This is a genomic window from Azospirillum sp. SYSU D00513 (assembly GCF_017356015.1).
In the GTDB taxonomy this organism is placed as follows: Bacteria; Pseudomonadota; Alphaproteobacteria; order Azospirillales; family Azospirillaceae; genus Azospirillum.
In genome coordinates, this window is the sequence record NZ_JAFIQV010000026.1 from 1 (window position 1) to 54,542 (window position 54,542).

Annotated in this window: 56 protein-coding genes and 1 tRNA gene (1 of these 57 running past the window's edge); 17 read left to right on the forward strand and 40 right to left on the reverse strand. The window is 70.3% G+C overall.

Features of this window, described 5'->3' with window-relative positions; translation table 11 throughout:
• Positions 1–148: 148 nt before the first annotated feature.
• A tRNA-Ser gene (locus tag JUB11_RS18965) sits at positions 149–239 on the reverse strand.
• Between the two features lie 116 nt (positions 240–355).
• Positions 356–1,141: an alpha/beta hydrolase gene (locus tag JUB11_RS18970; protein ID WP_207460145.1), complete on the reverse strand. Its 786-nt coding sequence runs from the start codon at positions 1,139–1,141 to the stop codon at positions 356–358.
• 188 nt (positions 1,142–1,329) lie between these two features.
• On the opposite strand from JUB11_RS18970, the gene JUB11_RS18975 reads away from it, so the two are divergent.
• Entirely contained in the window at positions 1,330–2,229 is a 900-nt protein-coding gene (locus JUB11_RS18975; RefSeq protein WP_247887163.1) for a TIGR01459 family HAD-type hydrolase, read from the forward strand.
• Positions 2,230–2,281: 52 nt separating this feature from the next.
• Here the strand turns inward: JUB11_RS18975 and JUB11_RS18980 are convergent, their stop codons facing one another.
• A complete protein-coding gene (locus JUB11_RS18980; RefSeq protein ID WP_207460146.1) occupies positions 2,282–2,602 on the reverse strand; it encodes a ribbon-helix-helix domain-containing protein in 321 nt (106 codons plus the stop codon).
• Positions 2,603–2,929: 327 nt separating this feature from the next.
• Here JUB11_RS18980 and JUB11_RS18985 point away from each other — a divergent pair, with 327 nt between their 5' ends.
• From JUB11_RS18985 to JUB11_RS18995, 3 genes are all read left to right on the forward strand, one after another.
• Positions 2,930–4,165 carry a hypothetical protein gene (locus tag JUB11_RS18985; protein ID WP_207460147.1) on the forward strand — a complete coding sequence of 412 codons (1,236 nt, stop codon included), beginning with the start codon at positions 2,930–2,932 and terminating at the stop codon, positions 4,163–4,165.
• 26 nt (positions 4,166–4,191) lie between these two features.
• The gene (locus JUB11_RS33225) at positions 4,192–5,205 is read left to right on the forward strand and encodes an SH3 domain-containing protein (RefSeq protein WP_207460148.1); all 1,014 of its coding nucleotides are present in this window, start codon (positions 4,192–4,194) and stop codon (positions 5,203–5,205) included.
• Between the two features lie 139 nt (positions 5,206–5,344).
• Positions 5,345–5,761 (forward strand): organic hydroperoxide resistance protein, encoded by a 417-nt coding sequence (locus JUB11_RS18995; protein WP_207460149.1) that lies wholly within the window; start codon positions 5,345–5,347, stop codon positions 5,759–5,761.
• A 137-nt stretch (positions 5,762–5,898) separates the two neighbouring features.
• On the opposite strand, the gene JUB11_RS19000 is transcribed toward JUB11_RS18995, so the two are convergent.
• Positions 5,899–7,728: a transglycosylase domain-containing protein gene (locus JUB11_RS19000; protein ID WP_207460150.1), complete on the reverse strand. Its 1,830-nt coding sequence runs from the start codon at positions 7,726–7,728 to the stop codon at positions 5,899–5,901.
• A 166-nt stretch (positions 7,729–7,894) separates the two neighbouring features.
• Here JUB11_RS19000 and JUB11_RS19005 point away from each other — a divergent pair, with 166 nt between their 5' ends.
• A complete protein-coding gene (locus JUB11_RS19005; protein ID WP_207460151.1) occupies positions 7,895–8,638 on the forward strand; it encodes an SDR family oxidoreductase in 744 nt (247 codons plus the stop codon).
• A gap of 94 nt (positions 8,639–8,732) precedes the next feature.
• Here the strand turns inward: JUB11_RS19005 and infC are convergent, their stop codons facing one another.
• From infC to JUB11_RS19035, 6 genes are all read right to left on the reverse strand, one after another.
• Complete coding sequence (gene infC / locus JUB11_RS19010; protein WP_207460242.1) at positions 8,733–9,260, reverse strand: translation initiation factor IF-3; 528 nt, start codon at positions 9,258–9,260, stop codon at positions 8,733–8,735.
• 83 nt (positions 9,261–9,343) lie between these two features.
• A complete protein-coding gene (gene thrS / locus JUB11_RS19015; protein WP_207460152.1) occupies positions 9,344–11,308 on the reverse strand; it encodes a threonine--tRNA ligase in 1,965 nt (654 codons plus the stop codon).
• Between the two features lie 47 nt (positions 11,309–11,355).
• Positions 11,356–11,688, reverse strand: coding sequence for a HigA family addiction module antitoxin (locus JUB11_RS19020; RefSeq protein WP_207460153.1), 333 nt, complete (start codon positions 11,686–11,688; stop codon positions 11,356–11,358).
• Between the two features lie 294 nt (positions 11,689–11,982).
• A complete protein-coding gene (locus JUB11_RS19025; protein WP_207460154.1) occupies positions 11,983–13,245 on the reverse strand; it encodes an EAL domain-containing protein in 1,263 nt (420 codons plus the stop codon).
• A 3-nt stretch (positions 13,246–13,248) separates the two neighbouring features.
• Complete coding sequence (locus JUB11_RS19030; protein WP_207460155.1) at positions 13,249–14,337, reverse strand: quinone-dependent dihydroorotate dehydrogenase; 1,089 nt, start codon at positions 14,335–14,337, stop codon at positions 13,249–13,251.
• A complete protein-coding gene (locus tag JUB11_RS19035) occupies positions 14,334–14,735 on the reverse strand; it encodes a DUF952 domain-containing protein (protein WP_207460156.1) in 402 nt (133 codons plus the stop codon). The genes JUB11_RS19030 and JUB11_RS19035 overlap by 4 nt, the downstream gene beginning before the upstream one ends.
• Before the next feature lie 261 nt (positions 14,736–14,996).
• Here JUB11_RS19035 and JUB11_RS19040 point away from each other — a divergent pair, with 261 nt between their 5' ends.
• Positions 14,997–15,215, forward strand: coding sequence for a hypothetical protein (locus tag JUB11_RS19040; protein WP_207460157.1), 219 nt, complete (start codon positions 14,997–14,999; stop codon positions 15,213–15,215).
• 181 nt (positions 15,216–15,396) lie between these two features.
• On the opposite strand, the gene JUB11_RS19045 is transcribed toward JUB11_RS19040, so the two are convergent.
• From JUB11_RS19045 to JUB11_RS33390, 8 genes are all read right to left on the reverse strand, one after another.
• Entirely contained in the window at positions 15,397–15,630 is a 234-nt protein-coding gene (locus tag JUB11_RS19045; RefSeq protein WP_207460158.1) for a hypothetical protein, read from the reverse strand.
• Between the two features lie 519 nt (positions 15,631–16,149).
• Entirely contained in the window at positions 16,150–16,989 is an 840-nt protein-coding gene (locus tag JUB11_RS19055) for a calcium-binding protein (RefSeq protein ID WP_207460160.1), read from the reverse strand.
• 404 nt (positions 16,990–17,393) lie between these two features.
• Complete coding sequence (locus tag JUB11_RS19060) at positions 17,394–17,876, reverse strand: cell wall hydrolase (RefSeq protein WP_207460161.1); 483 nt, start codon at positions 17,874–17,876, stop codon at positions 17,394–17,396.
• Positions 17,873–18,208, reverse strand: a complete 336-nt coding sequence (locus JUB11_RS19065) for a hypothetical protein (protein ID WP_207460162.1) — start codon at positions 18,206–18,208, stop codon at positions 17,873–17,875. Before JUB11_RS19065 ends, JUB11_RS19060 begins: the two co-directional genes overlap by 4 nt.
• 98 nt (positions 18,209–18,306) lie before the next feature.
• Entirely contained in the window at positions 18,307–19,896 is a 1,590-nt protein-coding gene (gene terL / locus JUB11_RS19070; protein ID WP_207460163.1) for a phage terminase large subunit, read from the reverse strand.
• Positions 19,893–21,923 carry a glycosyl hydrolase family 28-related protein gene (locus tag JUB11_RS19075; RefSeq protein WP_207460164.1) on the reverse strand — a complete coding sequence of 677 codons (2,031 nt, stop codon included), beginning with the start codon at positions 21,921–21,923 and terminating at the stop codon, positions 19,893–19,895. Before JUB11_RS19075 ends, terL begins: the two co-directional genes overlap by 4 nt.
• Positions 21,924–21,974: 51 nt before the next feature.
• Positions 21,975–22,706, reverse strand: coding sequence for a hypothetical protein (locus JUB11_RS19080; RefSeq protein WP_207460165.1), 732 nt, complete (start codon positions 22,704–22,706; stop codon positions 21,975–21,977).
• Positions 22,706–23,395 (reverse strand): hypothetical protein, encoded by a 690-nt coding sequence (locus JUB11_RS33390; protein WP_348771462.1) that lies wholly within the window; start codon positions 23,393–23,395, stop codon positions 22,706–22,708. The genes JUB11_RS19080 and JUB11_RS33390 overlap by 1 nt, the downstream gene beginning before the upstream one ends.
• 143 nt (positions 23,396–23,538) lie before the next feature.
• On the opposite strand from JUB11_RS33390, the gene JUB11_RS33395 reads away from it, so the two are divergent.
• Together JUB11_RS33395 and JUB11_RS33400 are read left to right on the forward strand one after the other, a co-directional pair.
• Positions 23,539–23,871 carry a hypothetical protein gene (locus JUB11_RS33395; protein WP_348771463.1) on the forward strand — a complete coding sequence of 111 codons (333 nt, stop codon included), beginning with the start codon at positions 23,539–23,541 and terminating at the stop codon, positions 23,869–23,871.
• A gap of 63 nt (positions 23,872–23,934) precedes the next feature.
• Positions 23,935–24,177, forward strand: coding sequence for a hypothetical protein (locus JUB11_RS33400; RefSeq protein ID WP_348771464.1), 243 nt, complete (start codon positions 23,935–23,937; stop codon positions 24,175–24,177).
• Positions 24,178–24,604: 427 nt separating this feature from the next.
• Here the strand turns inward: JUB11_RS33400 and JUB11_RS19090 are convergent, their stop codons facing one another.
• The 3 genes from JUB11_RS19090 to JUB11_RS19100 all read right to left on the reverse strand — a co-directional run bounded on the left by JUB11_RS19090 (position 24,605) and on the right by JUB11_RS19100 (position 26,411).
• The gene (locus tag JUB11_RS19090) at positions 24,605–25,177 is read right to left on the reverse strand and encodes a hypothetical protein (RefSeq protein ID WP_207460166.1); all 573 of its coding nucleotides are present in this window, start codon (positions 25,175–25,177) and stop codon (positions 24,605–24,607) included.
• A 79-nt stretch (positions 25,178–25,256) separates the two neighbouring features.
• Positions 25,257–25,526, reverse strand: coding sequence for a hypothetical protein (locus JUB11_RS19095; RefSeq protein ID WP_207460167.1), 270 nt, complete (start codon positions 25,524–25,526; stop codon positions 25,257–25,259).
• A gap of 66 nt (positions 25,527–25,592) precedes the next feature.
• On the reverse strand, positions 25,593–26,411 hold the full coding sequence (locus JUB11_RS19100; RefSeq protein ID WP_207460168.1) for a phage capsid protein: 819 nt from the start codon (positions 26,409–26,411) through the stop codon (positions 25,593–25,595).
• A gap of 454 nt (positions 26,412–26,865) precedes the next feature.
• Between JUB11_RS19100 and JUB11_RS19105 the strand changes: the two genes are divergently transcribed.
• On the forward strand, positions 26,866–27,108 hold the full coding sequence (locus tag JUB11_RS19105) for a hypothetical protein (RefSeq protein ID WP_207460169.1): 243 nt from the start codon (positions 26,866–26,868) through the stop codon (positions 27,106–27,108).
• Positions 27,109–27,148: 40 nt separating this feature from the next.
• Here JUB11_RS19105 and JUB11_RS19110 read toward each other — a convergent pair whose 3' ends face one another.
• The 6 genes from JUB11_RS19110 to JUB11_RS19135 all read right to left on the reverse strand — a co-directional run bounded on the left by JUB11_RS19110 (position 27,149) and on the right by JUB11_RS19135 (position 33,793).
• Positions 27,149–29,497 (reverse strand): EAL domain-containing protein, encoded by a 2,349-nt coding sequence (locus JUB11_RS19110; RefSeq protein WP_207460170.1) that lies wholly within the window; start codon positions 29,495–29,497, stop codon positions 27,149–27,151.
• A gap of 274 nt (positions 29,498–29,771) precedes the next feature.
• On the reverse strand, positions 29,772–30,530 hold the full coding sequence (locus tag JUB11_RS19115) for a hypothetical protein (RefSeq protein WP_247887164.1): 759 nt from the start codon (positions 30,528–30,530) through the stop codon (positions 29,772–29,774).
• Between the two features lie 54 nt (positions 30,531–30,584).
• Positions 30,585–30,851, reverse strand: coding sequence for a hypothetical protein (locus tag JUB11_RS19120; protein WP_207460171.1), 267 nt, complete (start codon positions 30,849–30,851; stop codon positions 30,585–30,587).
• Positions 30,844–32,403, reverse strand: a complete 1,560-nt coding sequence (locus tag JUB11_RS19125) for a portal protein (protein ID WP_207460244.1) — start codon at positions 32,401–32,403, stop codon at positions 30,844–30,846. The genes JUB11_RS19120 and JUB11_RS19125 overlap by 8 nt, the downstream gene beginning before the upstream one ends.
• A gap of 521 nt (positions 32,404–32,924) precedes the next feature.
• Positions 32,925–33,386 carry a hypothetical protein gene (locus JUB11_RS19130; RefSeq protein WP_207460172.1) on the reverse strand — a complete coding sequence of 154 codons (462 nt, stop codon included), beginning with the start codon at positions 33,384–33,386 and terminating at the stop codon, positions 32,925–32,927.
• Positions 33,383–33,793, reverse strand: a complete 411-nt coding sequence (locus JUB11_RS19135; RefSeq protein WP_247887165.1) for a hypothetical protein — start codon at positions 33,791–33,793, stop codon at positions 33,383–33,385. Before JUB11_RS19135 ends, JUB11_RS19130 begins: the two co-directional genes overlap by 4 nt.
• 323 nt (positions 33,794–34,116) lie before the next feature.
• Between JUB11_RS19135 and JUB11_RS19140 the strand changes: the two genes are divergently transcribed.
• The 3 genes from JUB11_RS19140 to JUB11_RS19150 all read left to right on the forward strand — a co-directional run bounded on the left by JUB11_RS19140 (position 34,117) and on the right by JUB11_RS19150 (position 36,868).
• Positions 34,117–34,752: a helix-turn-helix transcriptional regulator gene (locus JUB11_RS19140; RefSeq protein WP_207460173.1), complete on the forward strand. Its 636-nt coding sequence runs from the start codon at positions 34,117–34,119 to the stop codon at positions 34,750–34,752.
• Between the two features lie 65 nt (positions 34,753–34,817).
• Positions 34,818–35,126, forward strand: coding sequence for a hypothetical protein (locus JUB11_RS19145; RefSeq protein ID WP_207460174.1), 309 nt, complete (start codon positions 34,818–34,820; stop codon positions 35,124–35,126).
• A gap of 608 nt (positions 35,127–35,734) precedes the next feature.
• Complete coding sequence (locus JUB11_RS19150) at positions 35,735–36,868, forward strand: DUF2336 domain-containing protein (RefSeq protein ID WP_348771465.1); 1,134 nt, start codon at positions 35,735–35,737, stop codon at positions 36,866–36,868.
• Positions 36,869–36,884: 16 nt separating this feature from the next.
• On the opposite strand, the gene JUB11_RS19155 is transcribed toward JUB11_RS19150, so the two are convergent.
• Entirely contained in the window at positions 36,885–37,280 is a 396-nt protein-coding gene (locus tag JUB11_RS19155; protein ID WP_207460175.1) for a hypothetical protein, read from the reverse strand.
• 295 nt (positions 37,281–37,575) lie between these two features.
• Between JUB11_RS19155 and mdh the strand changes: the two genes are divergently transcribed.
• The 5 genes from mdh (at position 37,576) to odhB (ending at position 45,265) form a co-directional block, all read left to right on the forward strand.
• On the forward strand, positions 37,576–38,538 hold the full coding sequence (gene mdh / locus JUB11_RS19160; RefSeq protein WP_207460176.1) for a malate dehydrogenase: 963 nt from the start codon (positions 37,576–37,578) through the stop codon (positions 38,536–38,538).
• Between the two features lie 277 nt (positions 38,539–38,815).
• A complete protein-coding gene (sucC, locus tag JUB11_RS19165) occupies positions 38,816–40,012 on the forward strand; it encodes an ADP-forming succinate--CoA ligase subunit beta (protein WP_207460177.1) in 1,197 nt (398 codons plus the stop codon).
• The gene (gene sucD / locus JUB11_RS19170) at positions 40,012–40,887 is read left to right on the forward strand and encodes a succinate--CoA ligase subunit alpha (protein WP_207460178.1); all 876 of its coding nucleotides are present in this window, start codon (positions 40,012–40,014) and stop codon (positions 40,885–40,887) included. Before sucC ends, sucD begins: the two co-directional genes overlap by 1 nt.
• A 169-nt stretch (positions 40,888–41,056) precedes the next feature.
• Entirely contained in the window at positions 41,057–43,948 is a 2,892-nt protein-coding gene (locus tag JUB11_RS19175; RefSeq protein ID WP_207460247.1) for a 2-oxoglutarate dehydrogenase E1 component, read from the forward strand.
• 51 nt (positions 43,949–43,999) lie between these two features.
• A complete protein-coding gene (odhB, locus tag JUB11_RS19180) occupies positions 44,000–45,265 on the forward strand; it encodes a 2-oxoglutarate dehydrogenase complex dihydrolipoyllysine-residue succinyltransferase (RefSeq protein ID WP_207460179.1) in 1,266 nt (421 codons plus the stop codon).
• 592 nt (positions 45,266–45,857) lie between these two features.
• Here the strand turns inward: odhB and JUB11_RS19185 are convergent.
• From JUB11_RS19185 to JUB11_RS19240, 12 genes are all read right to left on the reverse strand, one after another.
• Positions 45,858–46,043, reverse strand: a complete 186-nt coding sequence (locus JUB11_RS19185; RefSeq protein WP_207460180.1) for a hypothetical protein — start codon at positions 46,041–46,043, stop codon at positions 45,858–45,860.
• A 192-nt stretch (positions 46,044–46,235) separates the two neighbouring features.
• A complete protein-coding gene (upp, locus tag JUB11_RS19190; RefSeq protein WP_207460181.1) occupies positions 46,236–46,886 on the reverse strand; it encodes a uracil phosphoribosyltransferase in 651 nt (216 codons plus the stop codon).
• Between the two features lie 103 nt (positions 46,887–46,989).
• The gene (locus tag JUB11_RS19195) at positions 46,990–47,961 is read right to left on the reverse strand and encodes a diguanylate cyclase (protein ID WP_207460182.1); all 972 of its coding nucleotides are present in this window, start codon (positions 47,959–47,961) and stop codon (positions 46,990–46,992) included.
• Between the two features lie 115 nt (positions 47,962–48,076).
• Complete coding sequence (locus JUB11_RS19200; RefSeq protein WP_207460183.1) at positions 48,077–48,580, reverse strand: DUF2165 domain-containing protein; 504 nt, start codon at positions 48,578–48,580, stop codon at positions 48,077–48,079.
• Between the two features lie 4 nt (positions 48,581–48,584).
• A complete protein-coding gene (locus JUB11_RS19205) occupies positions 48,585–49,229 on the reverse strand; it encodes a phosphoribosylanthranilate isomerase (protein ID WP_207460184.1) in 645 nt (214 codons plus the stop codon).
• Positions 49,229–49,957: an orotidine-5'-phosphate decarboxylase gene (gene pyrF, locus JUB11_RS19210; protein WP_207460185.1), complete on the reverse strand. Its 729-nt coding sequence runs from the start codon at positions 49,955–49,957 to the stop codon at positions 49,229–49,231. Before pyrF ends, JUB11_RS19205 begins: the two co-directional genes overlap by 1 nt.
• A 152-nt stretch (positions 49,958–50,109) precedes the next feature.
• Complete coding sequence (locus tag JUB11_RS19215; RefSeq protein WP_207460186.1) at positions 50,110–51,105, reverse strand: YsnF/AvaK domain-containing protein; 996 nt, start codon at positions 51,103–51,105, stop codon at positions 50,110–50,112.
• A gap of 5 nt (positions 51,106–51,110) precedes the next feature.
• Positions 51,111–51,512 (reverse strand): YsnF/AvaK domain-containing protein, encoded by a 402-nt coding sequence (locus JUB11_RS19220; protein WP_207460187.1) that lies wholly within the window; start codon positions 51,510–51,512, stop codon positions 51,111–51,113.
• 18 nt (positions 51,513–51,530) lie between these two features.
• Positions 51,531–51,743 carry a hypothetical protein gene (locus tag JUB11_RS19225; protein ID WP_207460188.1) on the reverse strand — a complete coding sequence of 71 codons (213 nt, stop codon included), beginning with the start codon at positions 51,741–51,743 and terminating at the stop codon, positions 51,531–51,533.
• Between the two features lie 152 nt (positions 51,744–51,895).
• Positions 51,896–53,002, reverse strand: coding sequence for an FAD-dependent oxidoreductase (locus JUB11_RS19230; RefSeq protein WP_207460189.1), 1,107 nt, complete (start codon positions 53,000–53,002; stop codon positions 51,896–51,898).
• A gap of 13 nt (positions 53,003–53,015) precedes the next feature.
• Positions 53,016–53,972 carry an ornithine cyclodeaminase family protein gene (locus JUB11_RS19235; protein WP_207460190.1) on the reverse strand — a complete coding sequence of 319 codons (957 nt, stop codon included), beginning with the start codon at positions 53,970–53,972 and terminating at the stop codon, positions 53,016–53,018.
• Positions 53,973–54,181: 209 nt separating this feature from the next.
• On the reverse strand, positions 54,182–54,542 hold the 3' portion of the coding sequence (locus JUB11_RS19240; RefSeq protein WP_207460191.1) for a lipopolysaccharide assembly protein LapA domain-containing protein. 53 nt of this gene lie beyond the right edge of the window; the window shows 361 of its 414 coding nt (coding positions 54–414); the start codon falls outside the window, past its right edge; its stop codon occupies positions 54,182–54,184.

Genomic DNA, 54,542 nt, shown 5'->3' on the forward strand with positions numbered 1-54,542 from the left:
CCTTCCGCAGTTGCGCTTCACTTCGCTCGCCGTGATCAGCTTACGATGGGACTTGCACCCACAAGAGAACGCCCATGCTGGGCGCACAACGAAAAAGGCCCGGCGCTTCGCCGGGCCTTTTTCCTAGGGTCACCACCCTGAAACTCAGTGGCGGAGGGAGAGGGATTCGAACCCTCGATACGCTTTTGACGTATACACACTTTCCAGGCGTGCGCCTTCAACCACTCGGCCACCCCTCCACTGTGGGGGCGGTTTATACTGACCTTGGCGGCGGGGCGCAAGCCCTGAAAATCATCTTCCAAGGGGGCAGCGTCATTTTTTCGACGCGGCCCGGCGTCCCCGCCCAAGGACGCTCCTAAACACCCAGCAGTTCGTCCAGCGTTCGGCACAGCAGCGCCAGGTCCTGGTCGCGGGACAGGCGGTGGTCGCCGTCCTTGATCAGGGCGATGCGGACGTCCTGGGTGGTCAGGGCATCGGCGATGCGGAGGCTGACCCGCCAGGGCACGTCGGGGTCCTCCATGCCGTGCAGCAGGCGCACGGGACCCGCGAAGGGGATGGGGCCGCGCAGCAGCAGATGGTCGCGGCCCTCCTCGATCAGGGCGCGGGTCAGGGGCTGCGGGTCGGGGGAATATTGGGTCGGGCGGTTCCACACGCCCTCCTCCAGGATCAGGCGGCGGGTCTCCTCGTCGAAGACGTCCCACATCAGATCCTCGGTGAAGTCCGGGGCCGCCGCGATGCCGACCAGGGCGGCGACGCGCTCCGGCCGCCGCAAGGCAGTCAGCAGCATCATCCAGCCGCCCATGGAGGAGCCCACGAGGATCTGCGGCCCGCTGGTGACCTCGTCCAGCACGGCCAGCGCGTCGTCGGCCCACAGGCCGATGGTGCCGTCCTTGAATCGGCCGCTGGAGACGCCGTGGCCCTGGTAGTCGAAACGGGTGAAGGCGACGCCACGCTCCGCCGCCCAGGCCTCCAGGGTCAGCGCCTTGCTGCCGCTCATGTCGGACATGAAGCCGCCCAGGAACATCACGCCGGGCTTGCCCGCGCCGGCGGCGCCGGCCGGCGTGTGGTGATAGGCTATGGTCGCGGGGCCGCGGGTCAGGCTATGGTGCGCGCCGCCCGAGGCGGCAGCGGGTCCGGTCATGATCGGGAACCTCCAGGCCAAAGGCGAAAAACACGGGCCCTCCCCGGACGGAACGGCGCCGTGGCGGGGCAGCTTAGGCAGCGGCCCGCCGCCGCGCAACCGCCCCGCCCGGCCGGACCCGTTTGATCAAGCCCGCCCACAACGCCGCCCCTTACCCCCGCCCCTTCACAACGACGGCCGCAGGACCCATGCCCGAAACCACGCCCGCCCCCATGCCGAACGTCGAGCAGCGCCCCGGCATCGGCCCCGTCATCGACCGCTACGACGGGCTGATCCTCGACCTGTGGGGCGTGATCCACGACGGGCAGGCGCCCTATCGCGGCGTGCTGGACTGCCTGGAGCGGATGGCGGCGGCCGGCAAGACCGTCTGCCTGCTGTCCAACGCGCCGCGCCGCACACGCGGGGTGATCGCGCGGCTGGAGGAGCTGGGCGTCGGGCGCGGCCTCTACCGCCACATCATGACCTCGGGCGAGGCCAGCCATGACGCCTTGCGCGACCGCAACGACGCCTGGCACGCGGGCCTGGGCCGCCGCCTCTACCACATGGGGCCGGAGCGCGACGCCGACGTGTATGAGGGGCTGGACTACACGGTCGTCGCCTCGCCCGAGGAGGCCGACTTCGTCCTCAACACGGGCATCGACGATTTCAGCGAGACACTGGCCGATTACGAGCCGGTGCTCCAGGCCTGCGCCGCCCGCAAGCTGCCGATGCTCTGCGCCAACCCGGACCTCGTCGTCATGATCGGCACGCAGATGGCGATCTGCGCCGGCACGCTGGCGCTGCGCTACGAGGATCTCGGCTGTTCGGTTTACTGGCACGGCAAGCCGCACGCGCCGGTCTACGACCGTTGCCTCGCGCTCATGGGGATCACCGACAAGCGCCGCATCCTGGCGGTGGGCGACAGCCTGCGCACGGACGTCGCCGGGGCCAACGCGGCGGGGATCGACGTGGCGCTGGTCACCGGCGGCATCCACATGGAAGAGCTGGGCGGCGCCTGGGGGCGGGACGCCGATCCGGCCAAGCTGAACGCCGCCGTCCAGGCCTCCGGCCACACGCCCACCTTCGCCATCCCCAGCCTGCGCTGGTGATGAAGGCTTCCGGCCCCGGCCGGCCCCTGTTTGCGGGGCGGAAGCGGGGCCGTCACTCCTCCAGCGGGATGGCGTCGTCCAGCGCCTTGCGGAAGACCGCCGGCCCGCTTTCCCCGGGCGAGGCGAGCAGTTCCATCGCGTTGCGGAAATAGCTGACGATGAAGACGCGGATCGACGCGGTCAGGTTCGCCTGGCCGCGGCGCTGGTCGATCTGCGTGCAGATCTCGTTGATGGTCAGATCCTCGCGCTCGCAGATCTCCCTCAGCGAGTCCCAGATGTAGGGCTCCATGCGCAGGCTGGTGCGCCGTTTGCCCACCCGCACGTTGCGGCAGATGAGGGACGGCCCTTCCTTGTTCGCGCCACTGCCTGCCATGTCCTCCACACGCCCCATTCTTCCACGATCGTCCGTTCAAACGGGATGACATGCATCCATTCGTGTGATGATATTGCAAACGGCGTGTGTGCTCAAAGCCAAATTCGACCAGCGGTCGCGCAACCCTCCTGCATATCCCCATATGCGGGTTGTACCCTCCCCCTCTCGACCGCCAGGGATGGTCGTGTCGGCAAAAGCCGCTTCCCTTGCCGGGCCGTTCGCTATACCAGTGCAGGAGGGTCCGGCGGCGATCCGGACCCGGTGGATTCCCGGCCGGCATGGCCGCGGCGGGTGAAAAACCCGGTGGAAATGGGTGGAGACCGAAGGATGGTGCAGCCGGCTCGTTGGCGATTCGCGGCGGCGCTGGCGGCGGGGCTGCTGTGCGCCGGCCCGGTCGCCGCGGCCGACCCGGCGGCTGAGCCAGCGGCGAGCCCGGCTTCGGAACCGCCCGCCGATCCGGCACCGACGCCCACTCCCGGGGATGGCCTGGTGAACGCCGCCGCCGCCGAGCGCATCCGGGCGGAGGCGGCGCGCCTCGTGCCCGCGCCCTGGCGGGTCCTGGACGTCGCCATCGAACCCCTGCGCCTCCCCACCCTGCCCGGCGACGCCGAATCGCGCGTCCTGCCGTCGGCCTCGCGCGTCACGGCGCGCGTCGCAGCACGGGTGGCGCTGGGTGAGCCGACCTTCCTGGTGGACAGCCGGGAGGGGCCGGTCACCTTCGTCCGCCCCGCCGCCGATCCGTCGCTGGAAAAGACGCTGACCGCCACGGCGGTGGCGACGCGCAACGCCGCCGACGCCTGGACCGTCCGGCTGGATCCGAACAACCCCGAGGTCTTCGACGGCGTCGGTCGTCCCGCCGCCGAACTTCCGGGCCGGGTCATCCCCATCGGCAGCGAGGAGGAACGGCGCCTGCGCGCGGAGATCGCGGAGCAGGCGCGCCGCCGCGTGGCGGAGGAGGAGGCCCGCCTCCAGCGCGAGCAGGAGCTTCTGGCCCGCCAGTCCGCCGCCGCCAAGCTGGAGGCGGAGCGGCTGGAGAACGAGCGGCGGCTGGTCGAGGCCCGCGCGGCCCAGATCACCGACCTGCGCTCCAAGCTGGCCGGCGAGGACCGCTCGGCGCGCCTCGCCGCCTACGAGGCGGCACTCGGCGGCAACGACGCGGCCCTGCGGCAGGTCGCGGTGGAAGCCGCCCTGCGCAGCCGCGACCCGGTGCTGGCGAACCTCGCGCTGAAGGACTGGCTCGCCCGCAAGCGGCAGATCCCGGTCCAGCTCTTCGCCACCAAGGAGGACCGCAATTCCGAGACGGTCCTGCACAATCTCGGCCCGCTGACGATCGAGGTCGAAAGCTTCAACCGTGTGGGTGGCGCCGTCACCGGCCGGATGGGTGCCCCGGGCTACAACATCGCCATGCCCTCCGCCGCCGTCGGCGCGCTCGCCCAGACCGAGTTGGCGTTGAACTCCTACGGCTGCGCCCTGAATCTGCGCCTGACCGAGCACCAGACGCTGGACGGGCTGTTCCGCTGCCAGACGCTGCCGCCGCTCATTGCGCGCGTCACGCTGGACTAGGCCCCCGGACCGGGCGGGAGGGCGGATTGGACAGGTCGGCTGGAGGTTTCCGGGGATCGTTCGGCGCGGCGGGTGCCGCGTTGCTGCTCCTGCTGACGGCGGCGGCGGCGGCGCAGGAGGCTGCGGGACCGGACAGCGGCGCGCCGGAGAGCTTCACGCCGCGCCCGCCGCCCACCGCCCTGCTGCCCCGGCTGACGCCCGAGCTGCCGGACCCGCGCGCGGCGTCGGCACCCCGGCTTCCCGCCGCTCCTCCGCCGGTGGTGGCGCCTCCCCTTTCGGCGCCCCTGCCGGGCGAGGTCCCGGCGGACGGGACGCCGCCCGCCGTCACGGCGCCCCCGCTTCCGGCTCCCGTTGCCGTGGCACCTCCCCAACCGGCAGCCGCGACGCCGGCGCCGCCCGCGCCGGCGGAGCGGGCCGCCGAGGTCCCGGTCCCAGCTCCGAAACCGGAACTCCCCACCCCGGCGAAGGCCGCGCCGCCCGCCGCGGCGGAGGCGAAACCGGCGGCGGGCGGCGGGCGCACCGTCTGGGCGGAGCAGGACGTCTATGTGCGCGACGCGCCGAACCGCAACGGCCGCATCGTCGATGGGCTGTCGCGCGGCGACCGCATCGAACGGATGGAAACGCTCCCCAACGGCTGGGCGCGGGTGGCGCGCAACGGCCGGAAGGGCTACACCCACGGCAACTATCTCTCCGACAGCCCGCCGCCGCGCGCGGGCGGAGCGGCGGGTACGGGTGAAACCGGGAGCAGCCCCTGGGCGGCGACACCGTCCGAGGCGAGGGCGGAGGACGGCTGCGCCCTGCCCGACGACCTGCCGGCCAACGCGCGCGACCCCGTGCCCGCCGGCACCCGCGTGCGCGTGGTGTCCGACGCCTATCTGCGGGCCGGCCCCGGCTGCAACGCGCGGGTGCTCGACGTGCTGGAGAAGGGGGAAACGGTCACCGTCCTCGGCAACCGGGGCAACTGGTACCAGGTCGGCCGGGACGGGCGCGTGCTGGGCTTCGTCGGCGGCGCCCTGCTGGTGCCGGTCCGGGGCCGCTGAGCCGGGCCTTCCCCCCGCATTCCCATTCCACCGGGCGGAATAGCCGAGGCGAAGTCTGGCCGCCACGGCGCCGGCACCCTAGCGTCCTCCGCGTCAGACCCGCGCGCCGGCACCCGGCGCCGCATCAGGAGGAAACACCATGGCGTACACGACCAAGGCCACCGCATCCGGCGGACGCGAGGGCAAGGCCGCCAGCGACGACGGCAAGCTCAGCGTCACCCTCGCCACCCCAGTCGAGATGGGCGGCAAGACCGGCGACGGCACCAACCCGGAGCAGCTCTTCGCCGCCGGCTATTCGGCCTGCTTCCTGGGCGCGCTGAAGGTCGTCGCCCGCAAGGAGAATGTCCGCATCCCCGCCGAGGCGACGGTGACCGCGACGGTCGGCGTCGGCCCGCGCGAGGATGGCGAGGGCTTCGGGCTCGACGTCGCGCTGGAAGCCAGCCTGCCGGGCATCGAGCGCGACGTCGCCGAGAGCCTGATGCAGAAGGCCCACATCGTGTGCCCCTACTCCCACGCCACCAAGAACAGCCTCGACGTGAAGCTCTCAGTCGCCTAAAGGCGACGTACCGGCAAGCCTGTCGCTTGCCGTATTTGCGTTCAAACGCCACGCAGGCTTACCGCGCCACGTGGCGCGGCGCCCGTCGGGCGCTCCGGTGAGCGAATAGAGTATTCGCTCACCGGTTGTTCACCCCGTTACTTGCCGAGCTTGGCCGCCTCGATCATGAAGGCGCGCCAGATCTCGGCCGGGACGGAGCCGCCGTTGACGCTCCTCATCGGGGTGTTGTTGTCGTTGCCGACCCACACACCCACCGTGATGCCGTTGGCGAAGCCGACGAACAGGGCGTCGCGGTAGTCGTTGGTGGTGCCCGTCTTGCCGCCGGCCGGGAAGGACACGCGCGCGGCGCGCCCCGTGCCCCCGGTCAGCACCCCGGACAGCATCGCCCTCATCGCCGTCGCGTGCTCCGGCGCGATCACGCGCTCGCGCTTGCGCCCGTCATAGGCGAACAGCTCCTTGCCGTCCGGGTCGGTGATGGCCCGGAACAGGTGCGGGCTGACCGCGAAGCCGCCGTTGGCGACCGTGGCGTAGGCGCGCGTCATCTCCAGCAGCGTCGTCTCGCTCGCCCCCAGCGCCAGGCCGGTCTCGCCGGTCAGCGGCGAGGTGACGCCCAGACGGCGCGCCACCGCCACCACCTCGTCCTCGTGGCCGCGGGTCAGCCGGACGGCCGCCGTGTTGGTGGAATGGGCCAGCGCCTCGGCCAGGGTCAGGCTCTCGTCGTAGCGGTTGTCGAAGTTGCGGATGGTGGTCCCGTTGGCGAAGGTCAGGCGCGAGCCGTCCACCGGGGAGGCCGGCGTCAGCCCGCGTTCCAGCGCCGCCAGATAGACGAACAGCTTGAAGGTGGAGCCCGGCTGGCGGCGGGCCAGCAGCGCGCGGTTGAAATGGTCGCGCCGGGCGGCGAAGTCGCGCCCGCCGATCATCGCCAGCACCTCGCCGTCGCCGTCCATCGCGACCAGCGCCACCTGCGCGTCGCCCATCGCCTTGGCCCGGCGCTTCGTCACCACATCCACCGCGCGCACCGCCGCCTCCTGGAGGTCGAGGTCCAGCGTCGTGCGCACGGTGAAGGTCGCGTCCGGCTTCTCCTCGCCGCGGTAATGCCGCTTGGCGAAGCGGTCGAAATGGGTCTTCGCGGTCTCGCGGAAATGGCCCGAGGCCAGGATCGCGGCCTTGTGCTCCTGGGCCAGCATCGGGCGCTGGCGCTTGGCCTGCTCGGCGGCGCTCTTGGTGATGAAGCCGGCCTCCACCATGGTGTCGAGCACGATGGCCGCCTTCTCCTCCGCGCGCTTGGCGTCGTTGAAGACGTTGAGCCGCGCGGGCGCCGGCAGGGAGCCGATCAGCAGCGCCGATTCCTTCAGGCTCAGCCGGCCGGCCGATTTGGCGAAGTAGATGCGCGCCGCCGCGTCCACGCCATAGGCGCCGAAGCCGAAATAGGCGCGGTTCAGATAGAGGTAGAGGACGTTGCGCTTGCCGATCTCGTCCTCGAACTCGTTGGCGCTGTAGAGTTCGAGCGCCTTGCGGGTCCAGCGGTCGTAGTCCTTGAGGAAGATCAGCTTCATCGTCTGCTGGGTCAGCGTGCTGCCGCCCTGGCTGAACCGCCCGGAGGTCGCCGCGATGGCCAGCGCGCGCGCCAGCCCCTGGTAGTCGAGGCCGCCATGCTCCAGGAAGCGCCGGTCCTCCTTGGCGATCAGTGCCTGCACCAGATGCTTGGGCAGCTTCTCCAGGGGCACCATGTCGCCGTAGCGCTCCCCCACCGTGCCGAGGAAGCGGCCCTGCCGGTCATGGAAGCGCACGCCGCCGCCGCGGCCGTGCTTCAGGATCTCGTCGACGCTGCGGAAGCTCTCCCCGAACAGCTCGAACGAGGCGCCCTGCGCCTGGGCAGGCGCGTGCGCGCTCCAGGCGCCGAGGCTGAGCGGGAGGGCAAGGGCTGCGGAGAGGGCGAGGCGGCGCAGGAAGGAGGTCCGGGGCATCGGCTCAACGTCATATGAAGCTTCCTGACAGGTCGTGATGCCCGTCGGGCCACGCAATGCGATACCCCATAATTTCAGGCCGCCGGACGGCAACGGTTGCGCCCGCCCGGACGCTCCGCCCATCATGCCGGTCATGGAAACGACGCTTGGGACGCGGGAGGAAAGCATGTCCACGATCATCGTCACCGGCGCCGGCCGGGGCATCGGCGCCGCGACCGCCCGGCTGGCCGCCGCGCGCGGCCACGCCGTGCTGGTGAATTACGAAGCCAACGCCGAGGCCGCCGACGCGACCGTGCGCGCCATCACCGAGGCCGGCGGCCGGGCCGTCGCCGTCCGCGCGAACGTCGCCGAGGAGGGTGCGGCCAAGGCGCTGTTCGACGCGGCGGAGGCCGCCTTCGGCCCGGTGACCGGGCTGGTCAACAGCGCCGGCATCGTCGGCCCCTTCGGCCGGCTGGAGGATCTCGACCCCGCCAGCGTCCGCCGGCTGATGGAGGTCAACATCACCGGCACGATCCTCTGCTGCCAGGAGGCGGTGCGGCGCATGTCCACGCGCCACGGCGGCCGTGGCGGCGCCATCGTGAACCTGTCCTCCATCGCCTCCGTGCTGGGCTCGCCGGGCGAGTTCGTGGCCTACGCCGCCAGCAAGGGCGCCATCGACAGCCTCACCATCGGGCTGGCCCGCGAGGTCTCCAACGAGGGGCTGCGCGTCAACGCGATCCGGCCCGGCCTGATCGACACCGACATGCAGAAGCTCGCCGACGGCCGCAACCGCCTCGACCTCTACGCCGCCTCCCTGCCCATGGGCCGCGCCGGCACCGCCGAGGAGGTCGCCGAGGCCGCCCTCTGGCTGCTGTCGGACGCCGCCTCCTACGTGAACGGCACGCTGCTGAACGTGACCGGCGGGCGGTAAGGCGGCCGGCCCGGCGGGCGTCGCCAAAGAGAAAGGCCGCCGCCCCCTTGGCAGGGGAGCGGCGGCCATGTTCAGCCGGAGGCTGGGACACGCCTCAGCGCGGCGACAGCACCATGATCATCTGGCGGCCTTCGAGCTTGGGCATCTGCTCGACCTTCGCCACGCCCTCCAGATCGTCGCGGACGCGGACCAGCACCTTCATGCCGAGATCCTGGTGGGCCATCTCGCGGCCGCGGAAGCGAAGCGTCACCTTGACCTTGTCGCCCTCGTCGATGAAGCGGCGCGCCGCGCGCATCTTCACGTCGTAGTCATTGTCATCGATGCCGGGGCGGAGCTTGATCTCCTTGACCTCGATGATCTTCTGCTTCTTGCGCGCCTCGTTGGCCTTCTTCTGCTCCTCGTACTTGTACTTGCCGTAATCGAGGATCTTGCAGACGGGCGGATCGGCCTGGGCCGCGACCTCCACGAGGTCGAGGCCGGCGTCCTCCGCGGCCAGGAGCGCGTCGCGCAACGAGACGACGCCCACCATCTCGCCGTCAGCCCCGACGAGACGGACAGAGCGTGCCGAAATCTCCCGGTTGACCCGCGGCCCATCGCGGGTGGGAGCGGCTTCGGAAGGGATCCGGGCTATGGAGCGTCTCCATGGGCTGGTGGCCGCTCCGGGTCCGGCCCCTCATCGGACGTCCGAACCCGGAGAAGCGTGGGTTAAAACGGTGAGTCGAAGGCCCGGTCTCCCGCCGGGGAACGGGCTTCCTCGACAAGTTTAGTGAGCGCCGCGTCCAGGGCAAGGACTTCCTGATCCTTACCACCAAGGGTGCGGATGGCGACCGTGCGCTCCTCCGCCTCGCGCTTGCCGACGACCAGCAGCAGCGGGACCTTCTGAAGGCTGTGCTCGCGGACCTTCAGGTTGATCTTCTCGTTGCGGGTGTCTATGCCCGCGCGGATGCCCTTGGTCTTCAGCGCCTTCAGCACCTCGGCGGCGTAGCCGTCCGCCTCGTTGGTGATGGTGCAGACCACGGCCTGGACCGGGGCGAGCCAGAGCGGGAACTTGCCGGCGTAATGCTCGATGAGCATGCCGATGAAGCGCTCCAGCGAGCCCAGGATGGCCCGGTGCAGCATCACCGGGCGGTGACGCTGGCTGTCCTCGCCGATGTAGGAGGCGTCGAGCCGCTCCGGCAGCACGAAGTCGAGCTGCAGCGTGCCGCACTGCCAGGTCCGGCCGATGGCGTCGGTCAGGTGGAACTCCACCTTCGGGCCGTAGAAGGCGCCCTCGCCCGGCAGCTCCTCGAACTCCAGCCCGGCGCTGCGCAGGGCCTCGCGCAGCCCTTCCTCGGCGCGGTCCCACACCGCGTCGTTGCCGGCGCGGACGTCCGGGCGCAGGGCCAGCTTCACGTTGATGTCCTCGAAGCCCAGGTCCTTGTAGACGCCGAGCTGGAGCTTGAAGTAGTTCGCGGCCTCCGACGGCACCTGCTCTTCCGTGCAGAAGATGTGGGCGTCGTCCTGGGTGAAGGCGCGCACGCGCAGGATGCCGTGCAGCGCGCCCGACGGCTCGTTGCGGTGGCAGGAGCCGAACTCGGCCATGCGGATCGGCAGGTCGCGGTAGGAGCGCAGCCCCTGGCGGAAGATCTGCACGTGGCCCGGGCAGTTCATCGGCTTGATGCCGAGCAGCTTCTGCCCCTCGTCGGCCTCCACCTTGAACATGTTGTCGCCGTACATGTCCCAGTGGCCGGACGCCTTGAACAGCGAGCTGTCGATGAGCTGCGGCGTGCGCACCTCGACGTAATCGTCGGCCTGGAGCTTGGCGCGGATGTAGTTCTCCAGCGTCCGGTACAGCGTCCAGCCCTTGGGGTGCCAGAACACCGACCCGACCGCCTCCTCCTGGAGGTGGAACAGGTCCATCTCCTTGCCCAGCCGGCGGTGGTCGCGCTTCTCGGCTTCCTCGAGCTGGTGCAGGTAGGCCTTCAGCTCCTTCTCGTCGCGCCAGGCGGTGCCGTAGATGCGCTGGAGCATCGGGTTCTTGCTGTCGCCGCGCCAGTAGGCGCCGGCCAGCTTCATCAGCTTGAAGGCCTGGCCGACGCGGCCAGTGGAGGGCGCGTGCGGGCCGCGGCAGAGATCGAGCCAGTCGCCCTGCCGGTAGATGGAGATCTGCTGGTCCTCCGGGATCGCCCCGACCAGCTCCGCCTTGAAGCGCTCGCCCTTCTCCGTGAAGAAACGCACGGCCTCGTCGCGCGACCAGACCTCGCGCGTGAAGGGGCGGTCGCGCTCGATGATCTCGCGCATCTTCGCCTCGATCCGCGTCAGATCGTCGGGCGTGAAGGGGGTTTCGCGCGCGAAGTCGTAATAGAAGCCGTTGGCGATCGCCGGGCCGATGGTCACCTGCGTGCCGGGATACAGCTCCTGCACGGCCTCCGCCATCACGTGGGCGGCGTCGTGGCGGATGATCTCCAGCGCGTCGGGATGGCCGCGCGTGACGATCTCGATCTTGGTGTCGCCGGTGACGGTGGTCGTGAGGTCCTTCACCTGGCCGTCCAGCTTGACGGCAAGTGCATCCTTGGCAAGGCGCGGTCCGATGGAGGCGGCGATCTCCGCCCCCGTGACCGGCCGGTCGAACTCCCGCACGCTGCCGTCGGGCAGCGTGATGGCGATGTTGGACGTCACCGAAGTCACCATTTCTTTGCGTTAAAACCGATTCCGGCTCGCGGCCGGAGGCGCCCGTTCTACCGCGCTTTCACACCGTCCACAATTCCCTTGCTATCCGCCGCGGCAAGGGGGCGGACTTCCGCGTCGAGCCGAACGCCGAGCGCCGCCTTGGCCAGGGCGAGGTCGTGGCCGGCCTGGAGGTCGATCCAGAACCGCTCGGACAGGCCGAAGAAGCGGGACAGGCGCAGGGCGGTGTCGGCCGTGATCGCGCGCTTCCCGTCCAGGATCGCGGTGATCCGGGTCAGCGGGACGCCGATGTCCCTTGCCAGCCGGTAGGCCGAGAGCCCCATGGGCTCCAGGAACTCCTCCCGCAGTGTCTCCCCGGGATGAATGGGAGCGCGGTCGCGCATGAGCGGATATCCTTTCCTGAAGCGGCAATGAAACCCGCTGTCCTTTACACCCCACGCGCCGTCGCCGCAGAAGAACAAGACCAGAGCCCCATCCTCTTCAGAAATGGATTGCCCCAGGCGGATAGCTCACTTCCGCACTCCGCTTCATCTCTTGCGGACGCCATTCCTCGGAACGAGTCACCAGCAGGCAGCACAGCTTCTGTCCTACCGAACGGCTTGATCACGGCGAACGAGAGCGTGGCGCACGGTGTTGGTGACGTCAGGCGTTACCATGCAACAGCGCCGTCCCGGCACTCACGCCGGCTTGCGCGACAGGCGGGGCTCGCCGAACAGGTAGCCCTGGCCGAAGTCGAAGCCGGTGTCGAGCACGTCGATGAGCTGGGCCTCGGTCTCGATCTTCTCGACGATGATGTCGATGGGGTGACCGTCCAGCGCGCGGCGCAGGGCCTCCACGCGCGGCGCCATGGCCGTGTCGGCGAGCAGCCCGCGGTCGAGCTTCACGTAGCGGAACTCGTGGCGGAGCAGCGCATCCACGTCGAGGTCCGGGTCGCTCACCTGGTCCATGGAGAAGCGGAAGCCCAGCCGGGCGAGCTGCGAGAGGATGCCCATGGTGACGGCGCCGCCCTCGCGCAGGTCCTGCTGGCTCATCTCGAAGACCAGCTTGGGCACCAGCGGCTGGTTCTGCGCCATCAGATGCAGGAACTGGCGCATGAAGTCGGCGTCGCTGAGCGTCGCGGCGGAGATGTTGGAGAAGAAGCCGATGGAATGCTGGCGCCGCTCCGTCTCGCGGATCAGCTGGATGCAGCGGACCAGCAGCAGGTTGTCCACGGTGGCGATCAGCCCCTCGCGCTCGGCGATCTGCAGGTAGCGGTCGGGCATGATCTGGTGCCCGTCGGCCGCGCGCACGCGCGAGAAGACCTCGTAGAAGCGGTGCTTGCGCTGGGGCAGGCTGACGATGGGCTGGAGGTAGATGTCGATGCGGTCGGCCTTCAGTGCGTCGCGCACCGCCTCCAGCACCGTGTCGTCGTCGAGCGGCGGGGCGTTGTCGTCGGGAATGCCGCGCGGGGCCGGGCGGCTGATGAGGGGAGCGCGGCGGGCGGCGGGCGCCTGCATCGCCGGCTCGGCGACGCGCGGCTCCGCCGGATGCCGGTGGCGCGCCTCCGCCGTGGCGCGCCGCTCGGTGAGCTGGCCGACGAGCGACTGGAGGAGCTTCACCTCCTGCACCATCGTCTCATAGCTCGGGTTGGCGCCCGGGTTGGCGCCGGGCGCCGCACCGGCGCGCGTCAGCTGGTCGAGGATGGCCTTGTGGCGGGCCACCTCCCCTTCCAGCATCTCGACCGTGTCGAGGAGCTGCCCCATGCGGCGGCGCACCGTGCGCTCCCGGTCCAGACGGGTCGCCATCTCGTGCAGCAGCCCGCCGGCCAGCACGACGACCGCCCCGGCAAGCCAGCCGACGAGCGGGTCCATGGCCGGCCGCATGGCCGGCAGCGTCGCCCCCACCGACAGGCCGGCGATCAGATAGGCCAGCGCGTAGACGAGGTGCGTGAGGAGCGTCATGGCTTAGCGCGCTTCCGCCCCGGCCGCATCCGCCCCGACCGCGTCCGCGACCGAAGCGAAGCCGTCGCGGCGCAGCAGGTCGGCCAGGTCGCGCTTGATCGCCGTCACCAGCGACGGTCCGGCATAGACCAGCGCGGAGTAGAACTGCACCAGCGAGGCGCCGGCCCGGATCTTGGCGTAGGCGTCGGCGCCGGACGCGACGCCGCCGACGCCGACCAGCGGCAGCCGGCCCCCGGTCAGCCGGTGCAGGTCGCGCAGCACGGCGGTGGACGGCCCGAAGAGCGGGCGCCCCGACAGCCCGCCGGCCTCGTTGCGCAGGGGCTCCGGGATCTCCGCCGGGCGGGCGATGGTCGTGTTGGAGACGATCAGCCCGTCGATTCCCGTTTCCAGCGCCACGGCGGCGATGTCGGCCTTGTCCTCCTCCGTCAGGTCGGGGGCGACCTTCAGCAGCAGGGGCGGCGGCCGGGTCAGGCCGCGGGCGGAACGCGCGTCCAGCACCCGGCCCAGCAGCGCGCGCAAGGGCTCGCGCCCCTGGAGCGCCCGCAGGCCCGGCGTGTTGGGGGAGGAGACGTTGACCACGAGATAGTCGGCGAGCGGGGCGAGCCGCGCCACGCCGATGACGTAGTCGTCGGCGGCGTCCTCCGTGTCCTTGTTCTTGCCGAGGTTGGCGCCGAAGACACCGGGGGCGCGGCGCGGGTCGTCGCGGCGGCGCTCCAGCCGGGCGGCGAAGGCCTCCAGCCCCTCGTTGTTGAAGCCCATGCGGTTGATCACCGCCCCCTGCTCCGTCGCGCGGAACAGGCGCGGGCGCGGGTTGCCGGGCTGCGGGCGGGGCGTGACGCTGCCCGCCTCGGCGAAGCCGAAGCCGAGCCGAAGCACCGGATCCACCACCTCGGCGTTCTTGTCGAAACCGGCGGCCAGCCCGACCGGGTTGGCGAAGTCCATCCCCAGCACGCGCGTGCGCAGGATGGGATCGTCGGCGCCGCGCACGGACGGAACGAGGCCCGCGGCCAGCGCCCGGAGGGTCAGCCCGTGCGCCCGCTCCGGGTCGAGGCTGCGCAGGAGCGGGCCGACGACGGGGTAGAGGTCGATCACGTCGGCAGCCCTTCCGGATCTTGCTCTGCCGGATCTTGCCCTGCCGGATCGTGAAGATGCGGCGGGAAGACGTGCCGGCCGTCGGCGCCCAGCGGCAGCGGGTCGGCGCGCAGCACGGCGGAGACGGGCAGCGCCGCGTAGAGGTGCGGGAACAGCTGGCCGCCGCGCGACGGCTCCCACCAGAGGTCCTCGCCCAGCGCGTCGCCGTCCACGGTCAGCAACACCAGCCCGTCCTGGCCGGCGCGGTGCTTGGCGGCACTCTCCTCGACCTGGGCGGCGGTGGAGAAATGGATGAAGCCGTCGGCCTCGTCCTGCGAGGAGCCGGGATAGGAGCCGGTGGCGCGCGCGCCCTCCCACTCCTCGGCCCGGCACATGTGATAGATGATTCGCTCGGTCATGGCGGCTCGGACACTAGCCGAAGGCGGTGCAGATCGCCAAGGATTTGCATTTTGCAAACGGATCCGCAAAGGGCCGAATGCATTTTGCATCTCGGGCCGGCTCAGAATATTTCCCGCCCCCTTTCCGCAAAGGCCGAAAGCCTTGCAACCATAGGCTTTTTGGACTTGCGCGCCTCTCTCGCGTTCCTTGGCACCGAACTTGCCAAGGGAGGGGCACCCGGCGCGTCAAAGCGCGGGGGCCGAACACCAGGGGGAACGCCGATGAACGCCATTTCCATGACGCTGCCGCGGGAAAGCCAGACGGCGAGCCGGATCGATTTCACGTCCGGCGCGCCGGCGGACTTCCCGGCCGAGGTCAGCCGGACCACGGTCCCGCTGAAGCCCAGCGCGGCGATGCTCGCATCCGGTTCGCGCGCCGGCGGCGTGTCAGTGGAGGTCGCCTGGAAGATCTACCAGGCGATGATCAACCACCAGGATTGATCCCGGATCGTCCGGGAGGCCGCCAGATCCCCTCTGGCGGGCTTCTCTATCACCTTCATCCATATGTGCGATCCTCGATTATCGGCCGCACACTGATCCCGCCCCTGTGACAGGTCCGGGGGTGACAGCAAACTGGCCCGTCCCTCCAGCTGGAGAGGCGGGCCTTTCTGCGCTCGAAGGTCTAGGAAAAGTGGTGGAGACGCGCCCCTGCTCCGACAACCTTATCAAGGTTGTCGTCGTTGAGTTCGGTCGCCCCGACACCCTGAAGGTCCTCCTCCGACACGTCATAGCCCCGCGCCTTCAGGGCTGCCGATGCGCCAGCCGCATCCGAGATGGCCTGGGCGACGAACGCTTTCAGCTCGGGGTTGCTTTCGGCGTCATTCTCTAGACGATGCAGTTCCTGGGCGCTCACCATGACCTCCTGACTTGGGTGAACCGCAACGCTACTACTTTCGCGCAGAGCGGGGTAGAAGGGTCGCGCCGCCCGGAGCCCTGTCGGCCATCAGCCGTTTGGACAGGCGGGATCCCCGCCAGGGCGCCCCTCGACCGATACCGCCTCGGCCCGCCTCTCTACGGGGGCGTGCCTTTCCGTGCCGGATTGCCCGTGCCGCCACGGCGCGGTTGGTTCAGCCTGTGGCAATGCCCAGGCCGCGCCAGGGCGTGCCCATGAAGCCAAATGACCCGGACAGCCGGTTCGCCGGCCGTCCTTTTTCACGAGACGCTGAGAGTCCTCGACCGCATGCCAGCGGGTTTGCGCGACGCCATCATGGCGTTTCGCCCCGACGGGCTGGATTACACCAACGCGGCGGCCCGCCTCCGGGTTGAACTCGGCACCGCACGTTCGCGGCTGTGCCGCGGGACGGTGAGGCCGCGGGACGGTGAGGCTGCGGGAAGTTGGAAGGGCGACGCGGCGTAAGCAGCCTTCATTCGGCTCTTAGGCGTATGTGATCCATTCCGACGAAAACGCGGGTGTCGCAAAATTCAAGAGCGTAAGCGTACTTCCACTCGCCAACGAAAGAACCGCTTCACCAGCAGAAGTGCTGCTGACTGCGTAGATTTGACCAGGAGACATTTCTATCCGATCACCTTCCCATGGATTGAAGTCCAACACCCGATCCGCGCCATACCAATCACGCACAAGGAAGGTGTCGGCACCGGCACCTCCCCGTAGATCGTCGTTACCATAGCCTCCATCCAAGCGGTCATTTCCCTGACCGCCGAACAATCCGTCATTATCGGAGCCGCCAATCAATGCATCGTGCCCGAGCCCACCAAAGAGAACGTCGGCGGCATCTCCTCCATAAAGCACGTCATGATCAGTGTTGCCGTACAACACATCGCTACCGCTGCCGCCATCGATGTAGTCGCTTCCTGCTTTTCCCAGGATGCTATCATTTCCTGTGTAACCATACAAACCATCATCATAGCTGGATGCTACTATGTAATCAGAGTGCCGAAGAATATAATCCATGCTAAGCTTACTTTCGAAATCAGACAGACTCCAAAAGCTCAAATCCATACCAGAAACCGAAAAAAGCATACCTCCATTAGGCGATGTAGCCGTAAGCGTGCTCACATTGCCATATGGGCCGTAATAGTTATTCCAGAATGAACCAGACATAGAAACGTCAAATACAGGAGATCCTCCCAACGTATACCGCCAGGACACATTCGTAGCGCTATCATTAGTCACATAAAAGTTATCCCATTGGATGCCTGTTGCCCCTTCATCGCCGTCTAAATTGATTCTACCGTTCGCAAATACTGTGGCCATATTTATTCCGGGTCCTGTGTTTACGTTTGACGCCCACGACAGCAGCGCACAATCCGGATACGCACAGACATCGCTGAGCCTGCGTTATGCAGCAATGAAATGCTAGAGCCGGTAATCACGGGTTGCAACCCCTATACCGAATATCCTCGTGGTGTTTACTCCATAGTACCGGAACGACGTCCGGTTCGGTCATGCACCAAAATTCTTGTAGGATGTCCTCTCTGTCAAAAGTAGAGGGCCCCCCCATTGCGCAGACGCTCCAGACTCGCGCCGATCCGGCGCGCATCCCGCCGGAACGCTTGCGGAAGGGGATATCCAGCATGCCGGGCCAACCACGGCGGTGACCACGGATGGTCGACGGCCCCAGCCCCCTCACCGCGCGGAGGGGGCTGGAAGCGCGCCGTTCACTCCACGCTGTTGTAGAAGAGGTGATGGCCGATCTCGGCGCTGGGCCCATGGCCGCGCGCCCAGGCGGGGCTGATGCCGGCCCGGTGGTAGTGCGTCGCCCCGCCGGTCGGGTCGGGCAGCAGGCCCGACACGGCCCGGCGCGCCACACGCAGGCAGGCGGCGAAGACCGGGTCGTCCGCCGTCACCGCCAGCAGCTTCGCCCGGTTCGGGTCTCCCACGTTCCAGCAGGAGAACTGATAGGGCTTGCGGCAGACCGCGACCACGCTGTCGCCCCACCACCAGCCGCCACGCCTTTGCGCGCGGGCGACGCGGTTCATGACGACGGCGGCGACCGCCTCGATGCCGCGCACCGGTTCCCCGCGCGCCTCGCCCCACAGGGTGCGGGCGAGGATGTCCACGGGGTCGTCCGCAGGCGGAGCCGGGATCGGGGCGGAGGCCGCCGAGACCGGCCGGACCGGGGTCAGGACGCGCCGGCTCATGACCGCACCTCCTGGGGAAGGCCGGCGCCGAGCGCGGCGGGCCGGGATTCCAGCTTGTGTTCGATGCGCAGCAGATGGCCGGTCAGCCGCTGCTCCACGTCCTTCAGCGTGGAGACGGACACGTAGCTCTTGGCCACCTCCAGCTTGTAGGCGGCCAGCGCCTCGCGGAGCTGCGCCTGCCCCTCCTCCGCCCGGCCGCGCAGGGTCTCCATCGCCGTCTCGGCGTCCTTGCGCAGCCGCCCGATCAACCAGAACAGGCCGGAGATCGCGGGCAGCTCCACCGCCGTGATCCACCAGCCCAGGTCCAGGCCCGGACCGAAACTCTCACCCATGGGGTCTCTCCTCGTCGTGAATGGAAAAGGGCAAAGAAAAAGGCGGGCTCGCGCCCGCCTTGCCTGACCGCCTCGCACGCCCCCTCGCGGGGCCGGCCTCACACGTCCCAGTCCGACGGCGCCACCACCGGCGCCATCCCCCGCCAGTCCGGACGCGGTCGGCCGAGAGGACGCTCCACAGCGCCTGCACCGGGCGCCGCCGGCCGGGCGGCGCCCGGCTTCTCGAAGCGGTAGGGCTCGCACAGCAGGCAGCCGGCGACGGCGTCCAGCCCGTCGTCGTGCCCGCGGTAGCTCCCGTCCGGCCGCCATTCCCGCATCTCGCGGATGAAGGGCGTGCTCCAGACGCTGCGGTGGGCGAGCAGCCGGTTGTCGGCGAGGATGGCGGCGTAGGCCTCCTCGATCCGCTCGGCCTTGGCCTTGCGGCTGGACTCCTCGATCACGGCGGCGGGCGTGCCGGTCTTCCTCAGCACGGAGCGGAGCTGGCCCGGCAGGAAGCGCCCGACCCCGTTGATCTCCACCCGCACGTTGGGCAGGTGGTGGTCCCGCAGGAAGGCGGCGACCTGCCGGCACTGCTGCTCGGCCTCGCTGTGCTCGTCCGCCGCGTCCACCGTCAGGTAGCGCAGCCGGTGCAGGAAGAAGCGCCCGTCCTCGCTGCCGAAGACGGCGGCCACGACGCTGGAGTCGCCGCGCCGCACACCCTCGGCGGAGGGGCGGGCGAAGGCCGGATCCCACCAGCAGGAGGCCGAGGCGAGCCGGGCGCCATTCAGCGTCAGCACCGCCCGCCCGCGCGATTCGCGGTAGTCCAGCTCCCCGTCGTAGATCCCGAGCCGGCCGGGGTCGAACCAGCCCTCCGCGATGTTCACCGGCTTCAGCAGCATCTGGCTGCTGAACTTGTTCGGGCCGGTCGCCTTGCGCATGCGGTTCACCTGCGCCTCGTCGAAGCGCTTGGGCCAGGCGTAGGTCCGCCGGCCCGTTTCGTCCTCGGTGTAGACGGGCAGCAGCTTGCGTTCGAACCCGTCGAGGAAGGGCACGCTCTCGCCCGCCTCCGGCCGGGGCTCGTCGGCGTAGATGGTGTAGTAGCTGTGCGGCGTGCCGACATAGAGCTGGGCGCCCCCGGGCACCAGCACATATTCGATCTCCGCCAGCTTCTCGCGCAGGTCGTCGCGCTTCACCGCGCTGTCGGAGGTGCGCGGCACCTCCACGTCGTCGCAGATCACCACGTCGGCGCGGCTGCCCGTGATGTTGCCGCCGATGCCGCTGGCGATCATGGACGGGTCGCGCAGCTCCCGCGTGCGCACCACCGTGAACTGGTCCTGCGCCCACTGGTCCCGGTCCCGCGCCGGGGGCTTCAGCCCGGCCGTGTCCGGGTGGCGCTCGATGATGCGCTTCACGTTGCGCACCATCTTCTTCGCCAGCTTCAGGTCGGCGGCCAGCACCAGAAGCCGCCGGTTGGGGTCGTCGTACAGCAGCCAGGCGGCGAACAGCCCGACCAGCGAGGACTTGCCGGCCCCGCGGAAGGCCATCAGCAGCATGTTGCGGTTGTGGCCCCGGCAGCGCTCCTCCAGCCAGGCGGCGAGGTCCCGGTGGTGGCGCGGCGTGCTCAGCTCCGACAGGCGGTTCCAGTCCTGGACGAAGGCGACGAAGCCCTTCCTCGCCGCCTCCGCTCCCACCCTCGCCGGCACCGTCATGGGTTGCGTCCCAGTATGTGCCAGCCGGCGTCGTTCGACATGACGGTCACCGCATGGCCCTGGCCGGTCAGCGGGATGGGCTCGTTGTCGGGGCCGCCGCCGCCCTGCTTGGTGACGGTGACCGGGTTGCCGGACGGATCGGTCTTCTTCACGGTCAGGCTTCGCCCGACGGCGTGCGGGGCACCCGGCACCGGCAGCCGCACCTCCACGGCACCGCCATAGGCGCTGACCAGATAGAGCGACTGGTTCAGGTCCGGCTCGAACAGCGGGGCTCCCTCGTGGAAGTGGCTGTTGCCCGGCGGGTTGGTGCCGCCGACGATCCACCAGCCCGCCCCGTTGGAGACCAGCGTCACCATGTCGTAGCGGTTGCCGAGCGCCACGCTGCGCCCGTCCGGCCCCGGACCGCCCGCTTCCGTGATGGTGACGGTGTTGGCCGAGGCGTCGGTCTTCTTGATGGTGATCTGGTGGCCGTTGGCCGAACCGGCCCCGGGCAGCCGCGCCTCGACCGGCCCGCCATAGGCGCTGAGCAGGCAGACCGAGCTTCTCAGGTCGAGTTCGACCAGCCCGCCGGCCGCCGGCTCGATGTAGTCGGTGTCGAAGCGCAGCGCCTCCACCGTCAGCGTCGTGATCCGGCTGCGCTCCATGCGGTTCTTGTCGGGATATCCCGCGTTGCTGGCGGTGTAGCGCCCGCCCGACAGGTCCTGGATCGCCGGCCCGGCCGAGGCCGACAGCAGGTTGGAAATGGCGGTCTCGTTCGATCCCTCCTCCAGCATCACGTTGGGCACGCCGCCCAGCGTCTCGGTGTAGAGGTTGACGATCAGCGTCTTCTCGCTGTTCGCCCCGACGCGGAAGCAGGAATGAGCGCTGGTGGACAGGTCCGTTTCGCAATCGACGAAGCTGTTGTTGTACTTGCCCTGCTCCACGTAGAAACCGCTGCCCGAGATCGGCGCCGACAGCGAATAGACGCGCACGGCGTGGAAGCGGTTGGCGTTGGGCGTGTCGCCCGCGCCGCTGCGGGTCAGCCAGACGCCATGGACGGCCGGCCGCGCGATCAGCACCCGCGCCACGTTGTTCCAGTAGCAGGGCCGGCCGGGATCCGCGTACCCGTCGAGCAGCAGCCCGTAGCGCGCGTCCCAGACGGTCAGGTCCAGCAGAGCGTTCTGCACGCAGGGTCCGTCGCGCCCGAACAGCCGGACCCCGGCGAGCCCCCCTTCAAGCCGCAGGTCGCGCAGCGTGGCGTAGCTGTCCGGCAGATGGACTAGGTCGAAGGCGGCCGAGGCGGCCCGCAGGATGGAGGTTTGGCCGGCCCCGCCCAGCGTGTGGCCATAGGGAAGCGTCAGCGTGTTGCCGATGCGGTAGATGCCCGGCGGCACATGGACCGCCTTGGCGGCGGCGATCGCCGCCTGGATCGCCAGCGTGTCGTCCACGATCCCGTCGCCGACGGCGCCGAAATCCTTCACCGACACGAAGTCCGACAGCTTGTCGCGCACCGGGCGGCTGACGGCGCCGGTTCCCGGCGGAACGTAGGTGGACAGCGCCTCCTCGTCCACCGGCGGCTGCACCGTCGGGTTGCCGGCGGAGTCGAAGCCCAGCAGCTTGCCCGCCCGGTTGAGGCGGCCGGGCAGCAGGTTCGAGGCCGGCAGGTCGGTGTCGGCGTAGCGCAGCATCAGCTCCTGGTCGCCGGCCACCTGCTGAAGCCCGGCGGTCAGCCGGTCGAACTCGCCGTTGAGCGAAGAGGCCGGCAGCGGCCCGCTCTCGCTGAAGTCGGTGGTGCGCTCGATGGGGGTGCGGCGGCGGAGCAGCACGGCCGTCCCGGCGGCGGGGGCCGCCGCGAAGGTGACCGTCCCGCCGGCCGTGGCCCCTGCCCCGGCCACCGCGTATCCGGTGGACTGGAGGGCGGCGCCCAGGAAGACCTGGAGGTCCTCGGCCGTGAAGACCGGGAAGGGGAAGGAGAAGACGGTCTGCGCGCCGTCGGCGAGATACTGCGCGCGCGGATTGCCGCGCGGAACGCGGATGGGAGTGGGCATGGGTTCATCCCCCGATGGCGGCCCGAAGGCGCCGGGTCAAAAGAAGCGGCCTCAGTAGAACCGGCTCAGGAACTCCAGCCTCTGCCGTTCGGCGAGCTGCGCCTGCTCCAGCAGGTTCAGGCGCCGGCGGTCGTCCAGCTCCTGCTGGACGGCCTGGCGGCGGATGCGGTCGAGGTCCTGCGACTCCCGCCGCTCCGCCGCGCTGTCCCCGACGAGCCCGAGCAGGATCGCCTCCCCCGATCCGTCGGCGCTGCTCACCCCCTGCGCGCCGAGGCTGGCGCGGCTGCGCCCCATGGCGCGGCGCAGCGCATCCACGCGGCGCCGCTCGTCGGTCTCGGCCGTCGCCCTGGCCTGGGCGAGGCGGTTCCCCGCGTCGGCCTCGCGGGTGCGCAGCTCGGCCTCCTGCCCGGCGCGGAGCTGCGCCGCCGTCTGGTTCTGGCCGGCGGAGAGCCAGTTCATCTCGCGGGCGCGGGCCTGTTCGGCGGCGATCCGCTCCTGGTCGGCCTGCTGGAGGCGCCGGGCCTCCTCCTGGCGGCGCAGCTCGTCCTCGCGGCGCCAGGCGCGTTCCTGCTCCTCCTGGCGCAGGCGGGCTTCCTGCTCGCGCTCCTGGCGGGCGTAATCGGCCTGGAGCGCCAGTTCCCGCTCGTTCGCCTCCGCGGCCGCGGCGGCGGAAGCCGAACCGGCGGATGTGGCGGATGCGGCGGATCTCCGGGCGGAGGTTGCGTTGACGACGGAGGTGGCGAGCGGCAGGGCCGCCGTCACGAAGGGGGTGATTCCAGCCATCAGCCGTTTGCCTTCAGTTCCATGGTGACGGAGAGCAGCGTGAAGGGCAGCGGCGCGTCCTGTTCGATGCGCCACAGGGGGCGGTCGATGTCGCGCCGCCAGCCCAGCGCCCGCAGCCGGCGGTCGCCGGAGACGCGCGGCGGGACACCGCCCGGCGGCTGCGGGCCGAGCCGGTGCAGGGGAAAATCCTGGAGCCCGCGCCCGAGATCGGCGCGCAACGCCGCCGTCTCCTCCAGCCGGAAGGCCACGGCGACGAGCCGCAGGGGACCGGTCCCGGCCGGTGCCGCCTGCCCGACCAGGTTGGCCGGCAGGGGCTCGATCCGGTGCGCGTAGGGCAGCCCCGCCTCGACCCGGCGGGCCGGCGGGTCGACGGTGACGGCGCCGGCCTGGACGGTCACGGCGGGATGCACCACCCCGTCGGCGACGACCGCGAGGCTGCGCCCCTCCAGATGGGCGAGCCCCGACCAGACGGCGGCGGGCGTGTCGCTTTCCCCGGCCAGCGCGGAGTCGAGGTTGAGGGCGTCGTCGAAGCGTTCGATCGTCCAGCGGCCCTCCCGGTCGATCAGCAGCCAGACCTCGTCCCCGACCACCGCGACCGACCGCACCAGCCCGTCCGTCTCCAGCCGGGTCCAGGCGGTCACCTGCTCGGCCCGGTAGACGGTGAGCGCGCCGAGCGCGCCGTCCTCCATGACGACGAAGAGCAGCCGGCGGGTCTGGTCGTAATCCTGGTCGCGCGGCCCCCGCCACCAGATGGCGGGCGAGCAGCGCCAGGTCGTTGGCCTGGTAGGCGGCCTCCGTGTCGGTGTAGACGAACTCGCGGATCTCCCGTCCGTTGCGCGACACGAAGAGCGTGGCGCCGTCCACGTCGCGCGGCGGGACGCTGCGGTCCACGGGGGAGCCGATGCGCGTCTGCCGGTTCAGCTGGATGCTCTGCGGCGTCAGCGGATCGCCGGTCACCATGTATTCGGCGCCCGAGGTGAAGATCTGCAGGTGCCGGCCCGAGAAGAGGCCGCGGATCGCGTTCACCTGGTCGGACAGGATGCCGAACTCGATGGCCTCGTCGTCGCGGCCGGTGCCGAGATCGAAGTTCCAGAGATCGGCGGAGCGCGACATCCACAGCCGGTTCGGCAGGTCGCGCGAGCCGCCGACCACCAGCCGGTCCTGATGGAAGGCCGCCGACACCGGCCAGCCACGCAGGCGCGAGAAGGACTGCTCGTCCCAGTTCACCGTGGCCGCCGTGCCGGCCAGCGTCTCCTTGACGGTGGCGGCGAGCTGCGTGGCCGAGGCGACACCCGTGACGAGGAGCTGCCGCCCGCCGATGCGGATGCGGCAACCCTCCAGCAGCGGGTCGAACACCGGGGCCGAGGCGGTGACGGTGACCGCCCCGCTCGTGGCCGAAGGCTTCACGGTCACCTCGGGCGGCGCGAAGCGGTGGAAGGGCATGCGGACGAGGTCCTCCTCCGTCACGTAGCTCCATTCGGTCAACGTCCAGCTCGCCGGGCCGTCGCGGGTCAGCTTGCGCGGGGGCACGTCCGGGTGGCAGACCAGCAGCGTGTCGGCGCTCTGCGTCCAGGCGACTTGCGTCAACTGCGCGGCGGTCCAGGGAGCGTCCACCGTCGCCACCCGCCCGTCGCCGAGATAGACGTCGATCCGGCCCTCGGAGAAGGCCAGCAGGTAGGTCTGCTCCGTGTTGAACTCGAAGGCGACGAGCCGGCCCGGCCCGCGCGCCGCGTCGGCGAAGGCGAGGCCGGAACGGCGGGTGACGCCGCCCGTGGGGTGAATGAAAAGATTGCGCAGGGCCAGCGCCCCATTGTCGTAGGCGCGCAGGTCACCGCGCCCGAGCAGCCGGCGCGAGATCTCCCCCGCCGTGAAGTTGGTCTTGATCTGGGTGACGCGGGTCATCGGCGCCTCGCCTCGATGAGGGTGAAGTCGGTGAAGCCCGGCTGGCTGTCCTGCTGGCCGTCGATCATGCGGGCGCGCCGGAACTCCTGCTCGGCGAGACGCTGGAGCGCCTCGGCCCGGCTGCTGTTCTCGGTCAGCGGGATGCAGAACTCGGCCGCCAGCCGGGCGATCAGCGCCTGGTCGAAGAAGGGCGGGAAGTCCTCCTCCGCCGGGCGGCCGATGTAGGTCAGCACGACCGTCTCGCCGTCGGCCTGGAGCGTCCGCCCGGCGATCCGGTACTCCAGCCCCCGGCCCCGCCCGGCCCCGCCCGCGCCGAGAGCGCGCAGGAAATCCAACGGAAGCTGGTAGGCGTGGGCGTAGTCGGCCAGCGGCCCCGCCGCCAGGCGCGGCAGCGTGGCCTGGAGCGTGGCGAAGCTCCAGGGGTTGGCCGACAGCAGCGCGTCGCGCGCCGGCCCGTAGAGCGCCGAGGCCAGCTCCGCCTCGGCGGAGCCCTCGTCGAAGGCGGTGATCGCCGTCGCGCCGATCTTCAGCAGCGCCCGGCTGCACAGCCCGATCGCGGTGAGTGCCATGGATGGGAATCCTCGGGACATGGAAAAGGGGCGGAGGCGCCGACCGCCTCCGCCCCGTGGCACGGGCTCGCCCGCGCGGTCAGTCGCTGTTGGCCGCGTCGAAGGCGGTGAGGTTGGCGAGGTTCACCACGCCGCCCATGTTGGCGGCGACCACGAAGACGCCCGCGGCGGGCGTGCCGCCCGTGCCGGTGTTGGCGAGCAGCATGTCGCCGGCGCGCAGCATGTCGGACGCGCCGTTGAAATAGCCGGCGTCGTCCACCTGCGACGCCGGATCGGGGGTGGTGTAGTGCCAGAGCGTGAAGCCGTTCGCGTAGGCGAGCACGCTCAGGTCCTTCGCTGCGTAAGCCATGAAGAACTCCCTGGAGGATGTCGGATCGGGAAGAGATGCACCGGAGCCGGGGGGCTCCGGCGGGTCTCAGCCTTCGAGGCAGCGCAGCGTGACGACGCCGGCCGGGTCGATCAGGCAGGCGCCCTGGCTCATCATGTTGTTCACGAAGTGCGCGGCCCGGTCGCCGTGCCAGGTGATGTCGGTCTTCACGTCGGCACCCGCCGCGTGGCCGACCGCCGTCTTGTGGTACCAGTGGCACAAGCGCACGCCGCCAGCGGCGGTCAGCCCGGAATGAGGCAGCCAGAGGGTGCCGAGCCAGCGCTTGGCCTGGGTGCCGCGCCAGGGCAGCTCGTCCGGCCCGACATAGTCGGAGTTGGCGAATTCCAGGATGCCCAGCAGCTGGCTCCACTGCTTCCAGCCGACGACGGCGTAGCGCTGCCCGTCGTCGGGCACGTCGGCCTCGCCCAGCATCTCGAAGGCTTCCAGGATCTTGGCCTTGGTCAGCCCGTCGGCGCCCGTGCCCGCGAAGTTGGTGGACTTGTCCATCTCCTCGATCAGCAGCTCGTCGGTCTTGCGGCCGAGCGCGTAGGCGCCGGCGTTGGCGATGACCTGCCGCTCGTCGATGTTGGTCTTCAGCTCGTCCAGCCGGTCGACCCAGTCGCCGGCGTAGAAGTCGTAGAGGATGCATTCCGCGGGGGAGTGCTCGATGTTCATGACCGGCACCTCGCCGTGGCGGGCCTTGGTGCCGGCGGAACCCTTGCCGACCCGCTGGAAGACGGTGGAGGCGCCCTGCACGTTGCCCTTGCTGCGCACCGTGTTGCGCAGCTTGGAGCCGATGCGCTGGTAGGATTCGTGGACCTCGCGTTCAAATTGCTTGACGAAGGCCTGGGTGACGCTCGTTGACATAAGACGATTTTCCTTTCGCGTTCCTTGCGGATCCCGTCCGGCGGGTGCAGTCCGCCACCCGGTTGTCGGGCGCGCCGAGGGTGTGGCATCGGCGCGCCCGGCCGCGGGCGGAGCGCGAAAAGAAAAGGGCCGGCCGGGCCTTTCGGTTGTCCGGCCGGCCCTTTTCGGGACAGGCATTGGGAGGATCTGAGGGGCGTCAACGCCCGGGGTTCGAGGGGAGGAGCGGAGACGCACCCCAGGCGTTGACAAGACCAACCCTAGGACATCGCGCCCATTCTGTCAAGAAAATATTCCTCTCGACCGTCAACGCCGCGAGCGTCGGTGGCGCCCCGGAAGGATAGGCTATTCCACACCGGGCAAGTCGCTAAATTTCTCCGGAACACCACCACCGAACGGTTCGCAATCCAGATCGTCTGCCCTACCATCGAATGATGGAACAAATCCGGAGGGTGACATGCAAACGCTCGCAGGGACGGCGGCGGTCGCGACAGCGGTCTTCGCGGCGGCGTTCGCCGTCTTCTATGTGCTGGTTCTGGTGAACAACATCATGGGCGAGCGGTTCGAACGTTCGCTGCACGCCGGCAGGCGGCCCGGGAGCGGCCTGCCCGGCGCGGGACGGCCCGCCGGCCGGCTGCAGGCCGTCCGTCAGTCGCTCCATGGCTTTCCCTGGTTCGCCGCCCTGCTGCCCTGCCTGTGAGATGCCGTGATACAAGGCCGGCGGCGCCGCGGGGCCGGCCTCAGCCCGGCACGCCCACGCTTTCGAGGAAGCGTTCCCCGGCCCGGCTCTGGAGGCGTTCCCGCTGGACCAGCAGCTCGGCCGCGCGGGCGGCCTCGCCGGGACGGCCGGTCAGCCAGCCCTGGGCCAGCGTGCAGTTCAGGCCGCGCAGGAAATCCGCCTGCTCCAGGGTTTCCACCCCCTCGGCCACGACCTCCAGCCCCAGCATCTCGGCCATGGTGAGGATGGTGGTGACGATCGCCGCGTCCTTGCGGCCGTTCGGCACGCCGCTGACGAAGGAGCGGTCGATCTTCAGCGTCGTCACCGGCAGGCTCTTCAGATAGCCCAGCGACGAATGGCCCGTGCCGAAATCGTCCACGGCCACGCGGATCCCCATGGCCTGAAGGGCACCCAGCACCGCCATGGCGTGTTCGATGTCCTGGATGACCGCCCCTTCGGTGATCTCCAGCTCGATCAGGTGCGGGGGCAGGCTGTGATCGGCGATGATGCGCCGGAAATCCTCCGCCGAGCGGTGGCGCAGGTGCCGGGGCGAGATGTTGACGGCGACCGGCACGGGGTCCAGCCCCTCCAGCGCCCAGGCCCGCTGCTGCCGGCAGGCCTCGGCCAGGACCCAGTCGCCGAGCGGCACGATGAAGCCGGTCTCCTCGGCGACGGGAATGAACTCGCCGGGCGACACCATGCCGAGCCCCGGCCGCTCCCAGCGCAGCAGCGCCTCGAAGCCCTGGAGCGTGCCGTCCAGCAGCGAGACCTTGGGCTGGTAATGCAGGCGGAACTGCCCCTCGGCCAGTGCCGCGCGCAGGTCGCGGTCGAGCGCCAGGTGCCGGCGCGCCTGCTCCGTCATTTCCTTGCGGAAGAAGGCGTGCCGCCGCCCGCCCTGCCGCTTGGCGGCGTAGAGTGCGGCGTCGGCGGCGCGGATCAGCTCCGGCACCGTTCCGGCATGGTCGGGGAAGAGCGCGATCCCGGCGGAGGGCCGGACGTAATGCTCCGAATCGGCCAGCCGCACCGGCGCGTCGAAGGAGGCGATGACCCGGTCGGCGAAGGCCGCGGCCTCCTGCGGCTCGCCGATCTCTTCCAGCACGATGGCGAAGTCGTTGGTGCCGATGCGGCCCACCCGGTCGGCGGCGCCGACCTCGCGCATGATGCGCGCGGCCACCTCGACCAGCAGCGCGTCGCCGGCGCTGTAGCCCAGCGTGTCGGTGATCAGCTTGAAGCGCGACAGGTCCAGGCACAGCACGGCGAGCCGCCGCCCGTCGCGGCGCCGGCGGTCGAGCGCCGTTTCCAGCGTGGATTCGATGAGCGCGAGGTTGGGCAGCCCGGTCAACCGGTCGCGGGTCGCCAGCCGCAGCAGCTCCCGCTCGTGCCGCAGCCGCTCGGTCATGTCCGCCAGCATGCAGACGGTGCTGCGCCGCCCGGCGATGGCCAGCGACGACAGGGTCAGCGACACCTCGACCCGGCCGGCCGCGCGTTCCACCGCCAGCCCCTCGACGCGCTCCGGCCCGCCCGTGCCGCCGCGCTGCCCTTCCAGCAGGGCCTCGACCGTGTCGCGGTCGGACTCGGCGAAGAGGTCGGGGAAGCGCACGGCGCGCAAGCCCGCCTCGGGCAGGCCGAACAGCGCGACGGCGGCGCGGTTGTGCTCCTCGACCATGCCGTCCGCGTCCACGAGGAGGATGGGCTCGCCGATGCCGTTCATGATGCCGAAGACGCGCTCGTCGCGCTGGATCAGCGCCTCGGCGGCGCGGCGGAAATACTCCATGGAACGGGCCATGGCGCCGAACTCGTCCCGGCGGTCGCGGCCGGGGATGTCGATGTCGGTCTGCCCCTCGGTAAGCCGCGCCATGCGCGCCGACAGCGCCTCGATCGGCCCGACCACGTTGGCGGAAAGATAGCGGGCGAGCGGCCAGCTCAAGGCCATCAGCACGCCGATGAACAGCGCGAAGGCGAAGGCCGCCACCCGGAAGTCCTGGTCCAGGTCGTGCGTGCTGCCGGCGGCGACGATGGTCCAGCCCCAGGGCTCGAAGGTCACGCTGCTGACGATCAGATGCCCGGCCGCCAGCTCCTCCAGGTTCGGGATGCGGCCGGTGAAGACGGTGATGTGGAAGGGTTCGCCGCCGAAGGCCCGCAGGGTTTCCTGGGCGAGCGCCCGCGCCGCGCCGGGGGTCAACGCCCCCGTCTCCACCTTGGCCTGGAGGTCGGTCAGCACCTCGCGCGCCGAATCGGCGAGATTGGCCGCCAGCCGTCCGCGCTCCTCCATCAGCCCATGGCGCAGAAGATAGAGCGCCGGGACGGCCGCCATCAGGCAGCCGATCAGGCCGATCCAGGTCAGCCAGCGGATCTTGCGGCGCAGGGTCATGAGGGGGGAAGGATCGGGAGGGGCCTGCCCGCCCGGCCGCCCATCCCTGCCCTGTCCGGGTCCCTCTCCAGGCGATGCGCGGTCACGTCAGCCACGAGCTTGCCCACATCCGGGATGCGAAGGTTTGTTCGTGATACTGACATCGCTTTCCGCGCGGCGCCACAGCTAGTTGTCCGGCCGGCAGCGCCGGGCACCCGGCCCGCGAACCCCGGGCGCGGGCACGCCCGGAGGTGGCCGGCGCCGGGCCACGGCTCGCCGGCCCTTCGCGGGGACGTCACCCCTGGCCGGGATAGAGCCTCTGGAAGCCCTCCGTGACGCGGGCGACGATGGCGGGGTCGCGGTCGCGCCAGTAGCGGGGGTCACGCATCAGCGCCTGCAGCTCCGCGTCGCCGTCCCCGGCCGACGGTCCGGGCGGCCGGGCCAGGGCGGAGGGTTCGGCGCCGGTCATCATGCGGTGCAGCGCCATCACCCCTTCGTAGGTGGTGGCGAGGCCGGCCAGCGCGGCGGGCGGCAGATTCCGGCCGCCCCAGGACAGGAGCTGGCGCGAGATCTCCCGCCAGGTCTCCTCGCCGCCGAAATGGGCGACCAGCCGCTCCACCTCGCGCTCGGCCTGGAACTCGGCGGCCAGCTCCTGGACCAGCGGCACCAGCCGTTCCGCCGCGAGGTCGTAGACGAGCTGGGCCTGCTCCGGCGAGAAGCCGGCGCCGTGCAGGCGGCGGTTGATGTCGGCGTCGGGCTCGAACAGGCCATGGTCGCAGGCGATGCCGTAGCCCTCCGGCGCGTCGGGCACGCCAAGCGCCTTCAGCAGGCCGGCGCGGTCGAGGTCCGGCGCCGCCGGGGGCGCCGACAGCCGGCGCTCCAGCTCCAGGTAGGACTTCAGCAGCGCCTCGACGCGCAGCGCGCCGGTTTCCGGGTCGCGGAACTTCTCAGGGATCGGCGGCATGGCGTCGGCCCCGGCGGAGGAGGTGACGGCCGGGGCGGCGGGCGGGGTTTCCGGCGCCGCGAGGGACGCGGTGAGCAGGTTCTCGGCCATGAAAAGAACTCCTTGCTGATGGGGTTTTCGGGTTGGAGGATCCGAAGAGGCGGGTCAGCGGCCGCCGCCCCGCGCGACCAGCGCGAGGATCAGGGCGACGAGCTGGCGCTGGCCTTCCAGGTGGCGCAGAGCCGGCTCCGGGGCCTCGGGGCCGAGCGCGCGGTCGAGCGTCATCGCCTTCAGCGCGCGCAGCACCGCCGCCCCGTCCGCCCCGGCGAAGCAGCGGGCGAAGGCCGGGGCGAGGTCGCCCGCGGGCGCCGCCCCTTCGGAAGCGGAGGCGGAGACGCCGTCCAGCCAATCCCAGCCGGCGGGCTCAGCCATGGGCGGCCTCCTCCGGCGGAAGGTCCGGGGGCGGCATCTCCGGCGCGGGCATCTCCGGCGGGAGCGGTTCGGCGCGGACCAGCTTGGCCGGAACGCCGAAGGCCTCGCCCAGCCAGCGCGCGGTCGCCGCCGCGTCCACCGTGGCGAGCGCCTCCGGCCCGAGCCTCTGCGCGGTGTCGAGCCATTGCAGCGTCGCCTGAACGTCGCGTTGCGCCTGCGCCTGGGCCAGGGGCGAGCGGTGCTGAAGCTCGACCAGCCGGCCGTCCACGGCGAAGTCGGGGATCTCCCCGCGCCGCCGCAGGATCGACACCGCCCGCATCAGCAGCGGCGTCAGCATCTCCGCCTGGAGCCGCCCGTAGGTGGCGCCGAGCAGCCGCGCCATTTCGCCCGACCGCTCCAGCACCTCGGTCGCGGTCATGCGCGCCTCGTGCAAGGGGGCGAGCCGGTCCACCAGCAGCGCGTGGCGGATGCGCGCCCGCAGGTCGTCGAGCACGAGCTGCGACACGTCGAACCGGCCGGGGTTGGCGAGCGGCGTCAGCCCGGCCGAGCCGACCGCCTTGGGGATGATCGTCCCCGGCACCAGCCGGATGGTGGCGGGGTTGATCACCCCGTCGTCGTCGGCCTGCCAGATGCCGGTGACGGCGACCGACGCGTTCTTCAGGACGAGTTCCACCACCTTGTTGGCCGTCTTGATGTCCGGCAGCGCCTTCATCACCGGGGACCGGCCATAGGCCTCCCCCGGCGCCTTCAGCCAGCGGAAGCTGATGAAGGGCGACTGGTGGAAGCGGCCGCGGGCGAGCCAGCCCGGCTCGGCCAGGCCGCTGTCCAGCACCACCGCCCAGCGGTAGCCGATCCCCTCCGGCAGAACCGCCTCCACCAGGGGAAAGCGGCTGTCCGGTGCCGATTCGGCGTGGCGGCGCAGAGCGTCGGGGATCTCCGCGCCGGGAAAGCGCCGCTCGATCTGGGCGAGCGTCGCCTCGCTGCGCCGGAAGGTGCCGTCGAGCCGCCCCTCCGGCCCCTCTTCCAGCACCGCCTCGGCCAGGGGCACGGCGGTGAAGCGCAGGCTGGAGGGGGCGCCGGGTGCGGCCTCCTCCATCAGCAGGCAGGCGGTGCCCACCGCGACGAGGTCGAGGAAGGCCTGGTGGATCTCCACCGCGAAGTTGGAGCGGTCGAAATGCGCCTGGACGATGCCGGCCGCTCGGTCGAGCATCGGGGCCACCCGGTCGCGCTCCTCGTCCGACAGGGCCGGGCCGGGCTGGAAGCCGAACCAGCGCGACCAGGGAGGGGTGAGCTGTGCGAGCAGGCTCGCGGCGAGCTGTTCGACGGCGTCGGGTGCGGTGCCGTCGAACAGCCGGTCGCCCCGGCGCTCGCCCGGCGTGCCGGCGCCCCGGAAGGCCTGCGCGTTCGGCAGGGCATGGTCGTAGCATTCCTGCCAGTGCGACTCCCAAACGCCGCGCCGTTCCCGCGCGGCCCGGTAGCGGTCCAGCAGCGCCGTGGGCGTCAGCCCGTCCGCCGGTGCTGCGCGGGTGGGACCGGCGGAGCCCGGCTCCATGGCGGGCGGGGCGGCCGCGTTCGGCTTGGTCCTGTTCGGCGTGACCATGGGGTCATTCTCCCAGAAGGCTTTTGCGCGCGGGCAGCAGCGCGTTGGGGTCGAGCACCCCGCGCCAGGAAGTCCGCACCGTCCCCGTCCGGCCGCGGGTGCGCCGCCGGACCGTGTCCTCCGCCGCCATCGCCGGATCCTCCTCCGCCGGCGTGGCGGGAGGCGGCGCGCTTGGCGGTGGTGGAGGCGGAGGCGTTACGGGCGGGGGCGGAGGTGGCGGAGGTGGGGATGGAGGCGGCGGCGGGTTGGTCACCCACCAGGGCGGCTCATAGGCGATGGGAGGCGGTGGCGGGGGTGGAGGCGGTGGTGGGGGTGGGGAAGGCGGCGGTGGCGGAGGCGCTGGAGGAGGAGGAGGTGGTGGTGGCGGAGGAGGTGGTGGTGGCGGGGGCGGCAGGGGCGCGGGCGGCGCGGGCGGAGGTGCGGGGGGTGGCGACGGCGGCTTCGGTGGCGAGAAGATGCTGGACATCGGCGGATCATCCTTGCGGTCGGAAGGGGCGAGGCAGGGCCGGCACGGAGGCGGCGGGCATGGCGTCCGGATCCGGCCCGGCGCGCGTCAGGTGCCGGTAGAGCTGCCAGGGTGTGAGGACGGTCGGCGCATGCAGGCCGAGCACGCGCTTGACCGCCTCCACGCAGGTGAAGGGCGCCCAGGGCGCGGGCCGGGTCAGCCCGCGCCGCACGGCGGCGGGCGCGACGGTCAGCCCGTGCGCGCGGAACCAGCCCGGCAGGTCGTAGCCCGGCGGCACGTCGAGGACGGTGACCTCGGTGAAAGGCGCCAGCGGGTCCAGGACGATCCAGCGGCGGCCGTCGTTCAGCGCGACGAAGCAGTGGCGGAAACCCGGCCGCAGCAGCCGCAGCCACCAGAGCGCCGCCTCCCCGCTGAAGGCCACCAGCGCGGCGGGCACATCGGCGCGCCTGTTCACCGGCGGGCGGCTCATCGCACGATCCCCTTGGCGCGCAGCACGGGCACCAGCCGGTCGAAGGCCTCGCGCCACAGCCGGTGCGCGCGCTGCTCGTGCCGGCGCGCCGCGTCCGGCGCCATGCGGAGCCGCCCGTACTGGACCAGCACATGCAGGTGGTCGCGCGCCAGCAGCCGACGCCGGTGCAGCGCGTCCACCGCCCGCAGCACGTCCCCCGGCTCGCAGGGCCGCCGCACCAGCCCGAGGCCGGCGACGACCCGCGCCCCCTCGGCCTTGGCGTCCTGCGCCTGCACCGACCAGAACCAGGCCTCCTCCGCGTCGTCGAAGGGAATGCCGTCCTCGGCGCGGGGAGCACCCGAAACAGAAGTGCGGGAAACGGGAGTGCGTGAAAGGCTGGGCGTGGCTACGCCGCGGCTGCCGTCCATGTCCGGTGCCTCCGTGAACAGAATTGCGGGGAATGCCGCCGGCGGAAACTCGTCTTTCCGGCGCCTCGGCGCCGTCTCCACACGGGCCGGTCGAGCACTTGTTCCCGTTATGTTCTATTTGGAGGACGCGGTCAAGGAGATTATGACAACGTTCCTATGCATGCTCCCGCCGGAGTCCTGCCCATTTCCGGCATACCGCTGCGTTCTCCAGCCGCATGCGGCCTTGCAGGACGAGTCAGACAGCCTGCTTCTTCCGTATGCTTGCAAGCGTATGTGAAAATGTTCCTAGGGACGGCCATGCACCGATATGAGAATATGGTCCCATGCTTAGACATGCGGACATCTGGCAGGCCATCGACCGCCTCGCCGAGGAGAACGGGCTCTCGGCCTCCGGCCTCGCGCGGCGGGCCGGGCTGGATCCGACGACCTTCAACAAGAGCAAGCGCATGACCGGCGACGGGAAGCTGCGCTGGCCCTCGACCGAAAGCATCGCCAAGGTGCTGGAGGCGACCGGTGCCTCCCTGCCGGAATTCGTCAGCCTGATCGGCGATTCGACCAACGGTCCGGGCGCCTTCCAGCGCATTCCCGTGATCGGCTATGCCCAGGCCGGCAACGCCGGCTATTTCGACGACGCGGGCTTCCCCGTGGGTGCTGGCTGGGACGAGCTGCTCTTCCCCAGCCTGGGCGATCCGCACGCCTACGCGCTGGAGGTGTCGGGCGACAGCATGGACCCCGTCTACCGGGATGGCGACACCATCATTCTCTCCCCCGCCGCCCAGATCCGGCGCGGCGACCGGGTGGTGGTGCGGACCAAATCCGGCGAGGTGATGGCCAAGCAGCTCGCCCGCGACACGGCGACACGGGTCGAGCTGATCTCCATCAACCGCGCCCACCCCGACCGCAGCATCCCCCGCGCCGAGCTTGCCTGGATGGCCCGCATCATCTGGGCGAGCCAGTAATCGTCCTTGAAGTCCTAGGATAGTTTTCCTTGACGAGTGGGCGCACCGGGAATAGTCTCGGCGTCATGACCCGCGCCCCTTCCACATACCCGTCCGACATCGACCTGCGCTACGACGGGCCGGCCCCCGCCGGCGCGCGGCGCTGCGGGCGTCTCGGCGGACGGAAGGTGGCCGACGCGCTGGCCCGCACGGCGGCACGTGACCTTCACGGGCGCCTCGCCGCGGAGGCCCGGCTGGGCGCCGCACGGCGGCGCCGTATCCTGTCCCCGCTCGCCGCTGCGCAGGACCCTTGGCTGCTCCGCCTCACCGCCACCCTGGCGCACCATCGGTCGATGGCGGTGCGCGGTGCCGGAACCGGCCCTGAGATCTGCTGACCAGAGCCGCCATACCACCCCCATTCCGCCGTTAACTGGATTTCGGTTCATGGCTGTTTGATTGGTTCGTTGCGGCACAGATGGTTCACGACGGCTTTTGATGGTCCGTCAATGATCCGTCCGGGCAACGTTCCGCTTCTTTTCTGCCTCTTCCTTGGGCGAAGCAGGTCGTTCATTAACCTGTATTCAGTTAATTATCCGGCGTCGCCATGCAGATGATGCACTGCACCGTTGCCGGAATGGCGCTGGCGGGCGTGGCGCCTGGATCGTACATTTGTCTCCGTTACTGCTTTTGCAGTGCGTTTCCTCCCTAGACTTGAAGGCCGCGCTTTTACGAGCTGCGGCCTTTTTTTTGTCCTCGCGCCCGGCGACCCCGCATGAATTAGGGACCCGTTAACCGTGCCGCGCTTCGATGGCTTCATGCACGGCTTTCCTTCGGGACGCGTGGCGCGGTGACGTCCGGGAACTCCCCGGCGCGGCCGCGGCCTACGGCCCCGCCCGACCAGTCCGGCTTCAAGGCGCGCGCGGATACCTCCGCGCCGGCGCTTCCGCACGTCCGCTCGCACGTCCACTCCCCGCCGGCTCATTCCCCGCCGAAAGCCGAGGGGGTGGAACCGGAACTGCTCGACTATCTCTTCGAGGAACCGGCATCCCCGCCGCCCGCGCCGAAGGAGGCCGGGCGCCGGCTGGGCGACGCGCTGGTCGAATCGCGCCTTTCGGGCATGGGCGACGCCGGGGTGCGGGCCCTGCTGGCGCGCAAGCTGTGCCGGCTGCTACCCGACCTGCCCGCCGACGGGCGCGACAAGGCGACCGCGGTCGCCCTGCGCGCGCTGGAGCAGCTCGCCCGCGATCACGTCACCCACGTGCGCGAGGCGCTGGCCACCGTGATCCAGGACATCGCCTGCGCGCCGCCCACGGTCGTGCGCCGGCTCGCCCGCGACGTGGAGCGCTGCGTGGCCGAACCGGTCCTGCACTGCTGCGCCACCCTCACCGACGAGGATCTGCTGGCGCTCATCGCCGCCCAGCCGGCCGACTGGGCGCTGGCGGCCATCGCGCGGCGGCGGACGGTCAGTGCCCCCGTCTCCACCGCCATCCTGGAGGCCGGCGCGCCCGAGGCGAGCGGCGCGCTGCTCGACAACGACGGCGCCCTCATCCACGAGGACGATCTGGAGCGGCTGGTGGAGGAAGCGGCGGCGCGGCGCGACTGGCAGGGCAAGCTGGCCCGCCGCCCCGCCCTGCCCCGCCGGCTCGCCGTGCGGCTGGCGGCCTTCGTGGACGAATCGGTGGTGGAGGTGCTGCGCTCCCGTCCCGATTTCGACGCGGCGACGGTGGCGGAGATCGCCGCCGTCACCCGGCGGCGCGTGGACTGGATCGAGGAGCGGCTGCCCGGCGAGGCGCCCGAGCGGCGCGCCATGCGGCTGCACCGGGACGGCCGGCTGGACGAAAATGCGCTGGGCGACGCCCTGTCCTGGAACGAGCGCGGCTTCGTGCGCGCCGCCCTGTCCTTGCGCGCCGCGGTGCGGCCGGCGCTGGTCGATGCGATCCTGGACTCGGGCGACGCCAGGGCGGTGACAGCACTGGTCTGGCGCGCCGGCCTGTCGATGCGCTGCGCCATGCAGGTGCAGGCGCGCGCCGCCGCGATCCCGCCCCGCGCCATGCTGAACGCGCGGGACGGAACCGCCTATCCGCTGGCCGCCGCCGAGATGGCGCGCCGGCTCACCCGCTACGGCGTGGCGCCCTGACGGGGGGCGGTCCGGCTTACTGCTGCGCGCTGACCGACGGGCTGATCGAATCGTCGCCCGGCGGCAGCGGCGGCGTCACGATCTCCTCGTTGCTGCCGGTGTTGAAGCGGATCACCGGCAGCTCGCGCGCCTCCTGGCAGACCGCGCGCTTGCGCTCGGCTTCGGCGCTGGAGGAGGCGGACACGCTGTAGAACGGCAGGGCGAAGGCCGTGCGGCTCTCCTCCGGGATCGAGAGATAGACGTAGTTGAAGAGCGTCCGGCATTGGGCGGCGGCCACCGGGGCCGGCGCGTCGGCGACCGATGCCGCGTCGAGCGCCACCTCGTAGTCCGTCACGGTCTGGGCGAAGACGCCCGCCGGCGCGGCGGCCGCCATGGCCGAGAACAGAACTGCTGCGGACAGGACGCGGTGCATGAACGGTCTCCCATGACCCAGGCCCGCCCCGGAACCGGGGCGCGGCGTTTGGCGATTTTCCAATGATATGGCTCGGTCCGGAATTTTCCGCCAGCCTTTCGGCGGTTCCCGATAACACTTCGGTTGAATCGGGCCGCGCATTGCTGCCCCCGCTGCTGTCACGCTTGCCCTTGGGCCGGAATCGCTGTAGGAACCGCCACGAGTTCTGAGGGCGCTGGATCCCTAAGAGACCTAAATTCGATTTGGTTCAGTCACCCCGCTGAATGGGGAGACGCTCTTGCTCAGGGAACGCTCAATGGCACGCAAGAAGATTGCGCTCGTTGGTGCCGGCCAGATCGGCGGCACGCTGGCTCTGCTCGCCTCGCAGAAGGAACTCGGTGACGTCGTTCTCTTCGACATCACGGAAGGCATGCCCCAGGGCAAGGCTCTCGACCTGGCCGAAACCGCCCCCGTCGACGGCTTCAACGCTTCGCTCACCGGCACCAACGACTATGCGGCCATCGAAGGCGCCGACGTCGTGATCGTCACCGCCGGCGTCCCCCGCAAGCCGGGCATGAGCCGCGACGACCTGATCGGCATCAACACCGGCGTCTGCCAGACCGTCGGCGAGAACATCAAGAAGTACTGCCCGAACGCCTTCGTCATCGTCATCACCAACCCGCTGGACGTGATGGTGTGGGTGCTGCAGCAGGCCTCGGGCCTGCCGCCGGAGCGCGTGGTCGGCATGGCCGGCGTGCTGGACAGCTCCCGCTTCCGCTACTTCCTGGCCGAGGAATTCGGTGTTTCGGTCGAGGACGTCACGGCCTTCGTGCTGGGCGGCCACGGCGACACGATGGTCCCGCTGGTCCGCTACTCGACCGTCGCCGGCATTCCGCTGCCGGACCTCGTCAAGATGGGCTGGACCACGCAGGAGAAGCTGGACGCCATCGTTCAGCGCACCCGCGACGGCGGCGCCGAGATCGTCAAGCTGCTGAAGACCGGCTCGGCCTTCTACGCCCCGGCCGCCTCGGCCATCCAGATGGCCGAGAGCTACCTCAAGGACCAGAAGCGCGTGCTTCCGGTCGCCGCCCACCTCACCGGCCAGTACGGCGTGAACGACATGTATGTCGGCGTGCCGACGGTGATCGGTGCCAAGGGCGTCGAGAAGATCATCGAGATCGAACTGAACGCCGAGGAAAAGGCGATGTTCGACAACTCCGTCAAGGCGGTCCAGACGCTGGTCGAGGTCGTCAAGAAGCAGCAGGCCGAGAAGGCCTGATCCGGTCCGGCGCGCCTTAGCGCGGGCGCGTCCGCCCTTTCGGTCGCCTCGACCGGAGACGGCGGACGCCCCGGCCGGGGGCATCGGCGCGGGCGGCTTCCGCCCCCCGCCCTCCCCGGCCATCCGTGCGGGCCGCCCTCCGCCATGGCCCTTTTTCCGTCCGCGCCTTGGTGACGAGTGCCTTTCCGCGCCGCAAGGCCGGCCCGCGGAAGCGCCCGCACCCCCCGCACCCCCCGTATCCTTTGTTCCGCCGACTCCATGAACCGATGGACGACCAATGAACATCCATGAGTACCAGGCCAAGGGCCTGCTGAAGAAGTACGGCGTCGCCGTCCCGCGCGGCGGCGTCGCCTACACCCCCCAGGAAGCCGAGACGGTCGCCCGTGAACTCGGCGGCCCGGTCTGGGTCGTGAAGTCGCAGATCCACGCCGGCGGCCGTGGCGCCGGCCGCTTCAAGAGCAACCCCGAGGGCAAGGGCGGCGTCCGCGTCGTCAAGTCCATCGAGGAGGTCGGCAAGAACGCCGGCGAGATGCTCGGCCACGTGCTGGTCACCAAGCAGACCGGGCCCGAGGGCAAGGAGGTCAAGCGCCTCTACGTCGAGGAAGGTGCGGACATCAAGCGCGAGCTGTATCTCAGCCTGCTGGTGGACCGCGGCACCGGCCGGATCACCGTCGTCGCCTCGACCGAGGGCGGCATGGAGATCGAGGAGGTCGCCCACAACACGCCGGAGAAGATCGTCAAGGTCTCCATCGACCCGGTCACCGGCATCCAGGGCTACCACACCCGCAAGATCGCCTTCGCCCTCGGGCTGGAAGGCAAGCAGGTCGGTGCGGCCTCGAAGTTCCTGACGGCCATGTACAAGGCCTTCGTGGATCTCGACTGCGCCATCGTCGAGGTCAACCCGCTGATCGTCACCGGCTCGGGCGACATCCTGGCGCTCGACGCCAAGATGAGCTTCGACGACAACGCGCTCTTCCGCCACAAGGACGTGGAAGAGCTGCGCGACGAGGCCGAGGAAGACCCGGCCGAGATCGAGGCCGCCAAGCACAGCCTCAACTACGTGAAGCTCGACGGCAACATCGGCTGCATGGTGAACGGCGCCGGCCTCGCCATGGCGACGATGGACATCATCAAGCTGTACGGCGGCGAGCCGGCCAACTTCCTGGACGTGGGCGGCGGCGCCACGAAGGAGCGCGTCACCGCGGCCTTCAAGCTGATCCTGTCCGACCCGAACGTCGAGGGCATCCTCGTCAACATCTTCGGCGGCATCATGCGCTGCGACGTCATCGCCGAGGGCGTGGTCGCCGCGGCGCGCGAAGTGCAGCTCCATGTTCCGCTGGTCGTCCGCCTGGAAGGCACCAACGTCGATCTGGGCAAGAAGATCCTCGCCGAATCGGGTCTCCCGATCCTGTCGGCCGACAACCTCGCCGACGCCGCCGACAAGGTGGTCAAGGCCGTGAAGGAGGCCGCATAATGGCTGTTCTGGTCAATTCCAACACGAAGGTCATCTGCCAGGGCTTCACCGGCGCGCAGGGCACCTTCCACTCCGAGCAGGCGATCGCCTACGGCACGAAGATGGTCGGCGGCGTGACTCCCGGTAAGGGCGGCACCACCCACCTCGACCTGCCGGTCTTCGACACGGTGGCCGACGCGGTCGAGCGCACCGGCGCCAACGCGTCCGTCATCTACGTGCCGCCGCCCTTCGCGGCCGACGCCATCCTCGAGGCGATCGACGCCGAGATCCCGCTGGTGGTCTGCATCACCGAGGGCATCCCGGTGCTGGACATGGTCCGCGTGCGCCGCGCGCTCGACAACTCCAAGACCCGCCTGATCGGGCCGAACTGCCCGGGCGTCATCACGCCGGGCGAGTGCAAGATCGGCATCATGCCGGGCCACATCCACCGCCGCGGCAAGATCGGCATCGTGTCGCGTTCGGGCACGCTGACCTACGAGGCGGTCGCCCAGACCACGGCCGCCGGGCTGGGGCAGACGACCTGCATCGGCATCGGCGGCGATCCGGTGAACGGCACGAACTTCGTGGACAGCCTGGAGATGTTCCTGGCCGACCCGGAGACCGAGGGCATCATCATGATCGGCGAGATCGGCGGCGACGCCGAGGTCAAGGGTGCGGAGTTCATCAAGCAGTCGGGCACGAAGAAGCCGGTCGTCGGCTTCATCGCCGGCCGTACCGCCCCTCCAGGCCGCCGCATGGGCCATGCGGGTGCCGTGATCTCCGGCGGCAACGACACCGCCGACTTCAAGATCGAGTTCATGAAGTCGGCCGGCATCGCCGTCGCCGACAGCCCGGCCAGCCTGGGCTCCACCATGCTCCAGGTCATGAAGGGCTGATGCGCTTCCAGCGGGGGGCTCCGGCCCCCCGCGCCTTCCCATATAGGCCTCTCCGCACAAAGGCTCCACGGCGCCCGCCATCCGGCAGCACCGACGGGCCCCTCGGCCTGAATGGGCAAGTGGACCAACACTCAAAGGGAACCGGGCGGACGCGCCCGTGACAGACACCATGTCCTATATGGAGAAGACGTCGTTCCTCTTCGGCTCCAACGCCGGGTATGTCGCCGAACTGTACGCGAACTTCCTGAAGGACCCCACCTCGGTGGATCCGAGCTGGAACGGCTTCTTCAAGGAACTCGACGACGATTCGCGCGCCGTCCTGGACGAGCTGCGCGGCGCCTCCTGGGCGCCCCGCGACGAGGACGAGGCCGGCCTGGAGCCCGCCGCCACGCTGGGCGGCAACGGCAACGGCGCGATGCTGGCGCACACGCAGCAGGTCTATGGCGGCATCAGCCACCAGCAGCTCCGCGCGGCCACGCTCGACAGCATCCGCGCCCTGATGCTCATCCGCGTCTACCGCGTGCGCGGCCACATGAACGCGCATTTCGACCCGCTGGGCCTGGAAAAGCGCGAGCCGCACCCGGAGCTGGACCCGGCCACCTACGGCTTCGGCCCCGGCGACCTCGACCGTCCGATCTTCCTGAACTATTCGCTGGGCCTTGAGAGCGCGACGCTCCGCCAGATCCTCGACATCCTGACGAAGACCTACTGCGGCACCGTCGGCGTCGAGTTCATGCACATCCAGGACCCCGAGGAAAAGGCCTGGATCCAGGAGCGCTTCGAGTCCGGCCAGCACCGCACCAGCCCGGCCATCGGCGCCAAGCGCGCCATCCTGGAGCGGCTGACCGCGGCCGAGGGCTTCGAGAAGTTCCTCCAGCTGAAATACACCGGCACCAAGCGCTTCGGCCTGGAAGGCGGCGAGTCGCTGATCCCGGCGCTCGAGCAGATCCTCCAGCGCGGCGCCGAGCTGGGGCTGAAGGACGTCGTCGTCGGCATGGCCCACCGCGGCCGCCTGAACGTGCTCGCCAACTTCATGGGCAAGCCCTTCACCGCGATCTTCTCCGAGTTCCAGGGCAACCCCTCCACCCCGGACGAGGTCCAGGGCTCGGGCGACGTGAAGTACCATCTCGGCACCTCGTCGGACCGCGAGTTCAACGGCCGCATCGTCCACCTGTCGCTGACCGCCAACCCCTCGCACCTGGAGTGGGTGAACCCGGTCGTGCTCGGCAAGGTCCGCGCCAAGCAGCAGCAGCGCGGCGACCTGGAGCGCGAGCAGGTCATGGGCATCCTGCTGCACGGTGACGCGGCCTTCGCCGGCCAGGGTATCGTGGCGGAGACGCTGGGCCTGTCGGAGCTGCGCGGCTACCGCACCGGCGGCACCGTCCACGTCATCACCAACAACCAGATCGGCTTCACCACGAACCCGACCTATTCGCGCTCGGGCGTCTACTGCTCCGACATGGCGAAGATGGTGCAGGCGCCGATCTTCCACGTGAACGGCGACGATCCCGAGGCGGTGGCCTACATCAGCCGCATGGCCATCGAGTTCCGCCAGAAGTTCAAGCGCGACGTGGTGATCGACCTCGTCTGCTACCGCCGCCACGGCCACAACGAGGGCGACGAGCCGGCCTTCACCCAGCCGCTCATGTACAAGAAGATCCGCAACCAGCCGACGACGCGCGAGCTGTACGTCCGCAAGCTGGTGTCCGAGGGCTCCCTGCCCCAGGAAGAGGCCGACCGCATGGCCGCGGACTTCTCCCGGCAGCTGGAGACGGCCTTCGAGGCGGCCAACGCCTACAAGCCCAACAAGGCCGACTGGCTGGAGGGCAAGTGGACCGGCCTGGAAGCCGCGAAGATCGACGACGACCGCCGCGCCAACACCGGCGTCGCCACCGACGTTCTGAAGGAAGTCGGGCTGAAGCTCTGCGACTACCCGAAGGACTTCGCGATCAACCCGAAGATCGCCCGCCAGCTCGAGGCCAAGCGCAAGTCCATCGAGACCGGCGAGGGCATCGACTGGGCGACCGCCGAGGCGCTGGCCTACGGCACGCTGCTGGTCGAGGGCACGGCCGTGCGCCTGTCCGGCCAGGACTCCGGCCGCGGCACCTTCTCGCACCGCCACGCGGTGATGTACGACCAGAACACCGAGGACAAGTTCGTCCCGCTGAACCATCTGCGGGCCGACCAGGCGCCCTTCGAGGTTCATGACAGCCCGCTGTCGGAAGCGGCCGTGCTCGGCTTCGAATACGGCTACTCGCTGGCCGAGCCGCACAACCTGGTCCTGTGGGAGGCGCAGTTCGGCGACTTCGCCAACACCGCCCAGACCATCTTCGACCAGTTCATCAGCTCGTCGGAGTCCAAGTGGCTGCGCATGTCGGGCCTGGTGATGCTGCTGCCGCACGGCTACGAGGGCCAGGGCCCCGAGCACAGCTCGGCGCGTCCGGAGCGGTTCCTGCAGATGTGCGCCGAGGACAACTGGCAGATCTGCAACGTCACCACGCCTGCGAACCTGTTCCACATCTTCCGCCGCCAGATCCGCCGGACCTACCGCAAGCCGCTGGTGCTGCTGACGCCGAAGTCGCTGCTGCGCCACAAGCTCTGCGTCTCCAACCTGTCGGAACTGGCCGAGGGCACGAGCTTCCACCGCGTTCTGGGCGAGATCGGGACCGACCTGGTGCCGAACGAGCAGGTCCGCCGCGTCGTCGTCTGCTCCGGCAAGGTCTATTACGACCTGCTGCAGGAGCGCCTCTCGCGCGGCATCAAGGACGTGGTCATCCTGCGTCTGGAGCAGCTCTATCCCTTCCCGCGCCAGACGCTGGCGGCCGAGTTCGCGAAGTACCCGAACGCCCAGGTCGTCTGGTGCCAGGAAGAGCCGGAGAACCAGGGCGCCTGGCTGTTCGCCGACCGCCGGATCGAGGGTGCGCTGGCCTCGGTGAACCACAAGGCGGGCCGTCCCGCCTATGTCGGCCGCCCCGGCGCCGCGTCCCCGGCCACCGGCCTGCTGAAGCGGCACAACCAGGAACAGGCGAAGCTGGTGGACGACGCGCTGACCGTCCGCTGACCGCTGAGCCAAGAAACGCCCAGTCGAAAAGAAAAGGTGCGACAGAAAACCATGGCTACCGAAATCAAGGTCCCCACGCTCGGCGAATCGGTCTCCGAGGCAACCATCGCCCGCTGGCTGAAGAAGGTCGGCGACACGGTCGCGGTCGACGAGCCGCTGGTCGAGCTTGAGACCGACAAGGTCACGCTGGAGGTCAACTCCCCGGCCGCCGGCACCCTGTCGGAGATCGTGGCGCCGGAAGGCGCCAACGTCGGCGTGGCGGCCCTGCTGGGCGTCATCGGCGAGGGCGGGGCCGCCGCGGCCCCGGCCGCTCCGAAGGCCACCGCTCCCGCCGCGGCTCCGGCTGCTCCGGCCCCGGCGGCTGCCGCTCCGGCCGCTGCCCCGGCGACCGCCGCCGTCGGCGACGCCGGCCCGGCCGCCCGCAAGATGATCGCCGAGAACGGGCTGGACGCGTCGCAGATCGCCGCGTCGGGCAAGGACGGCCGCGTCACCAAAGGCGACGTGATCGACCATCTGGAGAAGAAGCCGGCCCCGGCCGCCGCTCCGGCCGCTGCCGCTCCGGCCGCGCCGCAGAAGTACCAGTGGGCCGCCGGCACCCAGGGCGACCGTCCGCGCGCCGCCCAGGAAGAGCGCGTGCGGATGACCCGCCTGCGCCAGCGCATCGCCGAGCGGCTGAAGGAGGCGCAGAACAGCGCCGCCATGCTGACCACCTTCAACGAGGTGGACATGACCAACGTCATGGCGTTGCGCAACGAGTACAAGGAGTATTTCGAGAAGCGCCACAAGGTGCGTCTCGGCTTCATGTCCTTCTTCGTGAAGGCCGCCATCCAGGCGCTGAAGGAGATCCCGGCCGTCAACGCCGAGATCGACGGCACCGACCTGGTCTACAAGAACTACTACGACATCGGCGTCGCCGTCGGCACGCCGCAGGGCCTGGTGGTTCCGATCGTCCGCGACGCCGACAAGATGGGCTTCGCCGACATCGAGGCGAAGATCACCGAGCTGGGCAAGAAGGGCCGTGACGGCAAGCTCTCCATGGACGAGCTGACGGGCGGCACCTTCACCATCTCCAACGGCGGCGTCTACGGCTCGCTGATGTCCACGCCGATCCTGAACCCGCCGCAGTCGGGCATCCTCGGCATGCACAAGACCATGGACCGCGCCGTCGTGATCAACGGCAAGGTCGAAGTCCGCCCGATGATGTACCTCGCGCTGTCCTACGACCACCGCGTCATCGACGGCAAGGAAGCGGTCACCTTCCTCGTCCGCATCAAGGAATGCATCGAGGACCCGCGCCGCCTCCTGCTGGACGTCTGACCGACGGCCGGCGAGCCGCCGACACGAGGCGGGAGGGGAACCCCTCCTCCCGCCGGGAACTGGAAAGGCGCCGAAAGGCGCCTTTTTTCTTTTGGCAGAGGTTGAGGATGCGCCGCGCTCTCGCAAGCAAATAGCCTATCGGTAAAAAAGCGCGTATCCGTCTTCCCCGCGAAAACGGGAATCCAGTCCTTCCCAAGGCGAAACCGTTGGAAACCCTGGATCCCCGCGTCCGCGCATGAGCGCTAACTTTTGCAGATCGGCCCGTTTTGCCGAAGCCTGCGACCTTCCTCCCCGTCATTCCCGCGAACGCGGGAATCCAGTCCTTCCCGTAGCGAACCCTTTGGAAACTCTGGATCCCCGCGTCCGCGGGGATGACGGTGGAAGGCGGTCGGAACCTTGCTTCAGTCGCTCAGACCTCAAAGTTAGCGCTCATGCGCGAAGGCGGGGATGACGACTGAGTATTTGGGTTCGCCAAGAATTCAGCCAGGGAATATTTGCAAATGCATGCGCACCGAAATCGCACAATGAGCAAAACCCGCCGGACCGAACCGGCGGGCTTGCGGAAGGCACCCGTACCGTAGGCAGCCCGGCGTCAGTCCGCGCGGGTCTGCTCCGCCCGGAGGTCACGCAGGTCGCGCAGGGCTTCGGCCAGGCCGCGCATGCCGTTGGCGATGCGGCGGAGCGGCACGTCCGGGCGCGACGCCTGGGCGAACAGGGCCGCGGCCTCGGCGGTGTGGCTCGAACGGTAGGATGCGAGATCGATAATGGTCGCCGACATGGGTCCAGGCCTCCGCGGATGCGTTCCGAAACAGCGCGGCGCCGCAGCACCGCAGGGTTGTCTTGGAATGGAAATTAGCGTCCGGGCGGATTGCGGCAATCCGGCAAATGAACCTATGTCGCGAAAGAGGTAAGTCATAGGGATAGAGGGAAAGGCCGATCCCGTCGCTATGACCGGCCTTTCCTTTCGGCGTTACTTGGTGCCGAACATCCGGTCGCCGGCGTCGCCCAGGCCGGGGACGATGTAGGCGTTCTCGTCCAGGTGGCTGTCGAGCGAGGCGGTGAAGACCCGCACGCCGGGATGGGCCGCCTGGAAGACGCGCATGCCCTCGGGGGCCGCCACCAGCGCCATGAAGCGGATGTTCTCGTCGGCGACGCCATGCCGGTTCAGCACGTCGCAGGCGTGCACCGCCGAGTTGCCGGTCGCCAGCATCGGGTCCACGACGATGAACAGCCGCCCCTCCGCCTCCGGCAGCTTCACCAGATACTCCTGCGGCATCTTGGTGTCGTGGTCGCGGTAGAGGCCGATGTGCCCCTCGCGCGCCGACGGCACCAGCTCGTGCAGGCCCTGCGCCATGCCCAGGCCCGCGCGCAGCACCGGGACGATGGCCAGCTTCTTGCCGGCGATCACCGGCGCGTCCATGGGCTGGAGCGGCGTCTCGATCCGCTCGCTGGTCAGCGGCAGGTCGCGGGTGATCTCGTAGCCCATGAGGAGCGAGATCTCGCGCAGCAGCGTGCGGAAGCCGCCGGTCGAGCGCTCCTTCGCCCGCATGTGCGTCAGCTTGTGCTGGATCAGCGGGTGGTCGAGGATGAAGAGGTTCGGAAAGTCGGGGTGAGTCCGCATGAAAATCCCGTGCCGCGGCCAGAGAGGGTCGTGCCCGATCCTACCCCGCCCTGCGCCGTCCGGCCAAGCACCCCTTGCGTGGGGCCGTGCCCCGGGCTCTGCGTCAGCCGGCCTTGGCGCGGCTCGGCAGCGGGCGCGCCGCCCGCACGGGTGCGGCAACCGCCGGCTTCACGGCCGCCGGAGCGGGCTTGGCGGCGGCCGGGGCGTCCACCCCATAGCAGACCACGCGGTTGCGGCCCGTGTTCTTGGCCTGGTACAGCGCCTTGTCGGCGCATATCACCATCTCCTCGACCGGCAGCTCCATCTGCGCCTCCACCAGCCCGAAGGAGGCGGTGACCGTGACCACACGCCCGTCCGGCAGGGTGATGGGCGAGGCCATCAGGTCGCGGCGCAGCCGCTCGATGACGCGGAAGCCCTCCTGAAGGCTGGTCTCCTTGAGGCAGACCAGGAACTCCTCGCCACCCATGCGGAAGGCCTCGTCGAAGCTGCGGATGCCCCGGCTGATCACGGCGGCCGTGGCGGCCAGCACGCGGTCGCCGATGTCGTGGCCGTAGGTGTCGTTGATGCTCTTGAACCGGTCGATGTCGCACAAGGCGATGCAGAAGGCCTGCCCGACGCGGCGGAAGCGGTTCTGCTCCCGGTCCAGCGCCTCCTGCATGCCCCGGCGCGTGCGCAGCCCGGTCAAGGGGTCGAGACCGGAAGCCGCCGCCCCGAAGGCACGCTCCACCCGGCGGAGCTGGAGCACGAACTCCTCGAAGCGGCCGATGACCGCCTCGTATTCCGGCTCGGCCGGCCATTCGCCGCTGGCCGCCCGCAGCAGCACCATCTTGGCGTGGCGGTGCATCTGCTCGTGCAGGGTGACGAGTTTCTGAACGGCCGGCTGCTGGGCGAGGTCGTCGCGGCTGGCCGCAGCACACCAGGCCGCGAAGGAGGCCGGCGCGGACACGCGCTCTCCCCCCTGGCCGCCCCGGAACAGCGCCGCGCGGTGCCACTGGCCGATCCAGCGCAGATGCTCGTCGAGCACGATGCCGAGCGTTTCGGCCGGAGACAGGGTTTCGGTCGGTTCGGCGGCCATGGACCCTCCGGAGGCGGACAGCCGGCAGCGCTTCGCGCCACCCATGCGGACAAACTGATCTTAACCCCAAGGCCCCACCGAAGCCATGCGATCAAGATGAGCGATACAATTTATATTAAATTTGGTTCAGCCCGTCCGGCTCATGGTCCGCCCCGCAGAGGTGGACCAGGGCGAAGCCGATCGTGGCGAGGAAGATATGCGCGGCGTCCTGGCCGTTCCATTCAGACGATTGCCACATGGCGAACCACTCCCCGCCTATGACCAGGAAGCCCAGGCCATAGAGCAGAAAGCCGGCGGTCAGCCCGGCGATGGCGGTGTCCCGCGCGCGCAGGAACGCGGCGGCGGAGCGGCGCGCCCGCCACAGCCGCCACACGCCCGCCCAGCACAGGCCCGCCGTCAGGACCTGCCAGCCGATGATCAGCCAGTAGGCGGCGTGGTGCAGCGCCGGCGCCTCCACCGCCCGCCACATCAGCGCCGGGCTCTTGAAGGTGGTGTCCATCATCAGGACGTGGCGGACGAAGGCGAAGTTCGACCCGTAATCGGTGATGTTGCCGGCGGCGACGAGCGTGAAGAAAAGCGCGACCACCGCCACCAGCAGGATGCGCGACAGCCGCAGCATGGATTCAGAGCCCCGCCGACGCGTCCAGGAAGGCGCGCACCAGCGCCGGGTCCTTGTGGCCCGGCCGGTCCTCCACCCCGGAGGAGACGTCCAGCTCCTCCGCACCGGTGACCCGCACCGCCTCGGCGACGTTGCCGGGGGTGAGGCCGCCCGACAGCATCCAGGGCCGCGGCCAGCTCCGCCCGGCGAGCAGGGTCCAGTCGAAGGCGATGCCGTTGCCGCCGGGAAGGGCCGCGACCTTGGCCGGCGGCTTGGCGTCGAACAGCAGCCGGTCGGCGACTTCCGCGTAGTCCAGTGCCCCGGCCAGGTCGTCCGGCCCGCCGATTTTGATGGCCTTCATGACGGGGATGTTGAAGGCTCCGCGCACCTCGGCGACGCGTCGGGGCGTCTCCTTGCCGTGCAGCTGGATCAGGTCGAAGGGCACCTGCCCGACGACATGGTGCAGATAGTCGTCCTCCGGATCGACGAACAGCCCGACCGTCCGCACGCCGGTCGGCACCAGCCGCGCCAGCTCGGCAGCCAGCGCCGGGGAGACGGAGCGCGGGCTCGCCGGGTAGAAGACGAAGCCGACGTAGCGCGCCCCGCCCGTGACGGCGGCGCGCAAGGATTCGGGCTCGCTCAGCCCGCAGATCTTGACCTGGACAGCCATCAGGCGGCTCCCTCCTCGATCTCGGAAACGATGCGCCGGGCGGCCTCGGCCGGGTCTCCGGCGCCGGTGATCGGGCGGCCGATCACCAGATGGTCCGCCCCGGCGGCCAGCGCCTCGGCCGGCGTCATCACGCGCTTCTGGTCGTTGGCGGCGGCCCAGGCCGGGCGGATGCCCGGCACCATCAGGATGAAGTCCGGCCCGCAGGCCGCGCGCAGCAGCGCCACCTCGGCGGGCGAGCAGACGACGCCGTCCACCCCCGACGCCTTGGCGAGCAGCCCAAGCCGCTTCACCTGCTCGGCCACCGGCGTGCCCTGCCCCACCGCCGACAGGTCACCGTCGTCGAGGCTGGTCAGCACGGTGACGGCGAGGATCTTCGGGCGGCCCGGCCCGGCGGCCGCGGCGGCTTCGGCGGCCGCCCGCATCATGGCCGGCCCGCCGGAGGAATGGATGGTCATGAAGGCCGGCTTCAGCTCCAGCGCCGCGCGCACGCCGCCCGCCACCGTGTTGGGAATGTCGTGCAGCTTGAGGTCGAGGAAGAGCGGCGGGCCGTCCTCCCCGATCACCGCGCGCACGCCAGCCGGCCCGTGGGCCAGGAAGAATTCCAGCCCCAGCTTCACCCCGCCGACGACCCCGGAGACGCGCCCGGCAAGCGCACGGGCGGCATCAAGGTCGGTGGTGTCCACGGCGCAGAAGATGCGCGAGGCGGGCGTGACGCTGGAAGGGGCCATGGGGAAGACTTTCGGGCGGTGAAGGGCGGCTTGGAAAAGAAAACGGCTCCCGCCCGCCCGAATCGGGCCGGCGGGAGCCGCAACTTACCAATCTTGGCCCTGGATCACCAGCGGCGGGATCGGGAAAAGGCCCGTCCCGCCTTCAGGACAGGTCAGACGTCCTTGCGGGGGTCCGTGGTCCCGGTGCCGAGGCCGGTGCCCGTGGTGGAGGCGCGGTCGGTCGTGCGGCCGTCGTCGATCTCCACCTCGGTGCGGCGGACGGTGTCGGAGACGGTCTGGACCCGCTCCTCCACGTCCTTGCGGACGACCAGTTCCTCGCGGACGCGGGCGGTCTTGCCGACGACCGCCTCCTCGTCCGTCTCGCGCACCTCGATGGTGCGCTCCTGGAAGGCGTTCTCGGGGATCTCGCCGACGCTGCGGTCCACCGTGCGCCGCTCCACGGTCACGGTCTCGTCGCGCAGGCGGACCTGCTCCTCGACCGGCGTCTCGACGACGTAGCTGCGGATGCGCACGCCGCCGCGCTCGACCGTGCGCTTGCCGACGGTGAGCTGCTCCTCGACGATCGGAATGTGCTCCTCGCCGACGCCGGAGGCGGTCAGGCCCTGGCGTTCGACCGTGCTGTCGCGCTCGGTGGTCGTCTCGTTGACGCCGCGCATCGCGGAGGCGGCGGCACCCAGCCCCATGCCGGCGCCGGCGTAGCGGCCGCGTTCCTCGGTCGCCTGGGTCTCGTCATAGTCGGCGGCGGTGGCGTCGTAGCCGGTCCAGCCGGACTCGCGGTAGGAGCTGCCGCGGTGGTCGATGTCCACCGGCCCGTGGCGCTCGATGATGTCCAGCGCCCGGTCGGCCTCGGCGTCCGGCACGCGGCCGACCACCAGCACGCCGCCCCGGCGCACGCCTTCCGCGAACAGTTCGGCGTCGCCCGACGACACGCCCATGCGGGTCAGCAGGGACACGCGGTCGGACCGTCCGCCCCCGGCCGTGTCGGTCATGGTCCCAGCGGTGGTTCCAGCGGCGGAGCCGGCCGTCATCCCGGCGGTGTCGCCGCCCATCTTCGTGAAGTTGCGGATACCGGCCGCGTCGAGTTCCTCCTGCACGCGCTGGGCGGCGGATAAGTCGTCGTACAGGGCAACGATGGTCTTGTGGTCCATGGGTATCACTCCTGGGGAATTGGGTGGGAGGGATTGGTTGGTTCCTCACGCGTGACGACTGCGTCCTCGGACCGCAGGGTCACGGAGACGCGTTCGGTGCGCTCTTCGGCGCGCGTTCGGATGTGCAGTTCTTCCCTAAGGACGAGGCGCTTCGTGACGACCAGTTCCTCTTCGATGACGGGAACGATCAGCACGTCGCCTTCGCGGCGCGGTTCGGGAACCGCATCGACGGGACGGCCGACGGGCACGCGGGTGACCTCGACGCTTTCGCTCCGCAGAGCCTGCTCGACGGTCTCCTCGCGCTCGCTCACGCGTGTCGTGATCCGCACGGCGCCGCGTTCGACCGTCCTTTTGCCGACCGACAGCGCCTCCTCGTACAGGGGAATACGTTCGACGTCGGCGGCCATGGTGTCTTGCCTGCCGGATCAGAAGAGGAAGTAGAGCAGGACAAGAACGGCCAGAACGATCAGGGCGATCAGCCACCAATTCGTGTGGCTGGCGGTCGCGGCGGCGGTGCCGCCCACGCCAGAACCAGTGGAATGCGTGCCGGTCGAATGCATGCCGGTCGAATTCATGTTCGTTGAATTCGTGCCGGTGGCGCCGGTCGTTCCGGTCCTGGAACCGTCGTTGTCGTACACTCCTACTTTCCGAGGATTGTCGGCCATGTCCGTGTTACTCCCGGTGGGTGCGTCGAAGCCCTCTCAACAGCATCCCGGAGTCTTCGTTCCGGCCTTTTCGAAAATGTAATGAGGCGCTTGGCGCAAGCTTGAACGGACCCTTCCGGGCGGCGTCAGCGCCCCGCCGCCCAGGCCGTAAGCGCTGCGGCACCGCCCGGATCATCGACCGCCACCGCCAGCGCCTCGCCCAGGGCCGGCGCGAACTTGAAGCCATGGCCGGAACAGGGGCTCATCAGCCAGGAGGCGGGGGTGAGCGGCTCGATCACGAAGCGCTCGTCCGGCTCCACCGTGTAGAAGCAGGTCGCCGCGTTGGCGAGCGTGTAGCCGGCGCCGCCCGCCAGCGCGCGGCGGGCGCGGTCGAGCACGGCGTAGGCCTCGTCCGGATCGGGGGTCCGGTCGTCGCCGGGATCGCCCTCCAGCGAGAAGCGGTGGTCCCCCGCCTTCATGCCGGTGCCGGCCACCGGCGGCACGATGTACACGCCGCTCTCCCCGTCGGCGTCGATCAGCATGGGTGCGCGCGCCCACAGCCCGCGCACCCCCTCCGGCGGGGTCAGGTAGGCGAGCGTCTGGCGCGACGGGGTGAGGCGCGCCGCCGTCTCCGGCAGCAGCCGCGTCACCCAGGCCCCGGCGGCGACGATCAGCACATCGGCGCCGATCACCCGGCGGTCGGCCAGGGTCACCGTGGCCCGCTCCGGGTCGATGGAGGTGACCGGGTTGCGGGCGTGCAGCGTCACCCCCTGCGCGTTCAGGTGATGGGCCAGCAGCTCGACGATGCGGCCGGCCAGCAGCACCCCGCCCGTCTCCAGATGGATCGCGTCCGTGTAGCGCGCGGCATCGACCAGCGGGAACTCGGCGGCCAGCTGGGACGGGGTCAGCCGCCGCACGGGCCGGCCCTGCGCTTCCAAGGTCGCCGCACTCTCGGCGATCCAGCGCCGCCCATCTTCGGCGCCCGCGACGCAGAGCGTGCCCGTCGGCACCATCAGCCTCTCGCCGAGATCGGCCCAGAGCGCCTCCCAGGCCTGAAAGGCCGTTTCCGCCATGCGGCTGTAGCCGGCCTCGGCCCCATAGGCGTGGCGGAACAGCCGGTGCTGGTCGACCGAGCTGCCGAAGGGGTTCGGCAGGTTGCCCTGCTCGAACACGGCGACGGTGTGGCCCCGGCGTGCCAGGGAGCGGGCGGCCGAAAGCCCCATGATGCCGCCGCCGACGATGGTGATGCGCATGACCGGATCCTCCTCAGCGCAGCGTGTCGTTGTGGACGATCATCTCGACCGCGAGTTGGGCGGCGCAGAGATCCTCCAGCGCGGTGCCGGCCGACTTGAACAGCGTGATCTGGTCGTAGAAGCGCCGCCCTGCCCGCTCGCCCCTGGTCAGGGCGGGGAGGTCGCCGGCGATGTCGTCCCGGTTCAGGACGCCGGCCTTGAGCGGCTGGGCGATGTCGCCGGCCCCCAGGCAGGCGCCCTCGTAGCTGTCCACGAAGACGCGGGAGCGGCGGATGCACTCGTCGTCGGCTTCGCGCATCTCCGGCGTGACGCCGCCGACGAGGTCGAGATGCTGGCCGGGCTGGAGCCAGTCGCCGCGGATCAGCGGCTCGGCGGCGGCGGTGCAGCAGGAGATGACGTGCGCGCCGCGCACCGCCCATTCCAGGTCGTCGGTCGCCTCGATGCGGAATTTCGGCCGGTGGAAGCGGGAGACGACGCGACGCGCCCGCTCGGGGCTGCGGCCCCAGACCAGCACCTGCTTGATGGGGCGGACGGCGGCGTAGGCCTCGATCAGCTCCGGCGCCAGCGCCCCGGTGCCGACCACCAGCAGCCGTTCGGAATCGGGCCGCGCCAGATAGCTGGCGGCGAGCGCCGAGGCCGCCGCCGTGCGGCGCCTGGTCAGGGCGGCGGCGTCCAGCATCGCCTGCGGAACACCCGTCTTGCCGTCGAACAGGACGTAGATGCCCTGGCTGGCCGGCAGGTCCTTCGCACGGTTGTCGGGGAAGAGCGTCGTCAGCTTCACGCCGACGGACTGGTTGACCTGCCAGGCCGGCGCCACCAGCAGGGACGCCTCATGCTCGCCGTAGGTCTGGACCGCGTGGCGGTGGGGCTCCGGCGCCTCGACGCCGCTGCGGAAGGTCTGGCGCATGCGCTCGATCAGCATGCGCTGGTGAAGCACCGACTTCAGCTCGGCACCGGTGACCATTCTCATGGTGCCTCCCCCTTTCCGTCCCGCACCCGCGCGGCGAAAGGCCGCCGGCCCCGCGGCCGGGATGATCTTGGATCAAGGGGTCTTTGGAATCAATGCGCTGTGGGTCGGCAGGGGGCCGGGTTCCTGAACCGCGGAAACGGGAACGCCGCGGCACTTCCCCTCGTGCGGGGAAGTGCCGCGGCGCTCATCGGGACCGGGTTCAGGCCCGCTCAATGCACCGTCGGCTGCGCGGCCGTGGCGCCGGCGGGGGGCGGCAGCGCGCTGCCGGCCGGGGCGGCGGCGATGGCGGTGGCGGGGCCGGAGACGGGGCGGTTCATCTCCGCCAGGCGCTTTTCGGCGGCGGCGGCGTGGGCCTGCGCCTCCTTCAGGTCGCGCTCCAGATAGCCGATGCGGTTGGACTGCCAGCGGGAGCGGCGGCGGTAGCCGCGCTGGCTGTTCCAGGCGACGAAGCCGCCGGCGATGAAGCCCAGCGCCAGCGCCAGCAGCGTCGCCAGATAGATCGGCGCCTCCAGCGTGAAGGGCAGCGGCCACAGGGCGAAGGTCACCGTCTCGCGGTTGGAGACGGCGAAA

Bases quoted from the DNA above. Each gene is read 5' to 3' on its own strand.
- JUB11_RS18970 (WP_207460145.1), bottom strand. From the start codon at position 1,141: ATGACCGGACCCGCTGCCGCCTCGGGCGGCGCGCACCATAGCCTGACC.
- JUB11_RS18975 (WP_247887163.1), top strand. From the start codon at position 1,330: ATGCCCGAAACCACGCCCGCCCCCATGCCGAACGTCGAGCAGCGCCCC.
- JUB11_RS18980 (WP_207460146.1), bottom strand. From the start codon at position 2,602: ATGGCAGGCAGTGGCGCGAACAAGGAAGGGCCGTCCCTCATCTGCCGC.
- JUB11_RS18985 (WP_207460147.1), top strand. From the start codon at position 2,930: ATGGTGCAGCCGGCTCGTTGGCGATTCGCGGCGGCGCTGGCGGCGGGG.
- JUB11_RS18995 (WP_207460149.1), top strand. From the start codon at position 5,345: ATGGCGTACACGACCAAGGCCACCGCATCCGGCGGACGCGAGGGCAAG.
- JUB11_RS19000 (WP_207460150.1), bottom strand. From the start codon at position 7,728: ATGCCCCGGACCTCCTTCCTGCGCCGCCTCGCCCTCTCCGCAGCCCTT.
- JUB11_RS19005 (WP_207460151.1), top strand. From the start codon at position 7,895: ATGTCCACGATCATCGTCACCGGCGCCGGCCGGGGCATCGGCGCCGCG.
- thrS (WP_207460152.1), bottom strand. From the start codon at position 11,308: ATGGTGACTTCGGTGACGTCCAACATCGCCATCACGCTGCCCGACGGC.
- JUB11_RS19020 (WP_207460153.1), bottom strand. From the start codon at position 11,688: ATGCGCGACCGCGCTCCCATTCATCCCGGGGAGACACTGCGGGAGGAG.
- JUB11_RS19025 (WP_207460154.1), bottom strand. From the start codon at position 13,245: ATGACGCTCCTCACGCACCTCGTCTACGCGCTGGCCTATCTGATCGCC.
- JUB11_RS19035 (WP_207460156.1), bottom strand. From the start codon at position 14,735: ATGACCGAGCGAATCATCTATCACATGTGCCGGGCCGAGGAGTGGGAG.
- JUB11_RS19040 (WP_207460157.1), top strand. From the start codon at position 14,997: ATGAACGCCATTTCCATGACGCTGCCGCGGGAAAGCCAGACGGCGAGC.
- JUB11_RS19045 (WP_207460158.1), bottom strand. From the start codon at position 15,630: ATGGTGAGCGCCCAGGAACTGCATCGTCTAGAGAATGACGCCGAAAGC.
- JUB11_RS19055 (WP_207460160.1), bottom strand. From the start codon at position 16,989: ATGGCCACAGTATTTGCGAACGGTAGAATCAATTTAGACGGCGATGAA.
- JUB11_RS19060 (WP_207460161.1), bottom strand. From the start codon at position 17,876: ATGAGCCGGCGCGTCCTGACCCCGGTCCGGCCGGTCTCGGCGGCCTCC.
- JUB11_RS19065 (WP_207460162.1), bottom strand. From the start codon at position 18,208: ATGGGTGAGAGTTTCGGTCCGGGCCTGGACCTGGGCTGGTGGATCACG.
- terL (WP_207460163.1), bottom strand. From the start codon at position 19,896: ATGACGGTGCCGGCGAGGGTGGGAGCGGAGGCGGCGAGGAAGGGCTTC.
- JUB11_RS19075 (WP_207460164.1), bottom strand. From the start codon at position 21,923: ATGCCCACTCCCATCCGCGTTCCGCGCGGCAATCCGCGCGCGCAGTAT.
- JUB11_RS19080 (WP_207460165.1), bottom strand. From the start codon at position 22,706: ATGGCTGGAATCACCCCCTTCGTGACGGCGGCCCTGCCGCTCGCCACC.
- JUB11_RS33390 (WP_348771462.1), bottom strand. From the start codon at position 23,395: ATGGAGGACGGCGCGCTCGGCGCGCTCACCGTCTACCGGGCCGAGCAG.
- JUB11_RS19090 (WP_207460166.1), bottom strand. From the start codon at position 25,177: ATGGCACTCACCGCGATCGGGCTGTGCAGCCGGGCGCTGCTGAAGATC.
- JUB11_RS19095 (WP_207460167.1), bottom strand. From the start codon at position 25,526: ATGGCTTACGCAGCGAAGGACCTGAGCGTGCTCGCCTACGCGAACGGC.
- JUB11_RS19100 (WP_207460168.1), bottom strand. From the start codon at position 26,411: ATGTCAACGAGCGTCACCCAGGCCTTCGTCAAGCAATTTGAACGCGAG.
- JUB11_RS19105 (WP_207460169.1), top strand. From the start codon at position 26,866: ATGCAAACGCTCGCAGGGACGGCGGCGGTCGCGACAGCGGTCTTCGCG.
- JUB11_RS19110 (WP_207460170.1), bottom strand. From the start codon at position 29,497: ATGACCCTGCGCCGCAAGATCCGCTGGCTGACCTGGATCGGCCTGATC.
- JUB11_RS19115 (WP_247887164.1), bottom strand. From the start codon at position 30,530: ATGGCCGAGAACCTGCTCACCGCGTCCCTCGCGGCGCCGGAAACCCCG.
- JUB11_RS19120 (WP_207460171.1), bottom strand. From the start codon at position 30,851: ATGGCTGAGCCCGCCGGCTGGGATTGGCTGGACGGCGTCTCCGCCTCC.
- JUB11_RS19125 (WP_207460244.1), bottom strand. From the start codon at position 32,403: ATGGAGCCGGGCTCCGCCGGTCCCACCCGCGCAGCACCGGCGGACGGG.
- JUB11_RS19130 (WP_207460172.1), bottom strand. From the start codon at position 33,386: ATGAGCCGCCCGCCGGTGAACAGGCGCGCCGATGTGCCCGCCGCGCTG.
- JUB11_RS19135 (WP_247887165.1), bottom strand. From the start codon at position 33,793: ATGGACGGCAGCCGCGGCGTAGCCACGCCCAGCCTTTCACGCACTCCC.
- JUB11_RS19140 (WP_207460173.1), top strand. From the start codon at position 34,117: ATGCTTAGACATGCGGACATCTGGCAGGCCATCGACCGCCTCGCCGAG.
- JUB11_RS19145 (WP_207460174.1), top strand. From the start codon at position 34,818: ATGACCCGCGCCCCTTCCACATACCCGTCCGACATCGACCTGCGCTAC.
- JUB11_RS19155 (WP_207460175.1), bottom strand. From the start codon at position 37,280: ATGCACCGCGTCCTGTCCGCAGCAGTTCTGTTCTCGGCCATGGCGGCC.
- mdh (WP_207460176.1), top strand. From the start codon at position 37,576: ATGGCACGCAAGAAGATTGCGCTCGTTGGTGCCGGCCAGATCGGCGGC.
- sucC (WP_207460177.1), top strand. From the start codon at position 38,816: ATGAACATCCATGAGTACCAGGCCAAGGGCCTGCTGAAGAAGTACGGC.
- sucD (WP_207460178.1), top strand. From the start codon at position 40,012: ATGGCTGTTCTGGTCAATTCCAACACGAAGGTCATCTGCCAGGGCTTC.
- JUB11_RS19175 (WP_207460247.1), top strand. From the start codon at position 41,057: ATGTCCTATATGGAGAAGACGTCGTTCCTCTTCGGCTCCAACGCCGGG.
- odhB (WP_207460179.1), top strand. From the start codon at position 44,000: ATGGCTACCGAAATCAAGGTCCCCACGCTCGGCGAATCGGTCTCCGAG.
- JUB11_RS19185 (WP_207460180.1), bottom strand. From the start codon at position 46,043: ATGTCGGCGACCATTATCGATCTCGCATCCTACCGTTCGAGCCACACC.
- upp (WP_207460181.1), bottom strand. From the start codon at position 46,886: ATGCGGACTCACCCCGACTTTCCGAACCTCTTCATCCTCGACCACCCG.
- JUB11_RS19195 (WP_207460182.1), bottom strand. From the start codon at position 47,961: ATGGCCGCCGAACCGACCGAAACCCTGTCTCCGGCCGAAACGCTCGGC.
- JUB11_RS19200 (WP_207460183.1), bottom strand. From the start codon at position 48,580: ATGCTGCGGCTGTCGCGCATCCTGCTGGTGGCGGTGGTCGCGCTTTTC.
- JUB11_RS19205 (WP_207460184.1), bottom strand. From the start codon at position 49,229: ATGGCTGTCCAGGTCAAGATCTGCGGGCTGAGCGAGCCCGAATCCTTG.
- pyrF (WP_207460185.1), bottom strand. From the start codon at position 49,957: ATGGCCCCTTCCAGCGTCACGCCCGCCTCGCGCATCTTCTGCGCCGTG.
- JUB11_RS19215 (WP_207460186.1), bottom strand. From the start codon at position 51,105: ATGGACCACAAGACCATCGTTGCCCTGTACGACGACTTATCCGCCGCC.
- JUB11_RS19220 (WP_207460187.1), bottom strand. From the start codon at position 51,512: ATGGCCGCCGACGTCGAACGTATTCCCCTGTACGAGGAGGCGCTGTCG.
- JUB11_RS19230 (WP_207460189.1), bottom strand. From the start codon at position 53,002: ATGCGCATCACCATCGTCGGCGGCGGCATCATGGGGCTTTCGGCCGCC.
- JUB11_RS19235 (WP_207460190.1), bottom strand. From the start codon at position 53,972: ATGAGAATGGTCACCGGTGCCGAGCTGAAGTCGGTGCTTCACCAGCGC.